Here is a 57,671-nt window from a genome sequence, read left to right as displayed (position 1 = left end):
TTACCGACACCGGTCGGGCCGATCATCAGGATGTTCTTTGGCGTTACTTCAACGCGCAGCTCTTCCGGCAGCTGCATGCGGCGCCAGCGATTGCGCAGGGCAATGGCGACAGCGCGCTTGGCATCGTCCTGGCCGATGATGTGGCGGTTGAGTTCGTGGACGATTTCACGGGGAGTCATGGACATAGTATTTAAAGGACCTCAAGCAAGAATGAGCCGTGGCACGGGGCCGAAACAGGCTTACTCGGCGCAGTCCTGCTCCTCAATGGTCTGGGTGTGGTTGGTGAATACACAGATGTCGCCGGCGATACCGAGGGCGGTTTCGACGATCTCACGGGCCGACAGATCAGTCTTTTTCAGCAGTGCGCTGGCCGCGGCCTGGGCGTAGGCGCCACCGGAGCCCATGGCGATCAGGCCGTCTTCGGGTTCAACCACATCGCCGTTGCCGGTGATGATCAGGGAGGCGTCTTTGTTGGCGACCGCGAGCATGGCTTCAAGGCGGCTCAGGGAGCGGTCGGTGCGCCATTCTTTGGCGAGTTCGACAGCGGCGCGCACCAGGTGGCCCTGGTGTTTTTCAAGCTGGCCTTCGAAGCGTTCGAAGAGAGTAAAGGCGTCGGCGGTGGCACCGGCAAAGCCGGCAATGACCTGGCCGTGGTACAGGCGGCGAACTTTTTTCGCGTTGCCTTTCATCACGGTATTACCAAGGGAAACCTGGCCGTCGCCGCCCATGACGACTTTGCCGTGGCGGCGAACTGAAACGATGGTGGTCAAGGGAAGAGTCTCCACGCAGCGGGGCGAAAATGCCTTATGCCCATTCATATGGGGGTGGTGGAGTGGATTTCAACTGTAGGACGCGGCGGGGGACGAGCGGTGTGAGTCAGGTGGGAGCTGTGGTGTTTGCCGGGGCCCCTTCGCGAGCAAGCCCGCTCCCACAGGGGTAGCGCAAATCCTGTGGGAGCGGGCTTGCCCGCGAAGAACGATGACGCGGTGCCTGTGGCAGTCGATCAGCGGCTCTGGCGTTGTTGTAACAACAGATTGCTGAAGCCGGCGCCGGCCAATTGTTTCTGCGCGGTGGTCAGTTGTTCGCGGTTGCTGAACGGACCGACCAGCACCCGATACCAGGTTTCGTCCTTCACCGTGCCGGACTCAACCGCCACGGCCTGGCCCAGCAGAATGATCTGCGCCCGAACCTTGTCCGCATCGGTCTCCTTGCGGAACGAGCCAGCCTGCAGGAAAAACTTCGTCACCGGCGCAGCCTTGACCGGTGGCGCAGGAGGCGGAGTAATCCCGGCCAAGGCAGCCTGGGCGCGAGCCGTGTCGATCTTCGCCGCTTCGGCCGGGGTGACCGGCGTGGTCGGGATGGCCGGCACTTGCGGCGTCGGCAGGGTTTTTTCCGGCACGGCATCCGGCGGCACAATGACTTCCGATTCCGGCAGCAAGGTGTAGAAGTCGTACTTCGGCTTCACCGGTTGCGTCGGGCTCGGCGGAGTCTTGTTGGCCTCGGCGATCTTGCTGGCTTTCTGTTGTTGCTGTTGCTCGACTTTCTCACGCTTGACCGTGTCGCTGCCCTTGCCCGGTTCCAGCTTCATCAGGAATACGATGAAGGCGCCGACCGTCAGGCCGATGGCCATCCACAGCCAGCCCGGGATCGGTTGCTTTGCAGGAGCTTGGTAACGGCTGGCGCCACGCTTGGGTGCAGGTTTTTTCTTGGCGGCCAACTTACATACGCTCCAGAGTTTCCAGGCCCAAGAGTTCCAGGCCTTGCTTGAGAGTGCGTCCGGTCAGCGCAGCGAGGCGCAGGCGGCTCTGCATTTGTGCCGGGGTATCGGCGGCGAGGATCGGGCAGTTCTCGTAGAAGCTGGAGAACAGGCCGGCGACGTCGTACAGGTAAGTACAGAGGATGTGCGGGGTGCCTTTTTCGGACACGTTGTTCAGGATCTCGCCAAACTGCGCGAGCTTCGCCGCCAGTTCGTGCTCGTGCGCCGCTTCGAGGACGATCTGGCCGTCGACTTCGCTGAAGTCCTTGCCGAGCTTGCGGAACACGCCGGCCACGCGGGTGTAGGCGTACAGCAGGTACGGCGCGGTGTTGCCTTCGAAGTTGAGCATCAGGTCGAAGTTGAAGCTGTAGTCGCTGGTGCGGTGCTTGGACAGGTCGGCGTACTTCACCGCGCCGATGCCCACCACCTTGGCGATGTTGCGCAGCTCGGCTTCGGCAAGTGTAGGGTTCTTGTCCTTGACCAGGGTGTAGGCGCGCTCCTGGGCTTCGGTCAGCAGGTCGATCAGCTTCACGGTGCCACCGTCACGGGTCTTGAACGGACGCCCGTCCGCGCCGTTCATGGTGCCGAAGCCCATGTGTTCCATTTCCATCGGATGGGTCACGAAACCGGCCTTGCGCGCCACGGCGAACACTTGCTGGAAGTGCAGGGCCTGACGCTGGTCGACAAAGTACAGCGCGCGATCGGCCTTGAGCTTGCCGCTGCGGTAGCGCACGGCCGCCAGGTCGGTGGTGGCGTAGAGGTAGCCGCCGTCGGCCTTGACGATGATCACCGGCAGCGGGTCGCCGTCGGCGTTCTTGAACTCGTCGAGGAACACGCACTGGGCGCCGTTGCTCTCGACCAGCATGCCTGCGGCCTTCAAGTCGTTGACCACATTGATCAGGTCGTCGTTGTAGGCACTTTCGCCCATCACGTCGGCCATGGTCAGTTTGACGTTGAGCAGTTCGTAGATCTTCTGGCAGTGGGACAGCGAGATGTCCTTGAACTTGGTCCACAGTGCCAGGCAATCGGCGTCGCCGGCCTGCAACTTGACCACCAGGCCACGGGCGCGGTCGGCGAACTCTTCGGATTCGTCGAAGCGTTGCTTGGCGGCGCGGTAGAAGTTCTCGAGGTCCGACAGCTCGTCGCTGGTGATCGGGTTTTCCTGCAGGTAAGCCATCAGCATGCCGAACTGGGTGCCCCAGTCACCGACGTGGTTCTGACGGATCACGGTGTCGCCGAGGAATTCCAGGACACGGGCCACGCCGTCGCCGATGATGGTCGAGCGCAGGTGGCCGACGTGCATTTCCTTGGCAAGGTTCGGTGCCGACAGGTCGACCACGGTGCGCTGCACCGGGCCGGCCTTGCGTACACCGATGTGGGCGTCGGCCAGGGCAGCGTCCAGGCGGGTTGCCAGGGCATCAGTGTTCTGGAAGAAGTTCAGGAAGCCCGGGCCTGCGATTTCGGTCTTGGCGACGTTTTCGTCAGCCGGCAGCGCGGCGATGATTTTTTCCGCCAGGTCGCGGGGCTTCATGCCGGCCGGTTTGGCCAGCATCATGGCGATGTTGCTGGCGAAATCGCCGTTCTTCTTGTCGCGGGAGTTTTCCACCTGGATCGCCGGCGACAGGCCTTCAGGCAACACACCTTCGTTGACGAGTTGGGTGATGGCTTGTTGGATCAGCTGGCGAATGGTGTCTTTCATGGTCTTCTCTTTCGACCGCAGGCGCGGCGGCGCATCATGCGCTGGTGGAAAAACTGGGCATTATCCGTTGCGAAGACGGGCTTGCCAACCTTAGCAGGCAGGTTATGGATGTGTGGTGACAATTAGGGCCGCTTCGCGAGCAAGCCCGCTCCCACATCGAATCTGCGGTGTTCATATCTTATGTGTCTGATACAAAACTCATGTGGGAGCGGGCTTGCTCGCGAAAGCGATCTCAAAATCAATATAGATCTACGGGATCTACATCCAGCGACCAACGCACCGCCCGCCCGCTCGGCATCTGCTCCAGCACCAGCAACCAACTGGCCAGCAATCGGTGCAAGGGGGCCCGCGCCGTGGCCTGTACCAACAGCTGCGCACGATAACGCCCGGCCCGGCGTTCCATCGGTGCCGGGACCGGTCCCAATAACTCGATCCCCGTCAGGTTCTGTTCGGCCAGCAAACGCTCAGCCTCGCTGCAGGCTTCATCGAGGAAGCCTTCGGCCTGGCCCGGTTTGTGCGCCTCGGCCCGCAACAGTGCCAGGTGCGCAAACGGTGGCAGGCCGGCCGCGCGGCGTTCGCTCAGGGCCTGTTCGGCGAAGGCGAAATAGCCCTGCTCGGTCAATTGCACCAGCAGTGGGTGGTCGGCCAGGTGCGTCTGGATAATCACCTTGCCCGGCTCTTCGGCGCGACCTGCGCGGCCGGCGACCTGGACGATCAGCTGAGCCATGCGCTCGCTGGCGCGGAAGTCACCGGAGAACAGGCCGCCGTCGGCATCGAGGATCGACACCAGCGTCACTCGTGGGAAGTGGTGACCTTTGGCAAGCATCTGTGTGCCGATCAGGATGCACGGCTGGCCTTTTTGAATGGTCGCGAACAATTGGTTCATCGCATCCTTGCGCGATGTGCTGTCACGGTCGACCCGCAGCACCGGATAGTCCGGGAACAGAATCGCCAGGCGCTCCTCGGCCCGTTCGGTGCCGGCGCCAACGGGGCGCAGATCGACCTTGTTGCACTTCGGGCACTGGCGCGGCACTCGTTCGACGTAGCCGCAATGGTGGCAGCGCAGCTCGCCATAACGCTGATGCACGGTCATCCGCGCGTCACAGCGCTGGCACTCGGACATCCAGCCACAGTCATGGCACAGCAGGGTCGGCGCGAAGCCGCGGCGGTTGAGGAACACCAGTACCTGCTGCCCGGCGGCCAGGGTCTGGCCGATGGCTTGTTGCATCGGCCCGGAAATGCCGCTGTCCAGCGGACGGCTTTTGACATCCAGGCGCAGGAAGCGCGGCTGTTTGGCGCCGCCGGCGCGCTCATTCAGGCGCAGCAGGCCGTAGCGGCCGGTGTAGGCGTTATGCAGGCTTTCCAGCGAAGGGGTGGCGGAGCCGAGGACAATCGGGATGTTTTCCTGTCGTGCCCTCACCAATGCCAGATCACGGGCGTGGTAGCGCAAACCTTCCTGCTGTTTATAGGAGCCGTCGTGCTCTTCGTCGATGATGATCAGGCCGGGGTTTTTCATCGGTGTGAACAGGGCCGAGCGGGTGCCGATGATGATGTCGGCCTCACCGTCCCGGGCGGCCAGCCAGGCCTCGAGGCGTTCGCGGTCATTGACCGCCGAATGGATCAGCGCGATGCGGGCATTGAAACGCTGTTCGAAGCGCGCCAGGGTCTGCGGGCCGAGGTTGATTTCCGGGATCAGCACCAGTGCCTGCTTGCCGGCCTCCAGGGTTTCGCGGATCAACTGCAGATAGACTTCGGTCTTGCCGCTGCCGGTGACGCCGGCCAGCAGGAAGGCGTGGTAACTGTCGAACCCGGCGCGAATCGCCTCATAGGCGGCGCGCTGCTCCGGGTTCAGCGGGAGCTCCGGTTGCGCCAGCCAGTGTTCGTGGCGTGCACCCGGGGCGTGCCGGCGGATCTCGACTTGCACCAGATCCTTGGCCAGCAGCAAATCCAGGCTGTCTTTGCTCAGCATCAGCTTGCTCAGCAATTGATGGGCGACGCCATGGGGATGCTGGGCCAGCGTGGCCAGGGCTTCGCGCTGGCGCGGGGCGCGGGCGATGCGCGGATCATCGAGGCTGGCCCCCGGCGCGGCGGACCAGAAACGCTCCTGGCGTGCTTCGGCCAGTTCGCCCTGGCGCAGCAAAACCGGCAGCGCCCAGCTCAAGGTGTCGCCGAGGCTGTGCTGGTAATACTGGGAGGTCCACAGGCACAGTTTGAACAGCGCCGGCGGCAGCGGTGGCGTGGCGTCAAGCAGGGCCAGGGCCGGCTTGAGCTTATCGACCGGCACTTCGCTGGTGTCGGTGACTTCCACCAGAATGCCGATCATCTCGCGTCGGCCGAACGGCACCCGCAGGCGCATGCCAGGGTGCAGATGGGCGCGCAGGACGCCGGCCGGAGCGCGGTAGTCGAACAGGCGGCGCAGCGGCGAAGGCAGGGCGAGGCGCAGAATGGCGTCGGGCACGCGGGGGGATCTCGATTAGCAGGCAACAAAAGAAGGGGTGGACGCAGATCAATTGTGGGAGCGGGCTTGCTCGCGAAGAAGGAGTGTCAGTCAACGCATTTATTGCCTGACACACCGCTTTCGCGAGCAAGCCCGCTCCCACATGGGAGTGCGCTTGAGGCCGGGAGCCTAGCAGACGACTGGTTTGAGGGACAGCTTGCGTGATTGGCATTGTCTGGTAGAATCCGCGGCCTAATTACGTGCGGTATTCAACAATAGTGTTGGGTGGCGGCACGCTAGCCTGAGGAAGACACCATGAAAGCTGATATCCATCCAGAATACCCGGCAGTTGCTGTTACCTGCAGCTGCGGCAACAAGTTCGAAACCCGTTCGACCTTCGGCAAAGCCCTGGCGATCGACGTTTGCAACGAGTGCCACCCGTTCTACACCGGTAAGCAGAAGACTCTGGACACTGGCGGCCGCGTTCAGCGCTTCGCCGACCGTTTCGGTGCTTTCGGCGCGAAAAAGGCCTAAGGCCAATCAACTTGGGAAGCCGTTCCGGTTTTTCCATGCTGATGAAAAAGGCGTCCCTCGCGGGCGCCTTTTTTATGTCCGCGATTTGGCTATCCGGCGCCCAGGCGTTTTGTCCGGCACCCGGCAACCTGGCGCCCGTCGCGGTGCAGCGGGTGGTGGACGGCGACACCTTGCGCCTGAGCGATGGTCGCAGCGTGCGCATGATCGGCTTGAACACGCCGGAGCTGGGTAAGAATGGCCGCTCCGACGAACCGTTCGCCGTAGTCGCGCGCAAGCGACTCGAAGCCCTGGTGGCGGCGAGCGACGGGCAGGTTGGTTTGCTGCCCGGCAAAGAAAGCAAAGACCATTACGGCCGCACCCTGGCCCATGTCTACGGTGCCGATGGCGCCAACCTTGAAGCGCAAATGCTCGCCGAAGGCCTGGGTTTTCTGGTGGCCGTGGCGCCGAATGTCGATTTGGTCGCCTGTCAGCAAGCCGCGGAAAGCAGCGCTCGACAGGCCGGGCTCGGGGTGTGGCGCCAGTCGCCTGTACTGAAGGCGGAGCAGATCAGCACTTCCGGCTTTGCCGTGCTCAGCGGTCGTGTGAGCAAGGTTCAACGCAATCGCGGCGGGGTTTGGATCGAATTGCAGGATTCGGTTGTATTGAAGGTTGCGCCCAATCTCCTGGGACGCTTCGATGCAGCCTCGCTGGAACAGCTCGAAGGCAAGCAGATCGAAGCGCGCGGCTGGGTGCTGGATCGTTCGCGACGTGGCGGACTGCAAGAAGGCCAAGCGCGCTGGATGTTGCCCTTGACCGACCCGGCGATGTTTCAAATCATACAGTGATAAAAAATTGTAGACATTTTTTCTGTCGATTGTGAACAGTCGATCCCTTGTGTTCCGCGGCTCTTGGCCCAAAGTCGTAGGGCCGGGCGCTTGACAGGGGTGACCGGTCAGTCTTGTGGGGATTTTGCGAGGCGCGTATCCTCGCTGACCAGTCTGTCCAACAGTAAAAGCGGAATGCCAAAATGTCTGATCTGAAAACTGCCGCTCTCGAATATCACGCCAATCCTCGTCCAGGGAAGCTGAGTGTCGAGCTCACCAAGGCCACCGCTACCGCCCGCGACCTGTCGCTGGCCTACAGCCCGGGTGTAGCCGAACCAGTACGCGAGATCGCCCGCGATCCTGAACTGGCCTACAAGTACACCGGCAAAGGCAACCTGGTTGCAGTCATTTCCGATGGCACCGCGATTCTCGGCCTGGGTAACCTCGGCCCGTTGGCTTCCAAGCCAGTGATGGAAGGTAAAGGCGTACTGTTCAAGCGCTTCGCCGGCATCGACGTTTTCGACATCGAAGTCGACTCCGAAAGCCCGCAAGCCTTCATCGACACCGTCAAGCGTATCTCCATTACCTTCGGTGGCATCAACCTGGAAGACATCAAGGCACCAGAGTGCTTTGAAATCGAACGCGCTCTGATCGAACAGTGCGATATTCCGGTATTCCACGATGACCAGCACGGCACCGCTATCGTGACCGCCGCCGGCATGATCAACGCCCTGGAAATCGCTGGCAAAACCCTGCCGGAAGCCAAGATCGTCTGCCTGGGTGCCGGCGCTGCCGCTATCTCCTGCATGAAGTTGCTGGTGAGCATGGGCGCCAACATCGAAAACATCTATATGGTCGACCGTACCGGCGTGATCCACTCCGGCCGTGACGACCTGAACCAGTACAAGGCTGTGTTCGCTCACGCGACCGACAAGCGCACCCTGGCTGACGCCCTGCAAGGTGCTGACGTGTTCGTTGGCCTGTCCGGCCCGAACCTGCTGAGCGCTGAAGGCCTGCTGTCGATGGCGCCGAACCCGATCGTGTTCGCCTGCTCCAACCCTGATCCGGAAATCTCCCCGGAGCTGGCGCACGCTACCCGTAGCGACGTGATCATGGCCACCGGTCGTTCCGACTACCCGAACCAGGTCAACAACGTACTGGGCTTCCCGTTCATCTTCCGTGGTGCTCTGGACGTTCGCGCCAAGCGCATCAACGAAGAAATGAAAGTGGCTGCGGCCAACGCCCTGCGCGAACTGGCCAAGCTGCCAGTACCTCAGGAAGTGTGCGACGCCTACGGCGGCATCAAGCTGGAGTTCGGTCGTGAGTACATCATTCCCAAGCCAATGGATGCCCGTCTGATCACCCTGATCTCCGATGCCGTGGCCAAAGCCGCTATCGAGACCGGTGTGGCGACCCTGCCGTATCCGAAGAACTACCCGCTCAAAAGCGTGGATGACGTGTTCAACGGCTAAGCCGTTGTAGCGCTTCAACCGATAGCCCCGGCTCATTTGAGTCGGGGCTTTTTATTGCCTGCTACTTATGTGTTGTCTGTACAGGCCTCTTCGCGGGCAAGCCCGCTCCCACAGGGTCGGAGGTGTACATAAAACCTGTGTTCACCATCGCCCACTGTGGGAGCGGGCTTGCCCGCGAAGAGGCCGGACCTATCAATGCAAAACTTGCAGGCAATAAAAAGCCCTGAACTTCTCTCGAAGACGGGGCTTTTGGGTGTTGCCGGAGTGATCAGAACAAATCGATCGGCGCCGCTTCATCCGCTGGCAGCGGGCTGCCCGGGGCCAGGCCATTGCCGATCTCGTCGATCGACGGCGGCGTATCTTCGGCCTTGAACAGTTCGAAGTATGCCCCTGGCGTGCCAGGGCTGGCCGCGCGGCCGCTGATAGGATCGACTCGCAGGCTAAGGATGCCTTCGGGCTCCGGCTGCGTATGTGGCGGTTTGCCTTTGAGCGCGGCGCCCATGTAGTTCATCCATATCGGCAGTGCGACGGTGCCGCCGAATTCCTTGCGACCCAGGCTTTCCGGTTGATCGAAACCGGTCCACACGGTCGTCACGTAATCGGCGTTGTAACCGGAGAACCAGGCGTCCTTGGATTCGTTGGTCGTACCGGTCTTGCCGGCAATGTCAGGACGGCCCAGGGCCAGCGCGCGACGACCGGTGCCGAGCTTGATCACGTCCTCAAGCATGCTGTTGAGGATGTACGTGGTGCGCCCGTCAACGATGCGTTCGGCCACGGCGGGTGCTTGTGGCGTCGGCGTAGTGCCTGGGGTTTCGCCCGGCGTTGCGTTGACCGTGAAGGCTTGAGGGGCGCTTGGCGCGGCAATGCCATCGCTGGCGGCGCCGCCCTGAGGCACGCTCGGCGGGTTGGCGACGAACAGCGTGTCGCCGTTGCGGCTTTCGATCTTGTCGATGATGAACGGGGTGATCTTGTAGCCGCCGTTGGCGAAGGTACTCCAGCCGGTGGCGATTTCCATCGGCGTCAGGGTCGCGGTGCCCAGCGCCAGGGACAGGTTGGGTGGCAGGTCCTGTTTGTTGAAGCCGAAGCGCGTGATGTAGTCGATGGTCTTGCCGACGCCCATCGCCTGCAGCAAGCGGATCGACACCAGGTTGCGCGACTTGTACAGGGCTTCACGCAGGCGAATAGGGCCGAGGAAGGTGTTGGTGTCGTTCTTCGGGCGCCAGACCTTGTCCAGGTATTCGTCGACAAACACGATCGGTGCGTCGTTCACCAGGCTGGAGGCGGTGTAGCCGCTATCCAGTGCGGCAGCGTAGACGAACGGTTTGAAGCTCGAGCCCGGCTGGCGCTTGGCCTGCAACGCGCGGTTGTAGTTGCTCTGCTCGAAGGCGAAACCGCCGACCAGCGAACGAATGGCGCCGTTCTGTGGGTCCAGGGACACCAGCGCGCCCTGGGCTTGCGGGATCTGGCTGAACTTCAGCGAGTTGTCCGGCTGACGCTGTACGCGAATCAGATCGCCGACCTGGGCCACGTCCGAGGGTTGTTTCGGGTTGGCGCCCATGCTGTTGGTATTCAGGAACGGCCGGGCCCACTTCATGGTGTCCCAGTTCACGTGTTCCTGGCCGGTGCGGGTCAGCACTTGCAGGCCGTTCTTGTCGACCTGGGTCACGATGGCCGGTTCCAGGCCGCTGATGGTGCGTTGTTTGGTCAGTTCGGTTGCCCAGGCTTCGCGAGTCTTGCCCGGCAGTCGTGACTCGGGCCCGCGATAGCCGTGGCGCTGATCGTAGGTCATCAGGCCTTCGTGGACCGCGGTGTTGGCCAGTTCCTGAAGGTCGCTCGGCACCGTGGTGGTGACACGGAAGCCTTCGGTATACGCGTCGCTGCCATAACGCCCGACCATTTCGGCACGGGCCATTTCGGCGATGTACGGGGCGTTCACTTCCGGGGTCGGCACGTGATAGCTGGCGTTCAGCGGCTCGTTGATCGCGGCGGTGTAATCGGCCTCGGTGATTTTGCCGAGCTTGTACATGCGCCCCAGGATCCAGTCGCGACGCTCCTTGCTGCGTGCCGGGTTGGCCAGCGGGTTGAAGCGCGACGGCGCTTTGGGCAGGCCGGCGATCATCGCCATCTGCGCCAGGCTGACATCGCGGATCGATTTGCCGTAATAGACCTGTGCGGCCGCCTCGATGCCGTAGGCACGGTTACCCAGGTAGATCTTGTTGACGTAGAGCTCGAGGATCTCGTCCTTGGTCAATTGGCGTTCGATCTGCAGGGCCAGCAGGATCTCGGTGGTCTTGCGCGAAAAGCTGCGTTCGCTGGACAGGAAGAAGTTCTTCGCCACCTGCATGGTGATCGTGCTGCCGCCGGACTGGATGTGTCCGCTTTTGACCAGTTGGGTCGCGGCACGCATCAGGCTGCTCGGATCGACGCCGTAGTGATTGGCGAAATTGTCGTCTTCAGCACTTAGTAACGCATTGATGAAATTGGGGGGAATGTCGGCGAAACGGATCGGTGTACGGCGCATTTCGCCAAATTCTGCGATCAACTTGTTATCGCTGCTGTAGACCCGCAAAGGGATCTGCAACTGGATGCTTCTCAGCGCCTCCACGGACGGAAGTCCGGGACTAAGGTAAAGGTACGCCCCGCTCAGACCCAGAAGGAGTCCGCAGAAAACCGCGACGATGGACCAACCGAAAAACTTCAGCAGACGAATCAAGGCTTTTGGATATCCAGGGTAAAAAATGAGTTGGGCAACAGGGTTCAGGCTAAATGAGAACGACCCGCGCTTGAGCAAATGCGGAAAAAAAACGCTGGGCATTATAAGCATTTTTCTGATCGGGAGCGTGGCCGGCGCTGCTGTCAAGACGGGCGGATTGAACGCAATGGACATTGCAGAGTCCGTAACTCACGGAAAGTCATAGGGAATTGGTAGTGCCAGGACTCTTCAACAAAAAATCCAATGCGCTGTTGGGAATCGACATCAGCTCCACCTCGGTGAAACTTCTGGAGTTGAGCCGTCAGGGTGAGCGTTTTCGAGTAGAGGCCTATGTGGTCGAGCCGTTGCCGGTCGGCGCGGTGATCGAAAAGAATATCGCCGAGCTCGAAGGCGTGGGGCTGGCCCTTGCGCGTGCGTTGGCCAAGGCCAGAACCGGCCTCAGGAACGTGGCCGTGGCCGTGGCGGGCTCGGCGGTGATCACCAAGACCATCGAGATGGAGGCCGGTCTTTCCGAGGACGAGATGGAAAGCCAGCTGAAGATCGAGGCCGATCAGTACATTCCTTATCCCCTGGACGAGGTCGCGATCGACTTTGAAGTCCAGGGCGCCTCCGGGCGCAATCCCGAGCGTGTCAACGTGCTGCTCGCCGCTTGTCGCAAGGAAAACGTCGAGGTCCGCGAGGCAGCCCTGTCCTTGGCGGGGCTGACCGCCCGCGTGGTCGATGTCGAGGCCTACGCGCTGGAGCGCTCATTCGAATTGCTGGCCAGCCGGCTTGCGGTTTCCGGGGAGTCTTCGACGGTCGCAGTGGTGGACATCGGCGCCACCATGACCACCCTGAGCGTGCTGCACAACGGGCGGATTATCTATACCCGGGAACAACTGTTCGGCGGTCGGCAACTGACTGAGGAAATCCAGCGTCGCTATGGCCTGACGCTGGAGCAGGCGGGGCTGGCGCAAAAGAAGGGCGGTCTGCCGGATGGCTATGCCGCTGAGGTCTTGCAGCCATTTCGAGAGGCGCTGGTGCAGCAAGTGTCGCGCTCGTTGCATTTCTTCTTTGCCGGCGGCCAGTACAGCGCCGTCGACCATGTCCTGCTGGCCGGCGGTACCGCGTCGATCCCGGGGCTGGACCGTTTGATCGAGCAGCAATTGGGCACGCCGACCCAGGTCGCGAACCCTTTTTGCGAAATGACTCTGGGCAGCAAGGTCAACGGTGCCGCCCTGGCGAGTGATGCCCCGGCGTTGATGATCGCCTGCGGTCTGGCCCTCAGGAGCTTCGACTGATGGCGCGGATCAACCTTTTACCCTGGCGCGAAGAGCGGCGTGAAGTTCGCCGCAAGCGTTTCCTGCTGGTCCTGGTGACGGCAATGGTGGGCGCGATGGGTGCGGTGCTGGTCGCGAACCAGGTCATCAGCGGTGCCATCGACCGGCAAGTCGCCCGTAACGATTACATCGGCAAGCAAATCGCCGTGATCGATGGGCGGATCGCACAGATCAATGATCTCCAGTCGCGCCGTCAGCAACTGGTCGAGCGCATGGGCGTCATCCAGGACTTGCAAGGCAATCGCCAGATCAGCGGGCGAGTATTTGACCAGTTGGTACGAGCCCTGCCCGACGGCGTGTATTTCACCGAAGTGAAAATGACCGCAAAGACCTTGTCCATCACTGGCGCCGCGCAATCCAACAACCGTGTTTCAGAGTTGATGCGCAACCTCGAGGCATCAGACTGGTTCGATGCGCCGAGCCTGACCGAAGTCAAGGCCACGGCCGCCGGTCAGGTGGAGCAGGCCAACGTCTTCCAGTTGACCGTTCGTCAGACTCAGCCCCCGGCACCGGAGGGGGGCAAATGAGTCTGTCGGAATGGTTCGAAGGGCTGCGCAAGATCGACATCAATGATCTGGATACCAGCAACATGGGTTCCTGGCCGCCGGTGATCAAGTTTCTGGTGGTCGGTTTGTTTGTGCTTCTGGTGCTGGCCTTTGGCTACAGCTTTTCCACCCGCGACCTTGTGGGGCAGCTCGATCTCAAGCGCGAAGAAGAGTCGACCCTCAAGGAGCAGTTCGGCGGCAAAGCCCGCATGGCGGCGAATCTGGATCTCTATACCCGGCAGTTGAAGGAGATGGAGAGCGCCTTCGTCGTGCTGTTGCGGCAACTGCCCGGTGACACCGAAGTGCCTGGCTTGCTGGAAGACATCACCCGTACGGGCCTGGGTAGCGGCCTGGAGTTCGAAGAGATCAAGTTGCTGCCGGAGGTCGCCCAGCCGTTCTACATCGAACTGCCGATCCAGATCACGGTCACCGGGGATTACCACGACCTGGCCACCTTCGTCAGTGGTGTGGCCGGGTTACCGCGAATCGTCACCTTGCACGATTTCGATCTTGCGCCCGTCAGCCCCGAGGGTAGTCCGAAGCTGCGCTTGACCATCCTCGCCAAGACCTACCGCTACAACGACAAGGGACAGCATCAATGAGTCCGGCACGTTGTTTTTCGGTGATGGTGTTTTTGTCTGCCCTGTCCGGTTGTGGCGCAGGCGATGACTACACCGATCTGGATGCGTACATGAACGAAATGCGCCTGCACGGGCCGGGGAGGATTGAACCAACGCCGGTATTTCGGTCCTACCCGGCATTCACTTACAACGCAGCGAATCTGCGCAGCCCGTTTTCACCGCAGATCAGCACTGATCTGGCGGCCCGACGGCGGGGTTCGCATAACGTCAAACCCGACCCGGATCGGGTTAAACAATACCTCGAAGGCTTCAACATCGAGCAGTTTGAAATGGTCGGCACCCTTTCCAATGCAACGGGCGCCTATGCCTTGCTGCGCGGGGCGGGTGGGGTGCACCGGCTGAAAGTCGGCGATTACCTGGGGCGTAACGACGGACGGATCGTCGCGATCAGCGGCTCTCAAGTCGATGTGGTTGAAATTGTCCCTGATGGTCAGGGAGCTTGGCTGGAGCGTCCCCGGACCATTTCCTTGAAAGAGCACTCATAGTGGAACTCCAATAATGAACAGGATTCTCTCCACCATCGGCCTTTCGCTATGGATAGCGTTGTTGTCGTCGATGGTACAAGCGGCCAACCTCAAGGCGCTGGATGTCGCTGCGCTGCCGGGTGACCGTGTCGAGTTGAAGTTGTCGTTCGATGCGCCGCCCCCGGTGCCCCACGGCTACACGACGGATTCGCCGGCCCGGATTGCCCTGGATTTGCCGGGTGTCGCCAGTCAGTTGGCCAGCAAGACTCGCGATCTCGGCAGTGGAAATGCCCGCAGTGCGACGGTAGTGGAAGCCCGGGACCGGACGCGGCTGATCATCAATCTGACCCGGCCGGCCCCGTATGATTCGCGAATTGAAGGCAACAATCTGCTGGTAGTTGTCGGGCAGGGGGGCAAACCGTCGACATCCAGGCCGGCGGCCACAGCAACGCCGGCTCCGGCACGAGCCGCGGCGACGGCAGGCAAGGCCATTCGGGGTGTGGATTTCCAGCGGGGAACCCAGGGCGAAGGCAACGTGGTGATCGACTTGTCGGATCCATCGATTGCGCCCGACATACAAGAGCGCGAGGGCAGGATCATCGTCGGATTTGCCAAAACCCGATTGCCCGAGCGGTTGCGCGTGCGTCTGGACGTGAAGGATTTCGCCACGCCCGTGCAGTTCGTCACTGCCAGCGAGAGCGGCGACCGAGCCACCATCAGCATCGAGCCCGGCGGCACGTTCGATTACTCGACCTATCAGACTGACAATAAGCTCACGGTCAGCGTTCGCCCGGCGACGGTCGATGAGCTGCAAAAACGCAATGCCGGGCAACAGGCCTACAGCGGCGAGAAACTTTCGCTGAATTTCCAGGACATCGATGTGCGCTCGGTGCTGCAACTGATCGCCGATTTCACCAACCTCAATCTGGTGGCCAGCGACACGGTCCAGGGGGGAATTACCCTGCGCCTGCAGAACGTGCCGTGGGATCAGGCGCTGGATCTGGTGTTGAAAACCAAGGGGCTGGACAAGCGCAAGGTCGGCAATGTCCTGCTGGTTGCGCCGGCCGATGAAATTGCTGCCCGTGAGCGTCAGGAGCTCGAATCGCAGAAGCAGATTGCCGATCTGGCACCGTTGCGTCGGGAGCTGCTGCAGGTCAATTACGCCAAGGCGGCGGACATCGCCAAGCTCTTCCAGTCGGTGACCGGTGCCGAAGCGAAACCCGACGAACGGGGGTCGATCACCGTTGATGAACGCACCAACAACATCATTGCCTACCAGACCCAGGACCGGCTGGACGAGCTGCGCAGGATCGTCACGCAACTGGATATCCCGGTGCGCCAGGTGATGATCGAGGCGCGGATCGTCGAAGCCAATGTCGACTACGACAAAAGCCTTGGGGTGCGTTGGGGTGGTTCGATACAGAACAAGGGCAACTGGAACACCTCCGGCGTCAGCAATGGGCTCAATGGGTCATCGACCATCGGCACGCCCGGCAGTACCAGCACCAACTCACCGTTCGTCGACATGGGCGTAGCCAACAACACCTCGGGAATCGGCATCGCGTTCATCACCGATAACGTCTTGCTGGACCTGGAGCTGACGGCCATGGAGAAAACCGGCAACGGGGAAATCGTCTCGCAACCCAAGGTGGTCACGTCCGACAAGGAAACCGCGAAAATCCTCAAGGGCACTGAGATTCCTTATCAGGAAGCCAGTTCCAGCGGCGCGACGTCGGTGTCGTTCAAGGAGGCTTCGCTGTCGCTGGAGGTGACGCCGCAGATCACGCCCGACAACCGGATCATTATGGAGGTCAAGGTCACCAAGGACGAACCGGACTTCCTGAACAAGGTCCAGGATGTACCGCCCATCAAGAAAAACGAAGTCAACGCCAAGGTCCTGGTCAACGATGGCGAGACCATCGTCATTGGCGGCGTTTTCTCAAATACTCAGAGCAAGGTTGTAGATAAGGTGCCATTTCTTGGCGATGTGCCGTATCTTGGCCGCCTTTTCCGGCGTGATGTGGTTTCGGAGAAAAAATCCGAGCTGTTGGTATTCCTCACTCCGCGTATCATGAATAATCAGGCGATTGCTGTGAGTCATTGATTCTGTGCGAAATTTGATTCTTGTTGGACCGATGGGGGCTGGAAAAAGCACCATCGGCCGGTTGCTGGCCAAAGAGCTGCGCCTGCCATTCAAAGATTCCGATAAGGAAATTGAATTGCGCACGGGCGCCAATATCCCTTGGATCTTCGATAAGGAAGGCGAACCGGGCTTTCGTGATCGCGAGCAGGCAATGATTGCCGAGCTGTGCGATTACGACGGTGTGGTGCTGGCGACAGGCGGGGGCGCGGTCATGCGCGAAGCCAATCGTCGGGCACTGCATGCCGGTGGGCGAGTGGTTTATCTGCATGCGTCGGTCGAGCAGCAGGTCGGCCGCACGTCCCGCGACCGCAATCGGCCATTGTTGCGTACCGCCGATCCAGCCAAGACCCTTCGGGATCTGCTGGCGATCCGCGATCCGCTTTATCGGGAAATTGCCGACCTGGTGGTCGAAACAGATGAGCGGCCGCCACGAATGGTCGTACTCGACATTCTGGAGCGCCTGCAGCAGCTGCCACCCCGTTAAAGCGCCGCGCGAAATGCGCTATCCTCGGCGTCCTGCCATGACCGTACAAGGTTGTGGCGGATGGCTACCGAACGGCGTCACACCAGCAGAGGCCGCGGACATTGGTTAATTCAAGGCAAGACGCCTGATTCCATCTTCACTGTGGGGACACATGCAGACACTCAAGGTCGATCTAGGCGAGCGCAGCTACCCGATTCATATTGGCGAAGGTTTGTTGGATCAGCCCGAGCTGCTGACCCCGCACATTCGCGGACGGCAGGTAGCGATCATCTCCAACGAGACTGTTGCCCCGCTCTATCTCGAGCGTCTGACCCGCAGCCTGGCGCAGTTCTCGGTGATTTCCGTGGTACTGCCCGACGGCGAAGCCTTCAAGACCTGGGAAACCCTGCAACTGATTTTCGACGGCCTGCTGACCGCCCGGCATGACCGCCGCACCACGGTGATCGCCCTCGGTGGCGGTGTGATCGGTGACATGGCCGGCTTTGCCGCCGCCTGCTACCAGCGCGGCGTCGATTTCATCCAGGTTCCGACCACGCTGCTGTCCCAGGTCGACTCCTCGGTCGGCGGCAAGACCGGGATCAACCATCCGCTGGGCAAGAACATGGTCGGCGCCTTCTATCAGCCGAACGTGGTGCTGATCGATACCGCCAGCCTCAACACCCTGCCGGCGCGCGAGCTGTCCGCCGGGCTGGCCGAAGTCATCAAGTACGGGCTGATCTGTGATGAGCCATTCCTGACCTGGCTCGAAGACAACGTTGACCGCCTGCGCAGTCTGGACCAGCAAGCCCTGACCTATGCCATCGAGCGCTCCTGCGCGGCGAAGGCGGCGGTGGTCGGTGCCGATGAGAAAGAGACGGGCGTTCGTGCCACCTTGAACCTGGGCCACACGTTTGGCCACGCCATCGAAACCCACATGGGCTATGGTGTATGGCTTCATGGTGAGGCAGTGGCTGCTGGCACCGTAATGGCGCTGGAAATGTCCACGCGACTGGGCTGGATCAGCGAGCAGGAGCGTGATCGCGGCATTCGTCTGTTCCAGCGTGCGGGGCTGCCGGTCATGCCGCCGCAAGAGATGACAGAAGCCGATTTCCTCGAACACATGTCCATTGATAAAAAAGTGATCGACGGTCGTTTGCGCCTGGTGCTGCTGCGCCACATGGGCGAAGCGGTGGTGACCGACGATTATCCGAAAGAGGTTCTACAGGCCACGCTGGGGGCAGACTACCGCGCCCTGGCTCAGCTTAAAGGTTAATAAGAACACGATGACTAGTTTGCATGCCGACGAGGCTTTCCTCGGCCATTACCAGTTGAGTCATGACCCTTTTGCTCCACGGGTGCCTGGCTTCAAATTTTTCCCGGCCCAGCGCAAACCCGTGCTGGGACAACTGCATCACCTGGCCCGCTACAGCCAGTTGCTGCTGGTGGTCACCGGCCCCGAGGGCAGTGGCAAGACCCTGTTGCGTCAGGCCCTGGTCGCCAGCACCAACAAGCAATCGGTACAAAGCGTGGTGGTTTCTGCCCGCGGTGCCGGCGATGCGGCCGGTGTGCTGCACCAGGTGGCCCAGGCGCTGAACGTCGCCCATGCTGATGCCGACGCCATTCTGGCCCAGGTGGTGCAGCTTGCACTGACCGGGCAGGAAGTCTATCTGCTGGTCGATGACGCCGAACAACTCGACGAGTCTGCCCTTGAGGCGCTGATGGTCCTGGCTGCCGGCGCGCCTGAAGGCCGCCCGCATGTGTTCCTGTTCGGTGAGACCTCGCTGATCGGTCAGCTTGAGGCTTTGCATCTCGAGGAAGAGCGCTTCCACGTCATCGAGTTGCAGCCCTACACCGAAGAAGAAACCCGCGAATATCTGGAGCAGCGGCTCGAAGGCGCGGGTCGCGGTATCGAACTTTTCACCGCGGATCAGATCTCTGATATTCACGAAAGCTCCGAAGGCTGGCCTGGCAGCATCAATCAGGTCGCCCGCGATGCAATGATCGAAGCCATGATCGCCAGCCGCTCAGCGGTCAAGCGTCCAAAAATGGGGTTCAATATGCCGAAGAAACACGTATTGGCGATTTCCGCCGTGGTCGTGGTCGCGGTAGCTGCCGCCTGGTTGATTCCGGGTCGCAACAAGGCACCGACCGCCGGTGCGCCGGCCAATGAACAGGCGCAACTGCCGCTTGGTCAAGGCCAGCCAACCGCGAATGGGGGGGCTCCGGCCGTCGAATTCGCCGGCAACACGCAGCCGATGCCATTGCCGTTGGTCGGTAACTCGCAACCGGTCATGCGCGCCCCGCTGGCTGAAGCCGCAGGCGGTATCACTGAAGGCGATGATGGCGTTCCGGTTGAAGGCTCCAGCGCCATACCGCCGACGGTGACCACCACTGCGCCGCCTGCAGGCGTTCCTGCCGGCCCTGCGCCGACACCAGCGCCGACACCAGCGGCCAAGCCGACACCAGCGCCGACCCAGGTCGCCACCGCCAAGCCAGCGCCTGCTCCTGTGGCCAAGCCTGCTCCAGCGCCAGCCAAGCCAGCCGTTGCTGCTGCGGCCAAGCCTGCCGAGAAACCGGCTCCGGTGGCCAAGGCTGCTGGCGGCACCTGGTACGCCGGTCAGGCACCGGGCAACTACGTGGTGCAAATCCTCGGCACCAGCTCCGAAACCGCCGCACAAAGCTTCGTCAAGGAGCAGGGCGGCGAGTACCGTTATTTCAAGAAAGTCCTCAATGGCAAGCCGCTTTATGTGATCACCTACGGCAACTTCGCCAATCGTGATGCAGCCGTTTCCGCCATCAAGGCCTTGCCAGCGAAGGTTCAGGCTGGTAAACCTTGGCCTCGCACTGTCGCCAGCGTCCAACAGGAACTGGCAACAACTCGCTGAAGATTCGGCGGCCTTACCCAGGCCGCCTCTCCAAGCACCTCAAAATTTCTACAAGTGCGCGCTGCCCTTCGGGCTGCGTGCCTTGTGGTGTCTGCGTCACAGTAGTCTTTGAGTCGTTGCGGTCAAAATTAAAAAAAGTTTTGACTAGCACAGCAGATCGCTTTAAACCTTTCACAAATGCGACATAGATTTGCGACATTTCGTCGTCAAATTTGTGAGGCCAAGTGTCGGTGTGTACAATGACCTCCCTTTTGTCCCCGCAAAGCTGGCGTACGTTCGGCGCGGATGGCAAGTGGTTGAATTGAAAAGAAATTTGCCTCGATCAGAGGCAGCCTGGTGAGAAAGTGTCTATGAAAGCAGGTCTGTACCAACCAGATGAATTCAAGGATAACTGCGGTTTCGGCCTGATAGCCCATATGCAGGGCGAGCCCAGTCATACCCTTTTGCAAACGGCCATCGAGGCCCTGACCTGCATGACCCACCGCGGTGGGATTAATGCCGACGGCAAGACCGGTGACGGTTGCGGTCTGCTGATTCAAAAGCCGGACGTGTTCCTGCGAGCCATCGCCCAGGAAACCTTCGGCGTCGAAATGCCCAGGCAATATGCGGTGGGCATGGTCTTCTTCAACCAGGACCCGGTCAAAGCCGAAGCCGCTCGCGAAAACATGAACCGCGAGATCCTGGCCGCCGGTCTGCAACTGGTCGGCTGGCGCAAAGTGCCGATCGACACCAGCGTCCTCGGCCGCCTGGCCCTTGAGCGCCTGCCGCAGATCGAGCAGGTGTTCATCGGCGGTGAAGGCCTGAGCGATCAGGACATGGCCGTCAAGCTGTTCACCTCCCGTCGTCGCTCGTCCGTGGCCAACGCCGCCGACGTCGATCACTACGTCTGCAGCTTTTCCCACAAAACCATCATTTACAAAGGCCTGATGATGCCGGCGGACTTGACCGCCTTCTATCCGGACCTGAGCGATGAGCGCCTGCAAACGTCGATTTGCGTGTTCCACCAGCGCTTCTCCACCAACACCCTGCCGAAATGGCCGCTGGCTCAACCGTTCCGCTTCCTGGCGCACAACGGCGAGATCAACACCATCACCGGCAACCGCAACTGGGCCGTGGCCCGTCGCACCAAGTTCACCAACGACCTGATGGACCTGGAAGAGCTCGGCCCGCTGGTCAACCGCGTGGGTTCCGACTCATCGAGCATGGACAACATGCTGGAGCTGATGGTCACCGGTGGCATCGACCTGTTCCGTGGCGTGCGGATGATCATTCCGCCTGCGTGGCAGAACGTCGAGACCATGGACCCGGATCTGCGTGCGTTCTACGAATACAACTCGATGCACATGGAACCGTGGGACGGCCCGGCCGGCGTGGTAATGACCGACGGTCGCTACGCGGTGTGCCTGCTCGACCGTAACGGCCTGCGTCCGGCGCGTTGGGTCACCACCAAGAACGGCTTCATCACCCTGGCCTCGGAAATCGGTGTCTGGAACTACCAGCCTGAAGACGTGATCGCCAAAGGCCGCGTTGGCCCGGGCCAGATCTTTGCCGTGGACACCGAAACCGGCCAGATCCTCGACACCGACGCCATCGACAACCGCTTGAAGTCCCGTCATCCGTACAAGCAATGGCTGCGCAAGAATGCCCTGCGAATCCAGGCGACCATGGAAGACAACGACCACGGTTCGGCGTTCTACGACGTCGATCAGCTCAAGCAATACATGAAGATGTACCAGGTCACGTTCGAAGAGCGCGACCAGGTGCTGCGTCCGCTCGGCGAACAGGGTTACGAAGCCGTGGGTTCGATGGGCGACGATACGCCGATGGCCGTGCTGTCCCAGCGCGTGCGCACGCCGTACGACTATTTCCGCCAGCAGTTCGCGCAGGTCACCAACCCGCCGATCGACCCGCTGCGTGAAGCCATCGTCATGTCGCTGGAGATCTGCCTCGGTGCCGAGCGCAACATCTTCCAGGAATCGCCGGAACACGCTTCGCGCGTGATCCTCAGCTCGCCGGTCATTTCCCCGGCCAAGTGGCGCTCGCTGATGAACCTCGATCGCCCGGGTTTCGAGCGCGCGATCATCGACCTCAACTACGACGAGAGCATCGGCCTGGAAGCGGCGATCCGCAACGTTGCCGATCAGGCTGAAGAAGCCGTGCGCTCGGGCCGTACCCAGGTCGTTCTGAGTGACCGTCACATTGCTCCGGGCAAATTGCCGATCCACGCTTCGCTTGCTACCGGCGCGGTGCACCATCGCCTGACCGAAAAAGGCCTGCGTTGCGACTCCAACATCCTGGTGGAAACCGCGACCGCTCGCGATCCGCACCACTTCGCCGTGTTGATCGGTTTCGGCGCCTCTGCCGTCTATCCGTTCCTGGCCTATGAAGTGCTGGGCGACCTGATCCGTACCGGTGAAGTGCTGGGCGACCTCTACGAGGTGTTCAAGAACTACCGTAAAGGCATCACAAAGGGCTTGCTCAAGATCCTGTCGAAGATGGGCATCTCGACCATTACTTCGTACCGCGGTGCGCAGTTGTTCGAGGCCATCGGCCTGTCCGAGGAAGTCTGCAACCTGAGCTTCCGTGGCGTGCCGAGCCGTATCAAGGGTGCGCGTTTCGTCGACATCGAAGCCGAGCAGAAAGCCCTGGCCACCGAAGCCTGGAGCCCGCGCAAGCCGATCCAGCAAGGCGGCCTGCTGAAGTTCGTCCACGGTGGCGAATATCACGCGTACAACCCGGACGTGGTCAACACCCTGCAAGCCGCCGTGCAGCAGGGTGACTACAGCAAGTTCAAGGAATACACGTCGCTGGTGGATAACCGCCCGGTGTCGATGATCCGCGACCTGCTGAAAGTCAAAACCCTGGACACGCCGCTGGACATCAGCGAGATCGAACCGCTGGAATCGGTGCTCAAGCGCTTCGACTCCGCCGGTATCTCCCTGGGCGCCCTGTCGCCGGAAGCTCACGAAGCCCTGGCCGAAGCCATGAACCGCCTCGGTGCGCGTTCCAACTCCGGCGAAGGCGGTGAAGACCCGGCGCGCTACGGCACCATCAAGAGCTCGAAAATCAAGCAGGTTGCCACCGGCCGTTTCGGTGTAACCCCGGAATACCTGGTCAACGCTGAAGTGCTGCAGATCAAGGTCGCCCAAGGCGCCAAGCCGGGCGAGGGTGGTCAACTGCCGGGCGGCAAGGTCAACGGTCTGATTGCCAAGCTGCGTTATGCAGTGCCGGGCGTGACCCTGATTTCGCCACCGCCGCACCATGACATCTACTCGATTGAAGACTTGTCGCAGCTGATTTTCGACCTGAAACAAGTCAACCCGAAGGCACTGGTCTCGGTGAAGCTGGTAGCGGAAGCGGGCGTCGGCACCATCGCCGCCGGTGTGGCCAAGGCCTATGCGGACTTGATCACCATCTCCGGCTATGACGGCGGTACCGGTGCATCGCCGCTGACCTCGATCAAGTACGCGGGCGCTCCGTGGGAACTCGGCCTGGCCGAAACCCACCAGACCCTGCGCGGCAACGACCTTCGCGGCAAAGTCCGGGTACAGACCGACGGCGGTCTGAAAACCGGCCTCGACGTGATCAAGGCAGCCATCCTCGGCGCTGAAAGCTTCGGCTTCGGCACCGCGCCAATGATCGCCCTGGGCTGCAAATACTTGCGCATCTGCCACCTGAACAACTGCGCCACCGGTGTTGCGACCCAGAACGAGAAGCTGCGCAAGGATCACTACATCGGTACCGTCGACATGGTGGTGAATTTCTTCACCTATGTCGCCGAAGAAACCCGTGAGTGGCTGGCCAAGCTGGGCGTGCGCTCCCTCGAAGAGCTGATCGGGCGTACCGATCTGCTGGAAGTCCTCGAAGGCCAGACCGCCAAGCAGCATCACCTGGACCTGACCCCGTTGCTGGGCAGCGATCACGTGCCGGCGGACAAGCCGCAGTTCTGTGGTGTGGAGCGCAACCCGCCATTCGACAAGGGCCTGCTGGCCGAGAAAATGGTCGACTTGGCCACCTCGGCGATCAACGACCTGAGCGGCGCCGAGTTCGCCCTGGATATCTGCAACTGCGACCGTTCCATCGGCGCGCGGATCTCCGGTGAAATCGCGCGCAAGCACGGCAACCAGGGCATGGCCAACGCGCCGATCACCTTCCGCTTCAAAGGCACGGCCGGGCAGAGCTTCGGCGTATGGAACGCCGGCGGCCTGAACATGTACCTGGAAGGCGATGCCAACGACTACGTTGGCAAGGGCATGACCGGCGGCAAGCTGGTCATCGTCCCGCCGAAGGGCAGTGTCTACCGCACCCAGGACAGTGCCATCATCGGCAACACCTGCCTGTACGGCGCCACCGGCGGCAAGCTGTTCGCCGCCGGCACCGCGGGCGAGCGTTTCGCCGTGCGTAACTCCGGTGCCCACACCGTCGTGGAAGGCACTGGCGATCACTGCTGCGAGTACATGACCGGTGGTTTCGTCTGCGTATTGGGCAAGACCGGTTACAACTTCGGCTCTGGCATGACCGGCGGTTTCGCCTATGTGCTCGACCAGGACAACACTTTCGTTGACCGGGTCAACCACGAACTGGTGGAAATCCAGCGGATCAGCGGCGAGGCGATGGAAGCCTACCGTAGCCACCTGCAACGCGTGCTGAACGAGTACGTCGAGGAAACCGACAGCGAGTGGGGTCGTGAACTCGCCGAGAACCTCGATGATTACGTGCGCCGTTTCTGGCTGGTCAAGCCCAAGGCTGCCAACCTGAAATCGTTGCTTTCCAGCACCCGTGCCAACCCGCAGTGATATGCGCCTGAAGAGTTTGATGAGGTTTTAAAATGGCTGAACGTCTGAATAATGACTTCCAGTTCATCGAGGTCGGGCGCAAGGATCCGAAGAAGAAACTGTTGCGTCAACGCAAGAAAGAGTTCGTGGAAATCTACGAACCCTTCAAACCCCAGCAGTCGGCCGACCAGGCCCACCGCTGCCTGGGTTGCGGTAACCCGTATTGCGAATGGAAGTGCCCGGTGCACAACTTCATTCCCAACTGGCTGAAGCTGGTGGCCGAGGGCAACATCCTCCAGGCCGCCGAGCTGTCGCACCAGACCAACACCCTGCCGGAAGTCTGCGGCCGGGTGTGCCCGCAGGACCGTCTGTGCGAGGGTGCCTGCACCCTCAACGACGGCTTCGGCGCGGTGACCATCGGTTCGGTGGAGAAGTACATCACCGACACCGCGTTCGCCATGGGCTGGCGCCCGGACATGTCCAAGGTCAAGCCGACCGGCAAGCGTGTCGCGATCATCGGTGCAGGTCCCGCGGGCCTGGGCTGTGCCGACGTGCTGGTGCGCGGCGGCGTGACCCCGGTGGTGTTCGACAAGAACCCGGAAATCGGCGGTCTGCTGACCTTCGGCATCCCGGAGTTCAAGCTGGAAAAGACCGTGCTGAGCAATCGTCGCGAAGTCTTCACCGGCATGGGCATCGAGTTCCGCCTCAACACCGAGGTGGGCAAGGACGTGACCATGGAGCAACTGCTCGAAGAATACGATGCGGTATTCATGGGCATGGGCACCTACACCTACATGAAGGGCGGTTTCGCCGGTGAAGACCTGCCGGGCGTGTACGACGCGCTGGACTTCCTGATCGCCAACGTCAACCGCAACCTGGGCTTTGAAAAGTCGCCGGAAGATTTCGTCGACATGAAAGGCAAGAAGGTCGTGGTACTGGGCGGCGGCGACACTGCGATGGACTGCAACCGTACGTCGATCCGCCAGGGCGCCAAGTCGGTGACCTGCGCCTATCGTCGTGACGAAGCGAACATGCCGGGCTCGCGCAAAGAGGTGAAGAACGCCAAGGAAGAAGGTGTGAAATTCCTCTACAACCGCCAGCCGATCGCCATTGTCGGTGAAGACAAGGTCGAAGGCGTGAAGGTGGTCGAGACCCGTCTCGGCGAGCCGGATGCCCGTGGCCGTCGCAGCCCCGAGCCGATCCCGGGTTCTGAAGAGATCATCCCGGCCGACGCCGTGGTCATTGCTTTCGGTTTCCGTCCTAGTCCGGCGCCGTGGTTCGAACAGTTCGAAATCCAGACCGACAGCCAGGGCCGCGTGGTGGCGCCGGAACAAGGTCAGTACAAGCACCAGACCAGCAACCCGAAAATCTTCGCCGGTGGCGACATGGTGCGCGGTTCCGACCTGGTGGTGACGGCGATCTTCGAAGGCCGTAATGCGGCGGAAGGGATCCTGGATTACCTGGGCGTCTAAGCATCCGATCCAGACTTGAAATGCAGTAAAAGTGTGGGAGCGGGCTTGCTCGCGAAGAGGGAGTGTCAGTCGACAGTTTTGTTGCCTGACAAACCGCATTCGCGAGCAAGCCCGCTCCCACAGTTGTTTCGCGGTGTTGCTAAACTCTGTATTTCATTGCGACAAATTGACCCGATAGACAAAAGCCTCCGCTCTTGCCGTGCCTTTTGCGTCCGGCTCTGAGAAAATACCCTCACTTTTTTTCCGGATGCCGACATGACTGCCCTGAAGAACGACCGTTTCCTGCGCGCCCTGCTCAAGCAACCCGTAGACGTCACCCCCGTGTGGATGATGCGTCAGGCCGGTCGCTACCTGCCTGAATACCGCGCCAGCCGCGCCAAGGCCGGCGATTTCATGAGCCTGTGCATGAACCCGGCGTTCGCTTGCGAAGTCACGATGCAGCCGCTCGACCGCTATCCGCAGCTGGATGCGGCGATCCTCTTCTCCGACATCCTGACCATCCCCGATGCCATGGGTCAGGGCCTGTACTTCGAAACCGGCGAAGGTCCGCGCTTCAAGAAAGTCGTCAGCACCCTGGCCGACATCGAAGCCCTGCCGATTCCTGATCCGCAAAAAGACCTGGGCTATGTGATGGATGCGGTCAGCACCATCCGCCGCGAACTGAACGGCCGTGTGCCGCTGATCGGTTTCTCCGGCAGCCCGTGGACCCTGGCCACCTACATGGTCGAAGGCGGCTCGTCGAAAGATTACCGCAAGACCAAAACCATGCTCTACGACAACCCGCAAGCCTTGCACCTGCTGCTGGACAAGCTCGCGCAGACCGTTACCAGCTACCTCAACGGCCAGATCATGGCCGGTGCCCAAGCGGTGCAGATCTTCGACAGCTGGGGTGGCAGCCTGTCGGCTGCGGCGTACCAGGAGTTCTCCCTGGCCTACATGAAGAAAATCGTCAGCGGTTTGATCCGCGAGCATGAGGGGCGCAAGGTGCCGGTGATCCTGTTCACCAAGAGCGGCGGCCTGTGGCTGGAAAGCATCGCCGATGCTGGCGCCGACGCACTGGGCCTGGACTGGACTTGCGACATCGGCAACGCCCGCGCCCGTGTCGGTGACAAAGTAGCGCTGCAAGGCAACATGGACCCGACCGTGCTGTACGCAAAACCGGAAGCCATCCGCGCGGAAGTCGGCCGCATCCTGGCCAGCTATGGCAAAGGCAGTGGTCACGTGTTCAACCTGGGTCACGGCATCACGCCGGAAGTCGATCCGGAACACGCGGGCGCCTTCCTGCGTGCGGTGCATGAGCTGTCGGCGCAGTATCACGAGTGATCGTGATCTGACAAAACCCTCCGCTTTTCTGTGGGAGCGAGCTCGCTCCCACAGTTACATGTGGATAGCAGGAAAAAGTGGCTTCAAGCTTTTACACCGCCTAATGGCGGCAACTTCGCCAGCTTCAGCGCGATCAGCAGCGCAATCACCAGCAGCGCACCGATGAACAGCCCGATCCCGTTCCAGCCACCCAGATGCCAGAACACGCCACCCGCCGTACCGGCAATGCTCGACCCTGCGTAGTAGCTGAACAGATACAGCGACGACGCCTGGCCCTTGGCCTTGGTGGCTCGGCGGCCGATCCAGCTGCTGGCCACCGAGTGGGCACCGAAGAAGCCGAAGGTGAACACCAGCATGCCGATGATCACCAGCGACAGCGGTGTGAACATCGTCAAGGCCAGGCCGGCGATCATCAGTGCAATGGTGCTCCAGAGCATTTTGCGTCGACCGAGCTTGTCGGCCAGGGCACCGATTTTTGCCGAGCTGTAGATACCTGACAGGTACACCACCGAGAGCATACCGACGAACGCCTGTTCCATATGATACGGCTCGGCCAGCAGGCGATAGCCGATGTAGTTGAACAGCGTGACGAACGCCCCCATCAGCACAAAGGCCTCGAGGAACAGCAGCGGCAGGCCGGCGTCGCGAAAGTGCATGGTGAAGCCGTCGAGCAGGCTGCGCGGGTGCAGCGAGCGGGAGCGGAAGTTGCGCGATTCGGGGAGGATTTTCCAGAACACCGCCGCCGCAATCAGGGCCAGGCCGCCAATCACCAGCATTGCCGTGTGCCAACTGACGAAGTCGATCAGTACCCCGGTGATCAAGCGCCCGCTCATCCCGCCAATCGCGTTGCCACCGATGTACAGCCCCATCGCCAGGCCGATGTGCTGCGGATGGATCTCTTCGCTCAGGTAGGTCATGGCGACCGCCGCCAGCCCGCTCAATGACAGGCCTACCAGCGCCCGCATCGCCAGCACCGCGTGCCAGCTCGGCAGCATCGCGCTGGCAAGGGTGCACAGGGCCGCGGCGAACAGTGCGGCGACCATCACCGGTTTGCGCCCGACGCGGTCAGAGATCGGCCCCGTGATCAGCAAGCCGAAAGCGAGCATGCCGGTGGCGACAGAGAGGATCAGGCTGCTTTGCGCCGCGTTGATGGAATATTCGTGAGACAGCAGCGGCATCATCGGTTGCACGCAGTACAGCAGGGCGAAGGTCGCAAAGCCGCCGCAGAACAGCGCCAGCACCGTGCGCATGAACGCCGGCGTGCCTTTTTCGATGTAGATCTCCGCCAGCTCAACGGCGATATCGTCCTTTGCAGCGGGAGCAACTTCATGGGCGAGTGGAGCGACAGCAGTTTTCACGGGGGACCTCGGAGGACGCAGCCGGTCAGGCAATGAAAAAAGCATATAGCTGGCTAATGATTCAATCCAATATATTGTTCGACCTGTTTGATAGCTTTTACGACCTAATGGGGTTTTCATGGAATTGCGTCATCTGCGCTACTTCATCGCCGTCGCCGAAGAACTGCACTTCGGCCGCGCCGCACAGGTGCTGGGCATCTCCCAGCCGCCGCTGAGCCAGCAAATTCAGGCACTGGAGCAGGAAGTCGGCGCGCGGCTGTTCGAGCGTACCAATCGTCGGGTCGAGCTGAGCGAGGCTGGTCGGCTGTTTCTGCAAGAGGCGCGGCTGGTGCTGGCGCAGGTCGACAAAGCGGCAGATGTCGCACGACGGGCGCAACTGGGTGAGTTGGGTGAGCTGAAAATCGGCTTCACCTCGTCGGCCCCTTTCAACTCGACCATTCCCCAGGCAATTTTCTCTTTCCGCCAGCGCTTCCCGGCGGTGCACCTGAACCTGCGGGAAATGAGCAGCACCCAGGTGGCCGATGCGCTGGTGGATGAGTCGATCGAGGTCGGGATCATGCGCCCGCTCGGGTTGCCGGATTGCCTCAGTGTGGTCGAATTGATGCGTGAGCCGCTGGTCGCGGTGCTCAGCTCCAAGCACCCGTTGGTCGAGGGCAGCGAGGAGGGCTTGTTTCTGTCGGCCCTGGCGCTTGAGCCTTTTGTGTTTTTTCCGCGCAGCTACGGCAGTGGTCTGTATGCGCAGTTGCTCAGCCTGGCCCGGGACGCCGGCTTCAGCCCGCATTTTGCCCAAGAGGCCGGAGAGGCGATGACCATCATCGGCCTGGTGGCGGCGGGGCTCGGTGTGTCGGTGTTGCCAGCGTCTTATCAGCGGATGCGTATTGATGGTGTGGTCTATCGGCCTTTGTTGGATCCGGCGGCGGTGTCGGCGGTTTGGCTGGTGCAGCGCAAGGATCAGAAGTCAGCGATGGCCAAAGCGTTTGTTGAGCTGCTGACCAGGAAGGTTGAGCCACTGAAGCCGTGACGGCTGCGCCGTCCATTCGCGAGCAAGCCCGCTCCCACAGGGTTCAGCGCAGTGAACGCAATCTTGGTGGCGCCGGGAAACCCTGTGGGAGCGGGCTTGCCCGCGAAGGCGTCCGCAAGAACACCAACAGTATCCCAAGCCAGCAGGAAGCTTTACCGCCGGCCGTGGGACATTTCCGAAATCCCTCGGACAGGCTACAGCGCCTTGCGGCGTTGCCTACAACTACTCCAGAATCCGCCGGCTTGTGCGCTTTGGGGGCCATCGGTAGCTTGATTCGTGTCACTGATGGTCAGTGATCGGGTTTAGCAGCCCGTAGTTTCGTGACGCGTATTAGCGCTCCTGAAAGGCAGGTATTTCCATACCTGCTCTTGACGGCCGCTGTGCGCAGGGCGCCTTCGGGTGCGCCGGTTCACGTAACCCGGTCTGCTAACCTGCGTACAGCTGCCACCCTTATGATCAGCAACGATTCGGTGTGGCCGCCCATTTTCAGGACGCTGAATCATGACCAGTACAATCTTCCTCATCGCCCCCGACATCGACAACCACACCCTGCTGGAATACGCCTGCGTGTCGCTGGCCTCGGCAAACGTCATGGCGAGTGACTTCGCCAGAGACCTGAAGGGATCGCAGGGCCACACCCTGCTGGGCATTCAGCAGTCGATCATGCTGGGGGAAATGGCGGTGAATCGGGTACTGGATAACCTTGATCCGCCCTGAAAGCTACATCGCCCGTCAAAAAGATCGCAGCCTTCGGCAGCTCCTACAGGTTCCTTGTAGGAGCTGCCGAAGGCTGCGATCTTTTGACGTTGATTACGACCAGCGCTTGAAAATCAGCGAAGTATTCACCCCGCCAAACGCAAAATTATTGTTCATCACGTACTGATTACTCATCTGCCGAAACTCGCCGCGCAGGTAGTCGAGCTTGCCGCAGTGCGGGTCGACTTCGTCGAGGTTGAAGGTGTGGGCGTAGAGGTCGCGGTTCATCATTTCGATGCTGAACCAGGATTCCAGTGCACCACAGGCGCCGAGTGTGTGGCCGAGGAAGCTTTTCTGAGAGCTGATCGGCATGTGTTCGCCGAACAGGCTGCTGGTGGCCAGGGTTTCGGCGATGTCGCCCTGTTCGGTGGCGGTGCCGTGGCCGTTGACGTAGCCGATGTCCGAAGGTTTCAGCCCGGCGTCTTCCAGGGCCAGTTCCATGGCCCGGCGCATGGTGATCTGTTCAGGACGGGTGGTGTGCTGGCCGTCGGCGTTGCTGCCGAAACCGACGATCTCGGCATGGATGCGCGCGCCACGGGCCAGGGCGTGTTCCAGTTCTTCAAGCACCAGCATGCCGCCGCCTTCGCCGATCACCAGGCCGTCGCGTGCGGTGTCGTAAGGGCGTGGGCTGCGTTGTGGGGTGTCGTTTTTCAGGCTGGTGGCGTAGAGCGCATCGAAGACCATGGCTTCAGTCGGGCACAGCTCCTCGGCGCCGCCTGCGAGCATCAGCGGCAGGCGCCCGAACTTGATGGCCTCGTAGGCATAGCCGATGCCCTGGCTGCCGCTGGTGCAGGCGCTGGAGGTGGGAATCAGGCGACCGGTGAGGCCGAAGAAGATGCTGATGTTCGCCGCGGTGGTGTGCGGCATCATGCGCACGTAGGAATTGGCGTTCAGGCCCTCGGCCACCGAGTTGAGCAGCATGTTGCCGAACGCCTTGATCTCGTCGGTGCTGCCGGTCGAGGAACCGCAGGCGACGCCCATGCGCCCGTCCTTGATCGATTCGTCGCCCAACAGGCCGGCGTCGGCCAACGCTTGCTCGGCGGCGCCCACGGCAAGCCGTGAAACCCGCCCCATGCTGCGCAGTTGCTTGCGGGTCCAGTGGCTCGGCACCTTGAAGTCATCGATAGGGCCCGCCAGGCGCGTGTTGAGTTCGGTAAAGCGATCCCACTCGTCCATCCGGCGGATGCCGCTGCGGTTGGCCGCGAAGTTGCCGGCGATGGTGTCCCAGTCGCTGCCCAGTGAGGTGATGCCGGCCATGCCGGTGACGACGACGCGCTTCATCAGCACAGGCCTCCGTTGACGGCCAGAACCTGCCGGGTGATGTACGAGGCTTCCGCCGACATCAGGAAATTCACCGCGCCGGCCACCTCTTCAGGGGTGCCCATGCGTTGTGCGGGGATCATTTTCATCAGTTCTTCCACCGGCACGTTTTCGTCGAGCATGGCCGTGTCGATCAGGCCGGGGGCGACACAGTTAACGGTGATTTTGCGCTTGCCCAGCTCGATCGCCAATGCCTTGGCCGCGCCGATCAACCCGGCCTTGGAGGCGCTGTAGTTGACCTGGCCACGGTTGCCGATCAGTCCCGATACCGAGGTGATGCAGACAATCCGCCCGGCGGCGCGACGACGGATCATCGGCATCATCACCGGGTGCAGCACGTTGTAGAAACCGTCGAGGTTGGTGCGCATCACCACATCCCAATCGTCCTCGCTCAGGGCTGGAAAGGCTCCGTCGCGGGTCAGGCCGGCATTGAGCACCACACCGTAATAGGCACCGTGGGTTTCCACGTCGACTTCGAGAACTTCCTTGCAACGCGCGCGGTCGGCCACATCGAACTGCAGGATGCGCGCACGACGGCCCAAGGCCTCGACTTCGGCCTTGACGGCTTCGGCGTCGGCCAGGCCGCTGCGGCAATGCAACACGATGTCGTGCCCGGCCTGGGCCAGGCGCAAGGCGATGGCGCGGCCGATGCCACGGCTGGAGCCGGTGACCAGTACGGATTCAGTCATCACTGGACTCCTTCGGGTTCATGGAGATATTGAGCGGCCTGGGGTGGGCGGAACACGTTCAGACGAGCGGTGACGTGTATGCCGGGGGCGTTGATGTGGCATTCGAACACGCCCATGCCGTTTTCGTCTTCCAGGGAGCGAATCCCGTGGATGGTCAACTCTGTGCCGGCCGGAAAACTTTCAACGTTGCATTCGAATTTACGGCTGCCGAGCAGGAAGCCCAACTCCACTTCATCACCGCGCTGGCGCGCATGGCAACCGGCGAAGGCGGCGACACTTTGCGCCATCAGTTCGATGCCGACCCACGCCGGCAGGCTGCCGTCGGGGAGATTGAACAGGCCTTCGGGCTTGACGGTCAGGCGCGTGTGAATCTGCTCTTCATCGAACGCCAGGATCTGATCGATAAGGATCATGTCGCCAGCGTGGGGCAGCAGTTCGGCGAGCGGCCAGTCAATCATGGGGCGTCTCCGATTATCAGGCTGACGTTGTTGCCACCGAAGGCAAAGGAATTGCTCATCAGGTAGCGGGGTGCAATGGACGTCAGGCGAGTGGCCGGGGTCACCCATTGCAGCGGCGGCAGTTCGGGATCGGGTTGTCCGTCCCAGACGTGGGGCGGCAGGGCATGCCCGCGATTGTCCGGGCTCAGGCTCAACCAGCAGAACGCCGCTTCCAGCGCCCCGGCGGCGCCGAGAGTGTGGCCGGTCATGGGTTTACTCGACGAACAGGGTACGCCGGCCGGGAACAGCGTTGCCACGGCCAGGCTTTCCATGGCGTCGTTGTGCTGGGTGGCGGTGCCGTGCAGGTTCAGATAAGCGATCTGCTCCGGTTGCAGGTTGGCGCGGCCCAAGGCTTTGCGCATCGCTTGCAGGGCGCCACGACCGCCCGGCTCGGGGGCGGATATGTGATGCGCATCGGAGCTGGCGCCGCTGCCGAGCAAGGCAATCGCTTGGCTGTCGCCTGCACGCCTGGTCATCAGGAACAGCACCGCGGCTTCGCCAATGTTGATGCCATTGCGGTTCACCGAAAACGGATTGCAGCGTTGTTCCGAGACCGCTTCGAGCGCCGTGAAACCGTTGAGGGTCAGCTTGCACAAGGTGTCGACACCGCCACACAGCACCGCGTCGCAAATGCCCAGGTCCAACAGACGCTGGGCGCTCATCAAGGCTCGGGCGCTGGAGGTGCAAGCCGTGGAAATGACATAGGCCGGCCCGCTCAATTGCAGCCATTCGGCGAGGAAGTTTGCCGGCGCCCCGAGCTCCTGTTGCTGGTAGTCGTACTCGGGCGGGAACTGCTTTTCGCGCAGGTACTGCGCCAGGCCCTGGCTGGCCTCGTCGATACCCGAGGTACTGGTGCCGAGCACGACACCGATGCGGTCGCGGCCGTAAGTCTGGATGGCGCTGTCGATGTCTGGGCGGATTTGCAGCGTGGCTTCCAGCAACAGCTGATTGTTGCGACTGTGATGACGCGACATGTCGGCTGGAAGGGTTGCCAGTTTGCCCTGGACCGCACCGACCGGCAGCGTGCGTTGCGGCACCCAGCCGGCTTGCTCGCGCATGCCGCCGCAGTCGCCGGCAAACAGGTGGCGGGCAACTTCCTGCTTGTCGCGGCCCAGCGCGCAGACCAATCCGAGGGCATTGAGGTAAGCCGTCATGGTGTCTCACCGCTCAGGGGCGTGACTTGATAGGTCGCACCGTTCGCAATCATCAATTCAAAATTCTGCGGTTGTGTGTAGCGGACGTCCCAGCGCTCGGGCAGGGACCGTTGTCTGCCGTGCTGCCAGGCGCCGGGATAGTTGGCCACCAATTCATCTTGCGGCGTCAGCGCAAACAGCAGCGCCGCGAACAGCTCCCGGGCTTGCGGGTTGGGTGGCAACAGGCCGTCGGCGTGCCAGGTTTTATCGTTCAATAGCTGGCGGGCCTGGGGAATGCCCAGCAGGTCCATCATCGACCAGCGAATGCCCGTTTCTTCGTGCTGGATCACCAGCACCCAGTCCAGGCGGTCGTCGGGCTTCAATAGCTGGATATGCAATTGCAGCGGCAACGGCAGATCGGGATTTTGCTCGGGCAATGGCGCCCGGCTGGTGCAGGCGCTCAGAAGCAGTGCCACGGCAAGTAGCAGAAATCGCAACACACCGACTACCCCTGTGGGAGCGGGCTTGCTCGCGAAGGCGGCAGTACATCCGGCATATCCGCTGGCTGACCCACCGCTTTCGCGAGCAAGTCGAATCGTCGCACCGCCGCTCCCACAGGTTTGGTGTTTCAAGCGGTTGGCAATGAACATCACACAGTTCCTTCAAAAGGTTTGCGCGCCACCACATTGACCAGGGTTTCTTCCCGTTGGCCAAAGGGTTTTGGCTTGCACACGCCCAAGTGTTCGAGCAGGCCGAAATCCTTGGCGCGACTCCACCACAGGTACGGATAAGACACGTTTTGCGCGGTAAATTCGAAACCCTGTTGTCGGATCATTTGCAGATACTGCGCCGCACTTTTCTGCACGTGCATCGGGTGGCGGAACAACCAGCGGATCACCCAGGTATCAATGTAAGCCTCGGTGGATTCGGCGAACAGCAGATAACCGCCGGGTTTGAGCACACGGTAGAACTCGGCCAGTGCCTGTTCCTGCTCCACCAGATGATGGAAGGTCTGGTGACAGAACAGCAGGTCGATACTGGCGTCCGGCAGATTCAGGCTGGCGCAGTCGCCGCCGATCAACTCAACTTCCATGCCCTGGCGGGCCGCTTCTGCGCGGCTCTGGTCCAGACTCTGGGGATCAGCATCGACACCAATCAGACGACCGGGTGAAAAGGCCTGGCGCAGCAGCGGGAATGACTTGCCCTGGCCGCAACCGGCATCCAGCAGTACCGGGCTAACCGGTAGCGCTTCGCTGAACAGGTTGCGCAAATCGTTGACCGCCAACCGCAGCACATAGTGTTGCCAGATCCGGCTGCGCAGGAACCACAAACCGAAACGGGTTTCTTCGACGTAGTTGTCGCTCAAGTGGTTCATGACGCATCCCTTGCACAGAACTCCGATATCACCTTCAACCGGCGCCGGGCTTCGCTGACGAACGGGTTGCGTGGATCCCAGGCATACCCTGCAAGGATGGAGCTGATCATTCCGCGAATTTCCGGCGAACTGCTCTCATGGAAAATCACATCATGGAATGTCCCGGCGTACCAGCCTTCGACGTAGCAACGGAACGTGTCGACGCCGCGCTTGAGCGGTTCGGCGAACTCGGTTTGCCAGTCGACGGCTTCGCCTTGCAGCTGACGGTGCAATACCCCGGCCGCCATGCTCGCCGAACGCATGGCGATAGTCACCCCGGAGGAAAACACCGGGTCGAGGAATTCCGCCGCATTGCCCAGCAGCGCGAAACCCGGACCGTGCAGGGTTTTGACGTTGGCCGAGTAACCGCCAATGGTTCGCGCCTCGGAGTCCCACTGCGCATTTTGCAACACGGCGGCCAAGCTAGGCGTCTCGGCGATAAAGCCGCGCAGGCACTGGTCCAGATTGTCGCAGCGGCCTGAGAAACGCTCTTGTGCGGCGACCACTCCAACCGAGCAGCGCCCGTTGCTGAACGGGATGGTCCAGAACCATACGTCGCGCAAGGTCGGATGAGTGGTCACGAGGATCTTGCTGCGGTCGAAGGCCGGGTGGTCGATACGGTCTTCGACGTGCGTGAACACGGCCTGGCGCACCGGGAAGTTCGACGGTGCCTCGAGATCGAGCAAGCGCGGCAGCACTCGGCCGTAGCCACTGGCATCGAGCAGGAAACCGGCCTCGACACAGTATTCGCTACCGTCCTCGCGACGCACGCCGAGCTGTGGTTTTTCCGGGGCATTGTTGACGCTGACGATGGTTTCGCCATAGCGGATCTCCACGCCTTGCAGCGTGGCCTGATCGGCCAGCAGCTTGTCGAAGTCGGCGCGCTGGACCTGAAAGGTCGTCGATTTGCCGTCGCTGAATGTCTCGCCGAAATCGAACGCGCTGTAACGTTCGCCCCAGGCAAAGGCGGCGCCGGTTTTCACCTGGAAGCCGGCTGCGTTGACGGCGTCGAGCATGCCCGCTTCTTCGACGAAATCCAGGCAATGGGCCAACAGGCTTTCACCGATGGAAAAACGTGGAAAATGCTGACGCTCGATCACCAGCACATCGTACCCCTTGCGCTTGAGCAACGCGGCGGCGATGGCACCCGAAGGACCGGCACCGATGACCACGACCTGGCGGCATTCCATTTCAACGGTTGGCATGAGGGCTCCTTGCCGGGACAGCGTTTTTCAGGGGGATTCGGTGCATACCGGTCAGGGCTGGCAGCAGTGTAGCGATCAGGCCCATCAGCATCAGGGCAAAGTACAGCGGCGGGCTGATGAGTTGCTGTTGCAGCAACAGGTTGAGAAAGACGATCTCGCTCAAGCCGCGGATGTTCAGCAGCACACTTTCCCGCCAGCGGCTGGCGCCCTGGAACGAGGCCCCGGCCCAGCCGAGGCCGAGCCAGTTGCCCAGCAGTTTGCTCAGCATCGGCAACAGCAGCAGGGCGGCCAGTTGCACCCAGCCGAGGCTGTCCATCGCGCTGTGCACGTTGATCTGCACGATGCCGAACGTGAGGATCAACGGGATGGCGATGTACGTCTGCAAACGGCTCATCCAGATGGCCGGCAACGGCAGCACCAGGGGCGCTTTCAACGCGGCCATGATCAACACATAGCCGATGCCGAAAATCAGCGCATTGAGCTTGAAGTGTTCGGCGACAACCAGCAGGGCGAAAAAACACAGGCTGTAGAGCCACGTCTGGCGCAAGCCAAGTAGCCGCAGCAGCACCGGCAGGCAAGCGCCGGCCAGGGGCAGCAACAGGCTGCTCAGGTGCAGGCTGCCCTGGGCGATGCCGAACAGTGTCCAGCAGGCGAGATCGATGAGGATCGCGGTTTGCACCAGACGCCGGGTGGCGGCGGGTGGGTAATCGATGTGCCGCAGGTACAGGTACAACACCGGGATCGCGGTGATGGCGAACAACAGGCCGACGGCCAGCGAGCTGATCCACGGTTGCGCCGGCAACAACCAGACCGCCGTGGCCAGGCCGCAGGCAAATGGAATGCAAAAGCTGGGCAGGGCGATTTTCAGGCTTTGGCGATCCAGTTGCAGGTCGATCACATCGCTGAGGATGTAGCCCAGCAACAGGGCAAAGCTCAGGCTGTAGAGGTTCTTCAGCCAGCCCGGCGACACCAGCAGCGCGCCGCTCAATTGCCATTGGGGCTCGATCCAGAAATACATCAACAGCGGCAAGCCGAGGCTCGCCAGCAACAACTGGCTGACGATGGGAATCAGGCCGAAATGCCGGCCGACACGGGTCGCCACCGCGAACAACACCAGCGCCATCGCCCAGAACAGAACGACCATCATGTTGCCCGCTCCACGGCCGTGGACTCATGCACCTGTCGACCGGCCCAAGGTGCCAGCAGGAAGCTGAAGATCAGGCCCAGGCTCACCGACAATCCGAAGTTGCTCACCGCCGGGGTGCTCGACACCGCCAGCAGACCGAACGACAACCAGGTGGTCAATGCCGCCAGCAGGGTGCCCAACAGGCTCACGGCCGCGCCGCCGACCTGCTCGCGCATCAGGATCGCGTAATCGACGCTGATCGCCGTCACCAGCAGCAGGCCAAACAGGCTGAACAGGGTCAGCGGCTGCCCCAGCCAGCCGAGGCTGGCCAGGCTGCACAATGCCGCCAGCAGAGGCAGGGACACGATTCGCAACGCACCGCCGAGGCCGAACGGCAAGATCAGCACCAGCACGATCAACACGCAGGAGGCGAGTTTCAATTTCGCGGCGCTGATTTGGGTGGCCGCGAAGACGTTGTTCAGTTCACCCAGTCGATCCACCAGCGTCACGCCGGGTAAGTCCTCGCCCTGGAGCCGCAGCAGGGCCGGGTTGTTGATGCCTTGCAGGCTGACCATCGCCGCCACGCCGTCATCGGTCGGCCCCAGCCACAGGGGCCGGTAGGGTTCTGCCAACGGGCCGTTGAGCGCTGCGTCGATGTCTACGGTCGGCAGTGCCTGTAGCTTCGTCAACTCGGCTTGCAGCGCCTCGGCCGGTACGCCGATGTCGAGCAAGGGTTGCCAGAACGAAGGCAGTTTGTTCAGCGCTTCGCGCACCTGTTGCTGTTCGTTCGGCGGGCTGACCAGTTGATTGAGCGACAGATAACCCTGGAGTTTTTCCAGGCCAATCAATTGATCCAGCCGCTCTCTCAGGGCGGTCTGGCGTTCGAGCAGTTGCTGCTGATTGGCGGCGCGTATCAGGAAGAACTGGCTGGTGGGTTGATAGCCGGTGATCCGCGCAATGGTTTGGGCTGCCTCGGTCAACTGTGGCGGCGCGCTGATCCACTGGCGGATGTCGTTTTTGCTGCCCAGTTGCAACAGCCCGCCCACGCAAAAGGCGATCAGCAGCGCCAGCAGGACTGGCGTTTTCACCTGATTGAGCAGCGCTTCACGACAGCCCAGCAAAAGCTCGCAAACGCGCAATGGCCATTGCGCCGGGCGCAGGTCTACGCCCTTGAGCAATGCTGGCAGCAGGCACACGGCGGACAGATAGGCACCGAGCAAACCGGCGGCAGAGAACGCGGCAATCTGGGTCAGCGCCGGGAAGGGTGTCCAGGCCAGGGCCAGGTAGCCGATACCGCTGGTGATCAGGCTCAGGGTCAAGCCAGGCAAGGTCAGGCGCAGGGCAGGCCAGCTGTGCCAGGGTTTCAGGCTCCAGCTTTTGGACAGGTAGTGCAGCGGGTAGTCGACCGCCACACCGATCAGGCTCGAACCCAGCACCAGGGTCATCACGTGCATATGGCCGAACAACGCAACGCATGCCACCGCGCCGAAGAGCATGCCCACCAGCACCGGCACGAACGCCAGCAACACGCGCCAGCGCCGGAAGGCCAACAGCAGCAACAACAAAATGCCGACGGTGGCACCGCCGCCGACCCAGGTCATTTCCCGGGCGGCCTGTTGTTGCCCGCTGGCTGCATACAACAGGCCGCTGGCGGCGAGCAGTTGTACGTCGCGCCGGGCGGCTTCTTCGCGGCTGTGCTCGAGCAGGTCGGCCACTTGCAGCGGCAGGTTCATGTCGAAGGCGTTGCCGGTGGTGCGCGCGCGCAGCAGCACCCAGCTCTTGCCATCGGCATCGGCGACCAGGGCGCCGCTGCCGATGTCCAGTTGCACCGAACCGCGTTGCGGCTGGCTGTTCTGGATGCGCCCGGTCAGACCCAGCCAATCGTCCTGGCTCGGCACCAGGCTGTAACCGTTGAAAGGGTCGAACAACGCCTGCACCCGTTGCTGGATAAAGGTGTCGGGGTGCTCGATCAGCAGTCGTCGATCCGCCGCCTGGAGCATCGCCAGGCGACCTTGCAGCAATTGCGTGCGCAACGCCGGCAAGTCGGCTTGCAGGGTCCACTGGACCTTTTCGAACAAGCCGCTGGCCTGCCACTGCTCGCCGAGGGTTTGCGCCATGGCGACGGCCTGCTGGCGATCGGCGTGGCCGACCAGCACCAGCATTTCGCGATTCAGCGGTTCCTGCATGCGTTGTTCGGCGCGCAGTTCCAGGGCATCGGGCGCCGTGCCGGGCACCAGGTCCATCAGGTTGGCCGACAGCGGCGGGGCGTCACGCCATTGCCAACCGGCGAGCGCCAGTACTGCCAGCAGCAGGATCAGGAACAGCCGTGGCAACCACCGTTCACTCGGCAAAGTCATGTTGCTCCGCGTCGCTCAACGGTTGGGCGCTGGTGCTGTCCTGCATGCGCAACAACGTACTGTCGCCCTGGGTCTCGAGCAGTTCGATGCTGTGCACCAGTTCTGCACCGGTAATGTTGATCTGGTTGAACACCTGCTTGAGCAGCATCGAGCGCGGCAGCAGCGTGAGCTTCCAGTTCTGCGCGTCGCCGCTCAGGGACAGCTCGAAATCCCGTTGCAGGCCACTGCTGTCGCCTTGCAGCACGGCGAGGAACAAACGGTTCTGCTCGGCACCGGCGCTTTTGCCCGGCAGCATTTGCCAGACAATGCCGTCACGCCGGGCAATGCCTTTGGCGGTGATGCGATAGTCCTGCTGCAACGGTGTTTTGAGCAGCCACAACAAGCCGTGGTTTTTCGCCAGGACGAACGTGCCCTTGCTGGTCAGCGGCTGGGGCAGGGCGCGCAGGTGTTTTTCCTGGATGAAGTTGCCGTGGATCACCTCGGGCCTGGCCAGTTGATCGCTGAGTTGTTGCAGGTCGAAGGCGTTGGCCAGCCCTGGAATGCCCAGTAACACACAGAACACTGCAGGAGCGAGCTTGCTCGCGAAAAACCTGAGGGCGCCGCAGACTGTCAGGTGCCCAGTGTCATCGTTAACGACCATCGCGAGCAAGCCCGCTCCCACAGGGGAACGTGGGTGGCAGAAAATCATGGCAGGGCCCTCTCTACCGCATCGGTGAACACCTTCGGCGAGGCCAGTTGCATCTCGCGGCTGGAGAGATCGACGGCGACTTGTACCGACATGGCCCGGGTCAGGCGCTCGCCGGTTTGCAGGTCGCTGATCAGGTAGTTGATCTTCAAGCGGTTCTCCCACTCCACCAGGTTGGCGCGCACATTGAGTGTCTGGCCGAACACCGCGCCGCGCACGTAGCGCAATTGCAGGTCGATCACCGGCCACGCATAGCCGGATTCGTTCATCGCGGTGTAGTTGTGGCCGATCTTGTCCAGCAGCGCACAGCGGGCCACTTCCAGGTATTTGACGTAATGGCCGTGCCAGACCACGTGCATGCTGTCGACGTCAAAGAACGGTACGACGATTTCCGTGTCGGTGTAGAGAAATCCCTTGCTACGCATGCAGCCTCCAGTGTTGTTTGGCGATGCGTTGCAGGCACAGACGCAATTCGGCCTCCAGCGCGCGGTCTTCGATGACCGGTGGGAAGTCCTTGGTCAAGGCTTCATGCATGGCGGCCAAGGCGGGTGGCAGGGGGCGTGCATCTTCGGCCTGGCCACGCAGCCAGACGCCCTGGTTGGCCGCCAGCAGCGTGGCGGCCGCCACCTGTTCGGTGAGTTCCAATACGCGGATCGCATCACGGGCGGCAATGGTGCCCATGCTCACTTTGTCCTGGTTGTGGCATTCGGTGGAGCGCGAGAAGACGCTGGCCGGCATGGTGTTCTTCAGCGCTTCGGCGGTCCAGGCGCTGGTGCCGATCTGCACCGCCTTGAAGCCGTGGTTGAGCATGGCGCGGTCAGCCGTGGCGCCGGACAGGTTGCTCGGCAAGCCATGGTTGTAGCGCTCGTCCACCAGCAGCGCGAGTTGCCGGTCCAGCAGGTCGGCGACGTTGGCCACGAGGTTTTTCAGGCTGTCCATGGCGAAGGCGATGTGCCCGCCGTAGAAGTGCCCACCGTGCAGCACGCGCTCGGCTTCGGCGTCGATGATCGGGTTGTCGTTGGCGCTGTTGAGCTCGATTTCGATGAACGAGCGCAGCCAGTTCAGGCTGTCGGCCAGTACGCCCAGCACATGGGGCGCGCAACGCAGGGAATAGCGGTCTTGCAGGCGATGCAGCGGTGCGGTCGGCGCGTCGATGGCCAGATCCTGGCGTAACCAGGCGGCGACCTGCATCTGCCCCGGGTGTGGCTTGGCCTCGAACAGGCGCTCGTCGAAGTGCTCCGGGTTGCCTTGCAGGGCAACCACGTTCAGCGCGGTGATGCGTGTGGCCAGATGCAGCAGGTAATCGGCGCGGGCGTAGGCCAGGCAGGCCAGACCGGTCATCACCGCGGTGCCGTTCATCAGCGCCAGGGCTTCTTTCGGACGCAATACCAGTGGCTGCCAGCCGAGTTCGCGGTGCACATCGGCAGCCTGCCGGCGCTCGCCGCGGAACATCACCTCGCGTTCACCGGACAGCGTGGCGGCCACGTACGAAAGCGGCGTCAGGTCACCACTGGCACCCACCGAACCTTCTTCTGGAATCAGCGGCAGGATGTCGTGCTCAAGGAACGCTTGCAGGCGCTCCAGCAGCTCCACGCGCACCCCGGAAACACCGTGGCACAGCGACTGCAAACGCGCCGCCAGCACCGCGCGGGTGGCCTGGGCGTCAAGCAGTTTGCCCAGGCCGCAACCGTGGAAGGTGAACAGATGACGGGGCAGCGCCTCGACGTGATGCAGCGGCACCGCGACCACGCAGGAATCGCCGTAACCGGTTGTCACGCCGTAGATCACGCCTTCCTTGTCCAGCAGAGAGTCCAGAAAACGCGCACCCTTGGCGATGCGCTCGCGGTAGGCGGGATCGCTTTGCAACTGCGTAGGCACCTTGCGGTTGGCCAGTGCCAGCACGTCTTCAATGTGCAAAGGGCGTTCGCCGAAGATTACCGGCTCAAGCGTTGGCGTCGTCATCGGTCTTCCAGAAAGGGTAAAAGTTGAACCATTGTTGGGGCGCTTCGAGGCAATAGTGACCCAAGCGTTCGGCGTAGCGGGAGGCCCACTGATGAATGACCTGTTCGCGGTCGCTGCGCTTCCAGGTGATTGCCTCAGCGAAGGGTTCAATGGTCAGTCGATAGTCGCCGTCGGGCTTTTTCAGGCACAGCAGCAGGTTGACCGGGCACTTCAGCAGACCCGCCAGTAGCCACGGGCCCTGGGGGAACCTGGCCGGATGACCGAGGAAGTCCACGGTCGCGCAGCGTCCGCCATGCAACGGCACGCGGTCGCCGGCGATCGCCAGCCACTCGCCGCGCTCCAGGCGCTCGCTCAGTTGTAGCATGATCCCGGGGTCGAGCTCGCTGACCTGGATCAGGCGCAAATTGGTCGCCCCGGCTTCGCCCAGCAAACGGTTGAACTGTTCGGCGTGCTTGGTGTGCACCAGCACGTTCATCGTGACTTTCTCGCCGATCTCCGCCAGTGCGCGGCAGACTTCCAGATTACCCAGGTGTGCGCCCACCAGCAGCTGCCCACGGGCACCGCGCAACTGGTCACGCAGCAGCGCCGGGTCGATGATTTCGATTTGTTCGATGCTCAGCTTGCCGTTCCAGACGTCGAGTTTGTCGAGCATCGAATCGGCGAAGGCCATGAACTGGCCGAACACCCGCCAATGGCTCGGACGCAATTCGTTGCGACCGCTCCAGTCGCTCAGGCGTTGCTGGTATTGCCAGGCACTGTGTCGGGCGCTGCGACCGAACAGGAAGAAGTACAGGACGATGCCGTACAACACTGGGCTCAGTACTCGACGGCCCAGCACTTTGGCGCCGAAGGCGGTGAGCTTCATCAGCCAGAAACTGCCCCGTTCTTCGCGGTCGGCCCAATGCTGCTTGTCTGCGCTCATGCCCGCCACCGTCGCCAGAGGATCACTGGCGCACGCAGCAACATGCCGAAGAACAGCCGGGTATGCATGCTGGAAATCAGGACGTTGTCGTGGAACATCCGAAAATGCGAAACGCCGTCCAGCGGGTAGTGGACTTTGGTTTGCAGCCACTGCATCGGCTGATTGCGCCAGGCCAGGCGCACGAGGATGTCCGAGTCGAAGTCCATGCGTTTGCCGATTTTCGCTGACTCGATCAGCGCAAGGACCGGCGGTAATGGGTAGACCCGGAAACCGCACATGGAGTCGCGAATCTGCAACGACAGGGTGTTGATCCACACCATGACGTGAGTCAGGTAGCGCGCATACAAACGGCCTTTCGGCACGCTGGCGTCATATTGCGGATAACCGCAAATCACCGCCCGAGGGTGGCGGCGTGATTGTTCGATGAAGCGTTGGACGTCCTGCAAATCGTGCTGGCCATCGGCATCCACCTGCAAGGCATGGCTGAAACCCAGGCGCGAAGCTTCGCGCAGGCCGGTCATGACCGCGCCACCCTTGCCCTGGTTTTCGGCCAGGCGGATCAGGTAAACCATTTCACGCTGGGCCAGGCGATCGAGTACCCGGGCGCAGCGCGGGCTGCTGGCATCGTCCACCAGGATGCACGGCAGATGGCTGGCGATCAGGGCATCGACCACCGTGGTGATGGCGCCCTCGTGGTTGTACACCGGGACAATGGCGCAGGGGCTATGCATGTTGGTGTACACCTGAGGGACCGTGGTGTCTGCTTCGCGAGCAAGTCGAATCGTCGCACCGCCGCTCCCACACTGGATTGGTGAACGACACAGCCCCCCTGTGGGAGCGGGCTTGCTCGCGAAGGAGTGCGCAGCACTCACCAAACTTACACATGCGCCGCCTCCAGCAAGATCCGCCCGCTTGAGCAAGTGGCGGTTTCGTTGCGATAGGCGAAATACAATTTGCCACGCGCCGGGTCGAAGCGCAGGTGCAGCTGGATTTCATCCCCCGGGCGCACCAGTTGCTGGAACTTCAAGACTTCCATGCCGGCGAATTTTTTCGGCAGGTTCATCAGTTGCTGGCCCAGGCTCAGCGCCCACTCCACCTGCACCACGCCAGGCAACACCGGCGCCTTGGGGAAATGACCACTGAAATAGGCCAGGTCCGGTGGCACGGCCAGTTGCAGGCTCCACTCTCCACTGCTTTCGACTTGCTCCAGCACCTCAGGCGCTATGGGGCGCGGCGCCAGCAGCAGGGTGTCGACGTCGGCCTGGGGCAGTTTGCCCTGAGCGTTCAGCGGCAGTTGTCGCAGCAGGCGCCAGCGTCTTGGCAGGGCCAGGGCTTCGCAGTGTTGGCTCAGGTGCTGGCGCAATTGCTCGGTGAGGCTGCGTCGGCCCTGATTGCGTAGAACATGCAAACCAACCTCGCTCAGCACCAGCAAAGCCCCCAGGGAGGCGCGTTTTTCCTGAACGACACCGAGCCGCGCTTCGACGACCCATTCATGGGCCGTCAGCGCCTGTTCCAGCATTGGCAACGAGATGCGTTTTTCTTCCAGCTTGACGATCCGGTCCAGTCGCCCAAGCAACTCGAAGCGCCCGTCGGCAGAGATGCGCGCGGCATCGGCAGTGTGTTCGACAAGGCCAATGGGCAAATACGGCGAAGCGATCAGCAGCGCACCCTCACTGTCTTGGGTCAGCGTGACATCGGCAAAGGGCTGCCAGAGTTCCGCGCCCTGACGCCAGGCGATGCCACCGGTTTCCGAACTGCCGAAGATTTCCGTTGGCCATTGCCCCAGACGCTCATGCAGGCTCTGTGCGGCCTCGACCGGCAATGCGCCGCCGGAGGAAAACACCCGGCGTACGGAGCTCAAGGCCGGCCAGTCGAGGTTGTCGCCCATGCGCTTGAGCAGCGCCGGGCTGGCCACCCAGGCGAAGGCCGGGTGCTCGCGGCTGGCGCGTTGCAGGTCTTCCGGAAAGGCCAACTGCCGACGCAGGAACGGGCGTCCGGCGCACAGCGGCCACAGCACTCGAAACAGCAGGCCGTAGATGTGCTGGGTGGCGACGCTGCCAATGATGCACGCCTGGTCCAGGTCGGCGCCCCACAGCTGCTCCAGGGCTTGGACTTCATTGGCCAGTTGGCGCAGGTTTTTTTCGATGCGCTTGGGTTCGCCACTGGAGCCGGATGTGCACAGGCTGAGTCGGCAGTTATCCAGGTCCAGCGCGGCGGCACTGAGCGGCGGCTGTTGGAGGTCGCCAAGGTGCGCATCGTCGGGCTGATCGCTCAGCCACAGATCAACTTCGCCTGACCAGCGTTGGCGGGTCTGGGGTTGCAGGTCAGACGGCAGCAGCACGCTGACCCCGGCACGCCAGGCGCCGAACAGGGTAATCGCCAGGTCGGCGGCATCTTCAAGGTGCACGGCCATCTGCCGGACACCCCGGGCTTGCAGGCCGGCGGCCAGGCGCAGTGCCTGTTCGCACAGTCGGGCGTGATCCAGTGCCGGAGCGGTCGTTACGGCGCGCTCCGGCTGAGCCTTGAGCAGCAGGTGCTCAAGTTTTATCCAATTCATGGGCGGCCTCGTACCCTTTGTCGTATGAGCCATTCAAGGGCAAACATCAGGCCTATCAATCCGTAGGAAATCAGGCCGGTGTACAGCGTCCACCAGCTCAGCGGCGCCCAGAGGGTCAGGGCGGCGGCACACAAACCGTTGCATAGAAAAAAAACGCTCCAGGCGATGGTCACCTGGCGGGTGTAGCGAATGCCCTCGGCTGGCAGTTGCGGCTCGCGTACCCGGGCCAGGCGTTCGATTATCGGTGGGCCGAATGCCAGGCTCGATCCGAACAGCACCAGCATGAGACTACTGATCAACACCGGATACCAACGCAGCAGCGCCGGGCTGTCGAACAGTGCCAGCAACAGGCAGAACACAATGGCCGCGGTGGCCATCCACAGGCTGCCGGGCCGACGTTTGCCGGTCAGCGCCCGGGCCAGCCACAGTCCGCCCAGCAGCAACCCGAACTGCCACGGGGCGAAATGCTCCATGCCGAAATACACCGCAAAGGGATACAAAAGGCCCGCCAGCAGCAGGCCGAGGCCAATCAGTCGATTCATGCGGCCGGTTGAACCAGACGGTAGACCGCCTCGACCACGTCACTGACGGTACGCACCGATTTGAATTCTTCGGCGGCGATTTTCTTGCCGGTCTGACGCTTGATGTGATCAATCAGGTCGACCGCGTCGATGCTGTCGATTTCCAGGTCCTGATACAGGTTGGATTCCAGGCTCACGCGCTCAGGGTCCAGTTCGAAAAGCTCGACCAAGGCATCGCGCAGGGTGTTGAAAATGTCGTCACGAGTTTGCATGGTCCGGTCTCAAGCTGCCTGTTTTGCGGTGACGAACGCCGCAAGGCTCGCCACGTTACTGAAGTGATTACGTGTGTCCTTGGCATCGGCGTCGATTTTGATACCGTACTTTTTCTGGATGGCCAGGCCCAGTTCCAGGGCGTCCACCGAGTCCAGGCCCAGTCCTTCGCCGAACAGGGTCTGGTCATTGCCGATGTCGTCGGCACTGATGTCTTCCAGGCCAAGGGCGTCGATGATAAGCATTTTGATATCACGGTGCAGATCGCTCATCTTCGGCGAGCTCCTTAATAAAGTAAGAATGTAGATAATCGTTGAGCTTGCGCGAGGCCTGCGGAGCCGGCCCCTGCGAGGCGAAGGTCTGTGGGTCTATATCGGCCCCGACCCGGAAACTGAAGTGCACGCGCCGCTTGGGGATGCGATACCAGGGTTCGGCCTTGGTCAATGTGGTCGGGCTGACCTTGATAATGACCGGGGTGAGGATTTTCGCACCACGCAGGGCGATTGCCGCGCCGCCCCGATGAAAGGCCGGCGGCTGGCCGGGTCGGGTGCGCGTACCTTCCGGGAAAATGATCAGGGTCTGGCCGTCTTTCAGCGCGTCGGCGGCGGCGTCGAGCATGTCCATGCTGCCGTCGTTACTGATGTACTCGGTGCAGCGCAGCGGTCCGCGGGTGAAAGGGTTTTCCCAGAGGCTTTGCTTGACCACGCAGTTGGCGTGACGCACCAGGCCGATCAGAAACACCACGTCGATCAGCGATGGGTGATTGGCGAAGATCATTTGCCCGGGACGGCCGAGCTTTTCCGCGCCTTCAATGCTGTAGGTCAGCACCCCGGTACGGGCCATGAAACGCACAAAAATCCAGAAACAGCGGCTGACCGTTTGCCGGGCCCGCAACCGATGGGTCCGGGCGTCGCCGGGCAGGCAGTTCAGCACAGGGAAAATCACCAGGCGCAGGCACAGCCCGCCCAGCCCGAACAGGGCAAAGCTCGCGGCGGTGGCCAGCAAACGCCAGTAGTAGGCGTCGCGGTTTTTTTCGGTCACAGGTTGCGTTGCCAGGTCCATACACGATTTTTCCAGGCATGTTGGCAGGTGGTTTGCTGGCCGAGCAGCGCACACAACAGATTCAGCGCGTGGGGCCAGCGGGAGTTGGACAACGCATCCGAGGGGCTGTTCAGGGACAACTGCCAGTCGGTACCTGGGGTAATCAGCAGGCCGACGGCATAAGGGAACGGCACGTCGTCGATCCAGGTCGAGTAAGCCTCGGGCGGCCGCTCTTCGGTGATCACCAGCAGTACCGCGCCAGCGCCTTCAGCCAGCAGCGCGGCAGCTTCGAGCATGCCATGTTCCAGGCCATCGCCTGCGGCGGCCAGGGCGGTCATTTCGCTGGTTTCACCACGCATGATCGACCACAAGCCAATGATTGCGTTATGCACCGACAAGCTGAACCGGGTTGGCGACAGCGGCTGATCGGTGGCCAGGTCGCTGAGAATCTCGACCGTGCGGGGCGTTTCGCCGTGACGGGAAACAAAGACCAATGGCAGATCCTGCCGACCTTCGGCCAATGGCCAGCCGACACTGAATGCCATGCGCGCCAGACGGCTGAGCCGCCGACGTTGCATGGCCGGCAGAAAGGAAACGTCGGGAGCGGCATCGCTGTCCGGCAGCACGACCGGTTGTCGGCACCAGGCCTGCCAGTCGGACACGCTATCAAGCCCCGGGGCCCAGGCGCGCCATTGGGCGATGTTGAAGTTGATCACAGACATTCATCCCACCCTCACGGGCTTACTTGACGCGGGGGAGCGGCCGATGGCCGAGACTTACCCTGCGTGGCGTTTGGCGCCGAGTGGCGGGCATTATCCCGGTGCCGGGAACGTGTAGCAAATGCTGGATACATTCTGCTCGGCAAGATGAAGCGGCTGGCTCTCAAAATTTGAAGGATTGGTAATTATTCACGGAATTATGACTCCGTTTGTCGGTTCTGGCGTCGAATCGCCGGGGTGTTCAGGGCTTTTCAAGCAGGAGAAGGCAACTGACTGTGTAGTCCTTGCACTGGTGAGGTAGCGTAGCCATACCATGGCCCACTACACTCGGTCATTCTTTGATACACGGAGGTTTTGTCATGCGGCGCGTGGTGTTCAATCAGAAAGGTGGCGTTGGCAAATCCAGCATTGCCTGCAATCTGGCGGCGGTCAGTGCCAGCGAGGGTTTTCGCACCTTGTTGGTGGATCTCGATGCCCAGGCCAACTCCACTCAGTACCTGACGGGGCTCACCGGTAACGATATTCCGATGGGCATCGCCGATTTCTTCAAGCAGACGCTGTCTTCCGGGCCGTTCTCCAAAAAGAATCAGGTCGACATCTACGAAACCCCGTTCGATAACCTCCATGTCATTACCGCCACCGCCGAACTGGCGGACTTGCAGCCAAAGCTTGAAGCCAAGCACAAGATCAACAAGCTGCGTAAGTTGCTGGAAGAACTGAGCGAAGACTACGACCGGATTTACCTGGATACCCCGCCAGCGCTGAATTTTTATGCGGTTTCGGCGTTGATTGCCGCTGATCGTGTATTGATCCCCTTCGATTGCGACAGCTTTTCACGCCAGGCGCTGTACGGCCTGATGGCGGAAATCGAAGAGTTGAAGGACGACCATAACGAAGGCCTGGAAGTCGAAGGCATCGTCGTCAACCAGTTCCAGGCCCGCGCCAGCCTGCCCCAGCAAATTCTCGATGAACTGATCGCCGAAGGCCTGCCGGTGTTGCCGGTGTACCTGGCCAGCTCGGTACGCATGCGTGAATCCCACCAGGCCAATACGCCGCTGATCCATCTCGACCCGCGGCACAAGCTGACCCAGCAATTCGTCGAGCTGCATAACCTTCTGGAAAACGCCTGATTCTGGCTGCCAACACAAAACCCATGTGGGAGCGGGCTTGCTCGCGAAGGCGTTGTATCAGTCAACATAGATGTTGAGTGAAACGGCCTCTTCGCGAGCAAGCCCGCTCCCACAGGGTTGCGTGGTGTTTCAGATGCCCTGGCTACGCAGCCAGGCGATCAACTGCGCTAACGGAAAGGCCCCGCTCTGCCGGGCTATTTCCCGGCCGTTCTTGAACAGGATCAGGCTCGGAATCGAGCGAATCCCCAGCTGCGCCGACAACTGCTGGTTCGCCTCGCTGTCCAGCTTGGCCAGCCGACACTTGCCGGCCAGTTGCCCTGCCGCCTGCTCGAACACCGGTGCAAACGACTTGCACGGCCCGCACCAGTCCGCCCACACATCCACCAGCAGCGGCAGATCGCCCTTGATCTGGCTGGCGTAGTCGCCTTGCTTCAATTCAAACGGTTTGCTCAGCAGGACTTCAGCCTTGCAGCGTCCGCATTTGGGGTGATCGTTGAGCCGCTCAGCGGGAATGCGGTTGAGGCCGTTGCAGTGGGGGCAGGGGATGAGTAGTGGGTCGGTCATGACAAATCGTCCAGTCAAAAGCGAATGATCCTTATCTGGAGACATGACTCCAGATTTTCAATCGTGCAGTGCCTCACGACGAACAACTGATCTCCAGATGCTTGCCCCATTCCGGTGGTCGCTCGGCATAGCTTTCCATCCCCGGCTGTTCCTCGAACGGGTTGCTCAGCACGGCGTGCAGTCGGCGGACTTCCGTGTAGTCGCCGCTCTGCGCCGCATCGATGGCCTTTTGCGCCAGGTAGTTGCGCAGGATGTACAGCGGGTTGACCGCGTGCATCCGCTGGCGGCGCTGCTCTTGATCAAGCGTGCCTTCACGGGCCACCCGGGCGACGTAGAGTTCGCCCCAGGCATCGAAGCCCTTGAGGTCGATGAAGTCGTCACGCAAGCGGGTGATGGCCTGTTCCGGTGTTTCATCACCCAATCGGCGGAAAAACAGGCTGTAGTCGACGCCGCTGTTCTGCATCAGTTGCAACAGGTTCTCCAGCAGTTTCTGATCGTCATCCTCCGCGGTGGTCAGGCCGAGGCGGCGGCGCATCAGGTCCAGGTAATGGGCCTGGAACAGCGGCAGGTACAGGCCGAGGGTTTCGCGCAGGGCTTCGACGCTGATGAACGGCGTCAGGGCCTGGGCCAGGGCGCTGAGGTTCCACTGGCCAATCGGCACCTGGTTGCTGAAGGAGTAACGCCCCTGGTCGTCGGAGTGGTTGCAGATGAAGTTGGCGTCGAAGTCGTCGAGGAAGGCGAACGGACCGAAATCGAAGGTGATGCCCAGGATCGACATGTTGTCGGTGTTCATCACGCCGTGGCAGAAGCCATAGGCCTGCCACTTGGCGATCAGTTCGGCGTTGCGCTCCACCACTTCGCGGAACATCGCCAGGTACGGTTCCGGTTGTTCCAGGCACTCGGGAAAATGCATGGCCAGCACATGATCACCGAGCTCTTTCTGCTGCTCGGGGCGTTTGGTGTAGTAGAAATATTCGAAGTGCCCGAAGCGCACATGGCTCGGCGACAGACGCAAGAGCATGGCCGCGCGCTCCTGCTTTTCGCGCCACACCGGGGTATCGGAGCCAATCACGCACAGGGCGCGGGTGGTCGGGATATTCAGCGCGTGCAGTGCTTCGGATGCGAGGAATTCACGGATCGACGAACGCAGCACCGCACGGCCGTCGCCCATGCGTGAAAACGGCGTCTGGCCGGCGCCCTTGAGGTGCAGGTCCCAGTGTTCGCCGGCCTCGTTGTACACCTCGCCGAGCAACAGGCCGCGACCGTCGCCCAGTTGCGGGTTGTAGGAACCGAACTGATGCCCGGAATAGACCATCGCCCTTGGAATCGCGTCGGCCCAGAGCTTGTGGCCGCTGAACAGTTCGGCGAACTCCGGGGTTTCGGCCACGGCCGGGTCGAGGTCCAGCAACGCCATGGCGGCGGGGCTGGCCACGACCAGGCGCGGATTCTCGATGGGCTCGGGCAGCACATGGGCGGAAAACGCTTCGCCCAGGCGGTCGAAACGGTTATCGAAAGTGAGTTCGTCGAGGGCTTTCAAGGGCCGGCTCCAGCAGAATGTCCGAGCATTCTGCTGGGGAATGGCCGGTTAGTCGAGTTTGGCCGCGGGCGGTTCTTGCGCCGGCTTGCCGTCGACGATCGGCACGATGGTTTTCGCTTCCGGCTCGATCGGCACCATCTTGTATTCCTGGCCGTGCAGGTTCTTGAGGTAAACCTCCATCTGCCGGAACGAAATATTGATGTGCTGCTTCTTGAACTCGCGGTTGATGAAACGGTTGACCTCGTCGAGCACCGGGTTGCGGTCGCCGAGGTCGCGCACGTGCATGCGCAACTCGTGGTCGAGGGTGCTTTCGCCGAAGTTCAGGAAGTACACGTGCGGCTCCGGGTCTTTCAGCACGCGCGGGTTATCCCGTGCAGCCTTGAGCAACAGCTCTTTCACCAGGTCCAGGTCCGAGCCATAGTCGACGCCGAGCTTGAGGGTCACCCGGGTGATGGTGTCGGTCAGCGACCAGTTGATCAGTTGCCCGGTAATGAACGTCTTGTTCGGGACGATGATGTCCTTGCGGTCGAAATCGGTGATGGTCGTGGCGCGGATGCGAATCTTGCTCACCGTGCCCGACAGGTTGCCGATGGTGATGGTGTCACCGATCCGAACCGGACGTTCGAACAGGATCATGATGCCGGAAATGAAGTTGGCGAAGATTTCCTGCATGCCGAAACCGAGGCCGACCGACAGCGCCGCCACCAGCCATTGCAACTTGTCCCAGCTGACGCCCAGGGTCGACAGGGTCGAGACGAAACCGACGCCGGCGATCACGTACGACAGCAACGTGGTGGTCGCGTAGGCGCTGCCCTGGGCCAGGTTGAGCTTGGACAGTACGAAGACTTCCAGCAGGCCCGGCAGGTTGCGCGCCAGGGCGAAGGTGATGCCGATGATGATCAGCGCACCGAGCATGTCGCCGATGCTGATTGGCACCATGCTCATATTGGCGCCGGTGCCGCTGGTGTATTCGTAGAGGGTGACGTTGTCCAGGTACGAGAACACCGTAATCAGGTCGGCCCAGACCCAATACAATGCCGCCATGAAGCCGCCGAGCAGCGCCAGGCGGATCAGGCGCAGGGACTGTTCGTTGACCTTCTCGATGTCCATGCTCGGCTCTTCGATCACCCCCTCGCCGTCTCCGGCCTCTTTCGCCGCCTGACGTTTGGCCAGGGCGCGCTGGTAGGCCAGCCGCCGGGCCGCCACGCTGAGGCCGCGCACGAAGGTGGCTTCGATCACCAGCCAGAACATCAGCAGGTACAGGGTGTTGATCAAGCGGTCGCTGAGCTTCAGCGCGGTGTAGTAGTAGCCGAAGCACACCGCCACGAACAGCGCGACGGGCAGGGCGGTGAACAGGATCCCCACGAGCTTGCGGAACAGCGAGGCGTTCTCGTGGGTCGGGCTGCTGATGAGCAAGCGGCTGAGCAGCAAGGTCATCAAGGCGTAGCAGGTGAGCACCACCGGCATGCCCATCACGTCATCGGCCAGCGCCGCCGGCTGCAGTTCGGCAACGGCCACGACGGTTACCAATGCCATCACCACGATGCCGAGGCGGCGGATCCATCTGCGCAGGAATTCCACCTGCGGCTTTTCCCAGCGGAAATGCAGTTCTGCCACGCCACCCGGTGCGAGGATCCGGTAGGCGGTGTAGAACACCAGCCAGGCCCCGGCCATTTGCAGCAGCGCCGCGCCCATATTGGCGTTCTGCCCACGGGCGTCGATTTGCAGGGCCAGCCCGCACAATGCGAGGCCCAGGGAAACCGGCATCGCCAGCAGGATGTTGATCAGAATCGCCTGCGGGGTGTGCCACTGGCTATCGCGTTTGAAGTGACCGATGTCCTGGTGAACCTTGTTCAGTCGAGCGTACAGACTCTTGCGCCGCCACAGCAGCGCACCGATCAGCAGCGCCAATGGCAGGAACAGCAGCGGGCGTTGGGTCAAGCCGTCGGTCAGTTCGCTCAGGCTTGAAAGTACCGGGAGTGAATCGAGTTGCCGCTGGAGGCGATCCGGTACGCTGTGAATCCACTCCAGGTCCAGCGGCTTGTTGCTGGGAATCCAGAACATCTGCTCATCGAGGGTCGCGCGCAGGCTTTGCGCGGTGCTGAGCAGTTGTTTCTGGTTCAGTTGCAGAGTGATGGATTCATTGAGCACTGCGCTCAGTTCGCGATTGAGCCGCTCGAGCAGGTCGGCGCGGGTGGTGGCCAGTTCCATCAGGCTTTTGCGCAGCGCAGGCGTGACTTGCTCGGGGGGTTGGGTCGACAGCAGGTTTTCGACGTAGGTGGCCGGATTGCTCAGCAATTCCCGTTGCTGGCTGACTTCGAACTGATACAGGCGAATGTCGGCGATCTGATCGGCCAGGTTGCGGTCGAGCCGCAGGCGCGGCAACGCCTGTTTCTGTTTGTAGAGAATCTTCGAGAGCAGCAGGCTGCCTTTGAGCACGTTGATTTGCTCGTCCAGGGCCGCGTCGCTCTGGGTCAGGCTGTCCAGTTGCTGCTTGGTCTGCAGGTTCTGCTGGGTAACTTCGTTCAGGCGGTCGGTGCTTTTGAGCAGGTAGTCCGAGAGCTTCAGGTTGGCTGCGCTTTCGGTGGCCAAAAGGCTGCTGCCGCCGGCCTTCTGCGCTTCGATGGATTGCTGGGTGACCGTTTCCTGGGACAGCGCCAGACGCTTCTGGTTGATCAGGGTTTGCAGTTCCTGGATTTCCTGATCCAGGCGGTCGGATCGCTCCGACAACAGGTCATGCTGGCTGTTGCCGAGGTCTTGCAATTGGGTATTGCCGGCCAGTTCCTGGCGCCGCAGCGGGATCAGGGCGTTCAGCGCTGAAAGCTCGGCATTGAGCTGGTCGCGCTGTTCGGCGCTCAAGGTCTTGCCGGCGTCCTTGCCGTTCTTGAGGATGGTGTTGATCTGCTGAATGCGTGTCTGGCTGCTGGAAATCTCCGCCTGGGCGCGCTCGGGGCGGGTCTGGGCGGTGATGGTCAGGCTGTTGGCATCGGCCAGGGCTTTTTGCAGGTCGCTTTGCTGGGTGGAGCGCTCAGTGAGCATTTGTTCCAGCTGCTGGATCGGTTCCTTGGCGAAACGCTGCGCCACCGGCACCACGGTGCTGGCCTTGAGGCGGGTCAGTTCACGCTGGTTCTCGGCGGTCTGTTTGGGCGCATTGCTCAATTGCTGCTTGAGCGCGGCCAGCTTCTGCTCGTAGTCACGTTTGTTGTTGAGCTGGCTCAGCGTGCCTTGCAGGAGCGATTGCAGGGCCTTCTGATCGGCTTCCGGCAATTTGCGGTCGGCGATCTTGTCCAGGCTCGCTTGCACGGCTTCTCTGGAGGGCGGTTCGGCCGCTTGCAAAGTACTGACAGAGAGACTCAAGCCCAGCAGGGCGATGGCGAAGATGGAGCGCAGATTAGGCATAAAGACCGGTCAAGCAAGTGATAGTGGAAGCAGTTTAGAGGAAGAGTCCGGGGCCGGGGCGACTTCCTTCGGGGAATCTGACGCCCACTTTACCGATCTTGTTCCCGTCCATGACGGCCACGGTCCAAATGGTGTTGTTCCATTCCACCTGGTCACCCACCACCGGCGCGCCGCCAACCTTCTGGGCAATGAAGTGCCCCAGGGACATGTCCGGATCGATGCCTTCGACCTTCAGGCCATAGAGGGCTGCAACCGCGGCCAGCTGGGCGTCTCCTTCGAGTACGAAGTCGCCGAAGAAACGCAGATCGAGGCCCCGTTGTGGCGCCTGGCTGAAGAGTTTTCCGAGGGCCGGCAGGTTGTGTTCATGGCCGATAACACATAGCAAATCATCGACTTTCAGCACCGTACTACCCGACGGATGGAGCAATTGTTGGCCACGAAACAGGGCGGCGATACGGGTGCCTTCGGGCATTTTCAGTTCGCGCAGGGGCGAACCGATGCACCATTTTTCCGCGCCGAGGCGATAGACGAACAGCTCCCACTCGCTGGTGACGTGTACTTCCAGGGCCGACCGGGAGATCGGCGCAGGCTCCGGGGGAACCGTCACCTTCAGCAGTTTGGCGACCCACGGCAGGCTCGTGCCCTGAACCAGCAGCGACACCAGCACGATAAAGAACGCGAGGTTGAAGTACAGCTGGGCGTTGGGCAGGCCGGCCATCAGCGGGAACACCGCGAGAATGATCGGGACCGCGCCGCGCAGACCGACCCAGGAGATGAACGCCTTCTCGCGACCATGGAACGCCTTGAACGGCAGCAGGCCAACCATCACCGACAGTGGCCGGGCAAACAGAATCATCCACAGCGCCAGGGCCAGTGCCGGCAAGGCGATAGGCAGCAGGTCGTGGGGCGTCACCAGCAGCCCCAGCACCAGGAACATGCCGATCTGCGCTAGCCAGGCCATGCCGTCGAGCATGTGCAGGATGCCGTGGCGACTGCGCACCGGTCGGTTGCCGATCACCAGGCCGCAGATGTACACCGCCAGGAAACCGCTGCCGTGCAGGGCGTTGGTCAGGGCAAACACCACCAGGCCGCCGGCAATCACCAGGATCGGATACAGGCCGGTGGCCAGGTTGATGCGATTGACCAGTTGCAGCATGAGCCAGCCACCGCCCAGGCCGATGATGCCACCGATGCCGAATTCGCGGATCAGGTGGGTCAGCAGGCTCCAGTGCAGGCCGGTCTGGCCGCTGGCGAGCATGTCGATGAGGGTGACGGTGAGGAACACCGCCATCGGGTCGTTGCTGCCGGATTCGATTTCAAGGCTGGCGGTTACCCGTTCGTTCAGGCCTTTGCCACCCAATAGCGAGAACACCGCGGCGGCGTCGGTGGAGCCGACGATGGCGCCGATCAGCAGGCCCTGGATCAGGTTCAGTTTGAACAGCCATGCGGCCGCCATGCCGGTCAGCCCGGTGGTAATCAGCACTCCGACCGTGGCCAGGGAGAGCGCCGGCCATAAAGCCACGCGGAAACTCGACACCCGGGTGCGCAGGCCGCCGTCGAGCAGGATCACCGCCAGCGCGAGGTTGCCCACCAGATAAGCCGTGGGGTAGTTATCAAAAAGAATGCCGGCGCCATCGACACCGGCCGCCATGCCGACGGCCAGGATGATCACCAGAATCGGGATGCCGAGACGGGACGAAAGTGAGCTCACCAGAATGCTCGCACCTACCAGCAACGCGCCGATCAAGAACAGGCTGTTGATGGTCGTCGCATTCAAAGGCAGTACTCCAGAAAGCTGAAAGGCGGGCGCAAACTGACCATGCAGTCTGCGTGCCAGCGATTCTAACCTGTTGAAATGTGATGCTGTCAAAAAGCTTTTCACTAAGGCGAACGCAGGTTATCCCTGTAGCAGCTGGCGAAGCCTGCGTTCGGCTGCGAAGCAGTCGCTGAATCTGATACCGCGGTGTTTCAGGTGATTCGAGGACTCGGATTTTACGACTGCTTCGCAGCCGAACGCAGGCTTCGCCAGCTGCTACAGGGGGCG

48 protein-coding genes (1 of these 48 running past the window's edge) are annotated in these 57,671 nt (G+C 61.7%); 17 read left to right on the top strand and 31 right to left on the bottom strand.

Translation table 11 applies throughout. From position 1 onward, the window contains the following. The 5 genes from hslU to AC07W4_RS04825 all read right to left on the bottom strand — a co-directional run. Positions 1-185, bottom strand: the 5' portion of a protein-coding gene (gene hslU / locus AC07W4_RS04845; RefSeq protein WP_008047842.1) for an ATP-dependent protease ATPase subunit HslU. It extends 1,153 nt beyond the left edge of the window; only the first 185 of its 1,338 coding nucleotides appear in the window; it begins with the start codon at positions 183-185; the stop codon falls past the left edge of the window. Positions 186-239: 54 nt separating this feature from the next. Beyond that, positions 240-770, bottom strand: a complete 531-nt coding sequence (gene hslV / locus AC07W4_RS04840; protein WP_007975582.1) for an ATP-dependent protease subunit HslV — start codon at positions 768-770, stop codon at positions 240-242. A gap of 233 nt (positions 771-1,003) precedes the next feature. Then, on the bottom strand, positions 1,004-1,717 hold the full coding sequence (locus AC07W4_RS04835; protein ID WP_007975583.1) for an SPOR domain-containing protein: 714 nt from the start codon (positions 1,715-1,717) through the stop codon (positions 1,004-1,006). Position 1,718: 1 nt separating this feature from the next. Beyond that, a complete protein-coding gene (gene argS, locus AC07W4_RS04830; RefSeq protein ID WP_008047844.1) occupies positions 1,719-3,455 on the bottom strand; it encodes an arginine--tRNA ligase in 1,737 nt (578 codons plus the stop codon). A 238-nt stretch (positions 3,456-3,693) separates the two neighbouring features. Beyond that, complete coding sequence (locus AC07W4_RS04825; RefSeq protein ID WP_495031703.1) at positions 3,694-5,913, bottom strand: primosomal protein N'; 2,220 nt, start codon at positions 5,911-5,913, stop codon at positions 3,694-3,696. A gap of 294 nt (positions 5,914-6,207) precedes the next feature. Here AC07W4_RS04825 and rpmE point away from each other — a divergent pair, with 294 nt between their 5' ends. The 3 genes from rpmE to AC07W4_RS04810 all read left to right on the top strand — a co-directional run bounded on the left by rpmE (position 6,208) and on the right by AC07W4_RS04810 (position 8,701). After that, the gene (gene rpmE / locus AC07W4_RS04820; protein WP_008047849.1) at positions 6,208-6,426 is read left to right on the top strand and encodes a 50S ribosomal protein L31; all 219 of its coding nucleotides are present in this window, start codon (positions 6,208-6,210) and stop codon (positions 6,424-6,426) included. A 35-nt stretch (positions 6,427-6,461) separates the two neighbouring features. After that, on the top strand, positions 6,462-7,250 hold the full coding sequence (locus AC07W4_RS04815; RefSeq protein WP_495031702.1) for a thermonuclease family protein: 789 nt from the start codon (positions 6,462-6,464) through the stop codon (positions 7,248-7,250). Positions 7,251-7,432: 182 nt separating this feature from the next. Then, entirely contained in the window at positions 7,433-8,701 is a 1,269-nt protein-coding gene (locus AC07W4_RS04810; RefSeq protein ID WP_008047852.1) for a malic enzyme-like NAD(P)-binding protein, read from the top strand. A gap of 268 nt (positions 8,702-8,969) precedes the next feature. On the opposite strand, the gene AC07W4_RS04805 is transcribed toward AC07W4_RS04810, so the two are convergent. Continuing rightward, on the bottom strand, positions 8,970-11,411 hold the full coding sequence (locus AC07W4_RS04805; protein WP_495031740.1) for a penicillin-binding protein 1A: 2,442 nt from the start codon (positions 11,409-11,411) through the stop codon (positions 8,970-8,972). Between the two features lie 218 nt (positions 11,412-11,629). Between AC07W4_RS04805 and AC07W4_RS04800 the strand changes: the two genes are divergently transcribed. The 11 genes from AC07W4_RS04800 to hemE all read left to right on the top strand — a co-directional run bounded on the left by AC07W4_RS04800 (position 11,630) and on the right by hemE (position 27,444). Next, positions 11,630-12,694, top strand: coding sequence for a pilus assembly protein PilM (locus AC07W4_RS04800; protein WP_495031701.1), 1,065 nt, complete (start codon positions 11,630-11,632; stop codon positions 12,692-12,694). Continuing rightward, complete coding sequence (locus tag AC07W4_RS04795; protein ID WP_495031700.1) at positions 12,694-13,260, top strand: PilN domain-containing protein; 567 nt, start codon at positions 12,694-12,696, stop codon at positions 13,258-13,260. The genes AC07W4_RS04800 and AC07W4_RS04795 overlap by 1 nt, the downstream gene beginning before the upstream one ends. Beyond that, entirely contained in the window at positions 13,257-13,880 is a 624-nt protein-coding gene (locus AC07W4_RS04790) for a type IV pilus inner membrane component PilO (RefSeq protein ID WP_495031699.1), read from the top strand. Before AC07W4_RS04795 ends, AC07W4_RS04790 begins: the two co-directional genes overlap by 4 nt. After that, positions 13,877-14,404: a pilus assembly protein PilP gene (locus AC07W4_RS04785; RefSeq protein WP_495031698.1), complete on the top strand. Its 528-nt coding sequence runs from the start codon at positions 13,877-13,879 to the stop codon at positions 14,402-14,404. The genes AC07W4_RS04790 and AC07W4_RS04785 overlap by 4 nt, the downstream gene beginning before the upstream one ends. A 13-nt stretch (positions 14,405-14,417) precedes the next feature. Next, positions 14,418-16,487, top strand: a complete 2,070-nt coding sequence (locus tag AC07W4_RS04780) for a type IV pilus secretin PilQ (protein ID WP_495031697.1) — start codon at positions 14,418-14,420, stop codon at positions 16,485-16,487. 4 nt (positions 16,488-16,491) lie between these two features. Beyond that, a complete protein-coding gene (gene aroK / locus AC07W4_RS04775; protein WP_056725695.1) occupies positions 16,492-17,010 on the top strand; it encodes a shikimate kinase AroK in 519 nt (172 codons plus the stop codon). A gap of 151 nt (positions 17,011-17,161) precedes the next feature. Continuing rightward, on the top strand, positions 17,162-18,262 hold the full coding sequence (aroB, locus tag AC07W4_RS04770; protein ID WP_495031696.1) for a 3-dehydroquinate synthase: 1,101 nt from the start codon (positions 17,162-17,164) through the stop codon (positions 18,260-18,262). Between the two features lie 10 nt (positions 18,263-18,272). After that, positions 18,273-19,874, top strand: a complete 1,602-nt coding sequence (locus AC07W4_RS04765; protein ID WP_495031695.1) for an ExeA family protein — start codon at positions 18,273-18,275, stop codon at positions 19,872-19,874. Between the two features lie 350 nt (positions 19,875-20,224). Beyond that, positions 20,225-24,670, top strand: coding sequence for a glutamate synthase large subunit (gene gltB / locus AC07W4_RS04760; RefSeq protein ID WP_495031694.1), 4,446 nt, complete (start codon positions 20,225-20,227; stop codon positions 24,668-24,670). Positions 24,671-24,702: 32 nt separating this feature from the next. Beyond that, positions 24,703-26,121: an FAD-dependent oxidoreductase gene (locus tag AC07W4_RS04755; protein ID WP_007975602.1), complete on the top strand. Its 1,419-nt coding sequence runs from the start codon at positions 24,703-24,705 to the stop codon at positions 26,119-26,121. A gap of 255 nt (positions 26,122-26,376) precedes the next feature. Then, positions 26,377-27,444, top strand: a complete 1,068-nt coding sequence (gene hemE / locus AC07W4_RS04750; RefSeq protein ID WP_495031693.1) for a uroporphyrinogen decarboxylase — start codon at positions 26,377-26,379, stop codon at positions 27,442-27,444. 83 nt (positions 27,445-27,527) lie between these two features. Here hemE and AC07W4_RS04745 read toward each other — a convergent pair whose 3' ends face one another. Further along, the gene (locus tag AC07W4_RS04745) at positions 27,528-28,802 is read right to left on the bottom strand and encodes an MFS transporter (RefSeq protein ID WP_495031692.1); all 1,275 of its coding nucleotides are present in this window, start codon (positions 28,800-28,802) and stop codon (positions 27,528-27,530) included. Positions 28,803-28,920: 118 nt separating this feature from the next. Between AC07W4_RS04745 and AC07W4_RS04740 the strand changes: the two genes are divergently transcribed. After that, positions 28,921-29,823 carry a LysR family transcriptional regulator gene (locus AC07W4_RS04740; protein ID WP_008047890.1) on the top strand — a complete coding sequence of 301 codons (903 nt, stop codon included), beginning with the start codon at positions 28,921-28,923 and terminating at the stop codon, positions 29,821-29,823. Positions 29,824-30,324: 501 nt separating this feature from the next. Beyond that, positions 30,325-30,540: a DUF6124 family protein gene (locus tag AC07W4_RS04735; protein ID WP_008047892.1), complete on the top strand. Its 216-nt coding sequence runs from the start codon at positions 30,325-30,327 to the stop codon at positions 30,538-30,540. A 93-nt stretch (positions 30,541-30,633) separates the two neighbouring features. On the opposite strand, the gene AC07W4_RS04730 is transcribed toward AC07W4_RS04735, so the two are convergent. From AC07W4_RS04730 to AC07W4_RS04635, 20 genes are all read right to left on the bottom strand, one after another. Continuing rightward, the gene (locus AC07W4_RS04730; protein WP_008047894.1) at positions 30,634-31,860 is read right to left on the bottom strand and encodes a beta-ketoacyl-ACP synthase; all 1,227 of its coding nucleotides are present in this window, start codon (positions 31,858-31,860) and stop codon (positions 30,634-30,636) included. After that, positions 31,860-32,588, bottom strand: a complete 729-nt coding sequence (gene fabG, locus AC07W4_RS04725; protein WP_495031691.1) for a 3-oxoacyl-ACP reductase FabG — start codon at positions 32,586-32,588, stop codon at positions 31,860-31,862. Before fabG ends, AC07W4_RS04730 begins: the two co-directional genes overlap by 1 nt. Next, positions 32,588-33,046 (bottom strand): hotdog family protein, encoded by a 459-nt coding sequence (locus AC07W4_RS04720; protein WP_495031690.1) that lies wholly within the window; start codon positions 33,044-33,046, stop codon positions 32,588-32,590. The genes fabG and AC07W4_RS04720 overlap by 1 nt, the downstream gene beginning before the upstream one ends. Beyond that, positions 33,043-34,239 (bottom strand): beta-ketoacyl-[acyl-carrier-protein] synthase family protein, encoded by a 1,197-nt coding sequence (locus tag AC07W4_RS04715; RefSeq protein WP_495031689.1) that lies wholly within the window; start codon positions 34,237-34,239, stop codon positions 33,043-33,045. Before AC07W4_RS04715 ends, AC07W4_RS04720 begins: the two co-directional genes overlap by 4 nt. Continuing rightward, positions 34,236-34,868 (bottom strand): hypothetical protein, encoded by a 633-nt coding sequence (locus tag AC07W4_RS04710; protein ID WP_495031688.1) that lies wholly within the window; start codon positions 34,866-34,868, stop codon positions 34,236-34,238. The genes AC07W4_RS04715 and AC07W4_RS04710 overlap by 4 nt, the downstream gene beginning before the upstream one ends. Continuing rightward, complete coding sequence (locus tag AC07W4_RS04705; RefSeq protein WP_495031687.1) at positions 34,868-35,593, bottom strand: class I SAM-dependent methyltransferase; 726 nt, start codon at positions 35,591-35,593, stop codon at positions 34,868-34,870. The genes AC07W4_RS04710 and AC07W4_RS04705 overlap by 1 nt, the downstream gene beginning before the upstream one ends. Then, on the bottom strand, positions 35,590-36,837 hold the full coding sequence (locus tag AC07W4_RS04700; RefSeq protein ID WP_495031686.1) for an NAD(P)/FAD-dependent oxidoreductase: 1,248 nt from the start codon (positions 36,835-36,837) through the stop codon (positions 35,590-35,592). Before AC07W4_RS04700 ends, AC07W4_RS04705 begins: the two co-directional genes overlap by 4 nt. Continuing rightward, complete coding sequence (locus AC07W4_RS04695; RefSeq protein WP_495031685.1) at positions 36,824-37,984, bottom strand: sodium:proton antiporter; 1,161 nt, start codon at positions 37,982-37,984, stop codon at positions 36,824-36,826. Before AC07W4_RS04695 ends, AC07W4_RS04700 begins: the two co-directional genes overlap by 14 nt. Further along, complete coding sequence (locus tag AC07W4_RS04690) at positions 37,981-40,320, bottom strand: MMPL family transporter (RefSeq protein ID WP_495031684.1); 2,340 nt, start codon at positions 40,318-40,320, stop codon at positions 37,981-37,983. The genes AC07W4_RS04695 and AC07W4_RS04690 overlap by 4 nt, the downstream gene beginning before the upstream one ends. Continuing rightward, positions 40,304-41,008 carry an outer membrane lipoprotein carrier protein LolA gene (locus tag AC07W4_RS04685; RefSeq protein WP_495031683.1) on the bottom strand — a complete coding sequence of 235 codons (705 nt, stop codon included), beginning with the start codon at positions 41,006-41,008 and terminating at the stop codon, positions 40,304-40,306. The genes AC07W4_RS04690 and AC07W4_RS04685 overlap by 17 nt, the downstream gene beginning before the upstream one ends. Beyond that, positions 41,005-41,430: an acyl-CoA thioesterase gene (locus AC07W4_RS04680; RefSeq protein WP_008047917.1), complete on the bottom strand. Its 426-nt coding sequence runs from the start codon at positions 41,428-41,430 to the stop codon at positions 41,005-41,007. The genes AC07W4_RS04685 and AC07W4_RS04680 overlap by 4 nt, the downstream gene beginning before the upstream one ends. After that, complete coding sequence (locus tag AC07W4_RS04675) at positions 41,423-42,967, bottom strand: HAL/PAL/TAL family ammonia-lyase (protein WP_495031682.1); 1,545 nt, start codon at positions 42,965-42,967, stop codon at positions 41,423-41,425. The genes AC07W4_RS04680 and AC07W4_RS04675 overlap by 8 nt, the downstream gene beginning before the upstream one ends. Further along, positions 42,948-43,889 carry a lysophospholipid acyltransferase family protein gene (locus AC07W4_RS04670; protein ID WP_495031681.1) on the bottom strand — a complete coding sequence of 314 codons (942 nt, stop codon included), beginning with the start codon at positions 43,887-43,889 and terminating at the stop codon, positions 42,948-42,950. Before AC07W4_RS04670 ends, AC07W4_RS04675 begins: the two co-directional genes overlap by 20 nt. Next, positions 43,886-44,620 (bottom strand): glycosyltransferase family 2 protein, encoded by a 735-nt coding sequence (locus AC07W4_RS04665; RefSeq protein ID WP_495031680.1) that lies wholly within the window; start codon positions 44,618-44,620, stop codon positions 43,886-43,888. The genes AC07W4_RS04670 and AC07W4_RS04665 overlap by 4 nt, the downstream gene beginning before the upstream one ends. Positions 44,621-44,766: 146 nt before the next feature. Continuing rightward, positions 44,767-46,446, bottom strand: a complete 1,680-nt coding sequence (locus AC07W4_RS04660; RefSeq protein WP_495031679.1) for an ApeI family dehydratase — start codon at positions 46,444-46,446, stop codon at positions 44,767-44,769. After that, entirely contained in the window at positions 46,443-46,988 is a 546-nt protein-coding gene (locus AC07W4_RS04655) for a COG4648 family protein (protein WP_495031678.1), read from the bottom strand. The genes AC07W4_RS04660 and AC07W4_RS04655 overlap by 4 nt, the downstream gene beginning before the upstream one ends. Further along, the gene (locus AC07W4_RS04650; RefSeq protein WP_007992314.1) at positions 46,985-47,239 is read right to left on the bottom strand and encodes an acyl carrier protein; all 255 of its coding nucleotides are present in this window, start codon (positions 47,237-47,239) and stop codon (positions 46,985-46,987) included. Before AC07W4_RS04650 ends, AC07W4_RS04655 begins: the two co-directional genes overlap by 4 nt. 9 nt (positions 47,240-47,248) lie before the next feature. Beyond that, positions 47,249-47,509, bottom strand: a complete 261-nt coding sequence (locus AC07W4_RS04645) for a phosphopantetheine-binding protein (protein WP_008047930.1) — start codon at positions 47,507-47,509, stop codon at positions 47,249-47,251. Beyond that, entirely contained in the window at positions 47,490-48,299 is an 810-nt protein-coding gene (locus tag AC07W4_RS04640; RefSeq protein ID WP_495031677.1) for a lysophospholipid acyltransferase family protein, read from the bottom strand. Before AC07W4_RS04640 ends, AC07W4_RS04645 begins: the two co-directional genes overlap by 20 nt. Continuing rightward, on the bottom strand, positions 48,275-49,000 hold the full coding sequence (locus AC07W4_RS04635) for a beta-ketoacyl synthase chain length factor (protein WP_008047934.1): 726 nt from the start codon (positions 48,998-49,000) through the stop codon (positions 48,275-48,277). The genes AC07W4_RS04640 and AC07W4_RS04635 overlap by 25 nt, the downstream gene beginning before the upstream one ends. Positions 49,001-49,356: 356 nt before the next feature. Here AC07W4_RS04635 and AC07W4_RS04630 point away from each other — a divergent pair, with 356 nt between their 5' ends. Further along, entirely contained in the window at positions 49,357-50,127 is a 771-nt protein-coding gene (locus AC07W4_RS04630; RefSeq protein WP_008016979.1) for a ParA family protein, read from the top strand. A gap of 129 nt (positions 50,128-50,256) precedes the next feature. On the opposite strand, the gene trxC is transcribed toward AC07W4_RS04630, so the two are convergent. The 4 genes from trxC to AC07W4_RS04610 form a co-directional block, all read right to left on the bottom strand. Beyond that, positions 50,257-50,691, bottom strand: a complete 435-nt coding sequence (gene trxC / locus AC07W4_RS04625) for a thioredoxin TrxC (protein WP_495031676.1) — start codon at positions 50,689-50,691, stop codon at positions 50,257-50,259. Positions 50,692-50,764: 73 nt separating this feature from the next. Then, positions 50,765-52,228 carry a protein adenylyltransferase SelO gene (selO, locus tag AC07W4_RS04620; protein WP_495031675.1) on the bottom strand — a complete coding sequence of 488 codons (1,464 nt, stop codon included), beginning with the start codon at positions 52,226-52,228 and terminating at the stop codon, positions 50,765-50,767. A 48-nt stretch (positions 52,229-52,276) separates the two neighbouring features. Continuing rightward, complete coding sequence (gene mscK / locus AC07W4_RS04615) at positions 52,277-55,627, bottom strand: mechanosensitive channel MscK (protein WP_495031674.1); 3,351 nt, start codon at positions 55,625-55,627, stop codon at positions 52,277-52,279. Between the two features lie 34 nt (positions 55,628-55,661). Further along, complete coding sequence (locus AC07W4_RS04610) at positions 55,662-57,404, bottom strand: potassium/proton antiporter (protein ID WP_495031673.1); 1,743 nt, start codon at positions 57,402-57,404, stop codon at positions 55,662-55,664. Between the last annotated feature and the right edge of the window lie 267 nt (positions 57,405-57,671).

Source organism: Pseudomonas sp. GW821-FHT02A08 (assembly GCF_059422045.1).
The sequence above is the reverse complement of the archived record's forward strand: the minus strand, read 5'-3'. Positions and strand labels throughout refer to the sequence as shown.

Bases quoted from the DNA above. Each gene is read 5' to 3' on its own strand.
- argS (WP_008047844.1), bottom strand. From the start codon at position 3,455: ATGAAAGACACCATTCGCCAGCTGATCCAACAAGCCATCACCCAACTC.
- rpmE (WP_008047849.1), top strand. From the start codon at position 6,208: ATGAAAGCTGATATCCATCCAGAATACCCGGCAGTTGCTGTTACCTGC.
- AC07W4_RS04815 (WP_495031702.1), top strand. From the start codon at position 6,462: ATGCTGATGAAAAAGGCGTCCCTCGCGGGCGCCTTTTTTATGTCCGCG.
- AC07W4_RS04810 (WP_008047852.1), top strand. From the start codon at position 7,433: ATGTCTGATCTGAAAACTGCCGCTCTCGAATATCACGCCAATCCTCGT.
- AC07W4_RS04795 (WP_495031700.1), top strand. From the start codon at position 12,694: ATGGCGCGGATCAACCTTTTACCCTGGCGCGAAGAGCGGCGTGAAGTT.
- AC07W4_RS04790 (WP_495031699.1), top strand. From the start codon at position 13,257: ATGAGTCTGTCGGAATGGTTCGAAGGGCTGCGCAAGATCGACATCAAT.
- AC07W4_RS04785 (WP_495031698.1), top strand. From the start codon at position 13,877: ATGAGTCCGGCACGTTGTTTTTCGGTGATGGTGTTTTTGTCTGCCCTG.
- AC07W4_RS04780 (WP_495031697.1), top strand. From the start codon at position 14,418: ATGAACAGGATTCTCTCCACCATCGGCCTTTCGCTATGGATAGCGTTG.
- aroB (WP_495031696.1), top strand. From the start codon at position 17,162: ATGCAGACACTCAAGGTCGATCTAGGCGAGCGCAGCTACCCGATTCAT.
- AC07W4_RS04765 (WP_495031695.1), top strand. From the start codon at position 18,273: ATGACTAGTTTGCATGCCGACGAGGCTTTCCTCGGCCATTACCAGTTG.
- gltB (WP_495031694.1), top strand. From the start codon at position 20,225: ATGAAAGCAGGTCTGTACCAACCAGATGAATTCAAGGATAACTGCGGT.
- AC07W4_RS04755 (WP_007975602.1), top strand. From the start codon at position 24,703: ATGGCTGAACGTCTGAATAATGACTTCCAGTTCATCGAGGTCGGGCGC.
- hemE (WP_495031693.1), top strand. From the start codon at position 26,377: ATGACTGCCCTGAAGAACGACCGTTTCCTGCGCGCCCTGCTCAAGCAA.
- AC07W4_RS04740 (WP_008047890.1), top strand. From the start codon at position 28,921: ATGGAATTGCGTCATCTGCGCTACTTCATCGCCGTCGCCGAAGAACTG.
- AC07W4_RS04735 (WP_008047892.1), top strand. From the start codon at position 30,325: ATGACCAGTACAATCTTCCTCATCGCCCCCGACATCGACAACCACACC.
- AC07W4_RS04730 (WP_008047894.1), bottom strand. From the start codon at position 31,860: ATGAAGCGCGTCGTCGTCACCGGCATGGCCGGCATCACCTCACTGGGC.
- fabG (WP_495031691.1), bottom strand. From the start codon at position 32,588: ATGACTGAATCCGTACTGGTCACCGGCTCCAGCCGTGGCATCGGCCGC.
- AC07W4_RS04720 (WP_495031690.1), bottom strand. From the start codon at position 33,046: ATGATTGACTGGCCGCTCGCCGAACTGCTGCCCCACGCTGGCGACATG.
- AC07W4_RS04715 (WP_495031689.1), bottom strand. From the start codon at position 34,239: ATGACGGCTTACCTCAATGCCCTCGGATTGGTCTGCGCGCTGGGCCGC.
- AC07W4_RS04710 (WP_495031688.1), bottom strand. From the start codon at position 34,868: ATGTTCATTGCCAACCGCTTGAAACACCAAACCTGTGGGAGCGGCGGT.
- AC07W4_RS04705 (WP_495031687.1), bottom strand. From the start codon at position 35,593: ATGAACCACTTGAGCGACAACTACGTCGAAGAAACCCGTTTCGGTTTG.
- AC07W4_RS04700 (WP_495031686.1), bottom strand. From the start codon at position 36,837: ATGCCAACCGTTGAAATGGAATGCCGCCAGGTCGTGGTCATCGGTGCC.
- AC07W4_RS04695 (WP_495031685.1), bottom strand. From the start codon at position 37,984: ATGATGGTCGTTCTGTTCTGGGCGATGGCGCTGGTGTTGTTCGCGGTG.
- AC07W4_RS04690 (WP_495031684.1), bottom strand. From the start codon at position 40,320: ATGACTTTGCCGAGTGAACGGTGGTTGCCACGGCTGTTCCTGATCCTG.
- AC07W4_RS04685 (WP_495031683.1), bottom strand. From the start codon at position 41,008: ATGATTTTCTGCCACCCACGTTCCCCTGTGGGAGCGGGCTTGCTCGCG.
- AC07W4_RS04680 (WP_008047917.1), bottom strand. From the start codon at position 41,430: ATGCGTAGCAAGGGATTTCTCTACACCGACACGGAAATCGTCGTACCG.
- AC07W4_RS04675 (WP_495031682.1), bottom strand. From the start codon at position 42,967: ATGACGACGCCAACGCTTGAGCCGGTAATCTTCGGCGAACGCCCTTTG.
- AC07W4_RS04670 (WP_495031681.1), bottom strand. From the start codon at position 43,889: ATGAGCGCAGACAAGCAGCATTGGGCCGACCGCGAAGAACGGGGCAGT.
- AC07W4_RS04665 (WP_495031680.1), bottom strand. From the start codon at position 44,620: ATGCATAGCCCCTGCGCCATTGTCCCGGTGTACAACCACGAGGGCGCC.
- AC07W4_RS04660 (WP_495031679.1), bottom strand. From the start codon at position 46,446: ATGAATTGGATAAAACTTGAGCACCTGCTGCTCAAGGCTCAGCCGGAG.
- AC07W4_RS04655 (WP_495031678.1), bottom strand. From the start codon at position 46,988: ATGAATCGACTGATTGGCCTCGGCCTGCTGCTGGCGGGCCTTTTGTAT.
- AC07W4_RS04650 (WP_007992314.1), bottom strand. From the start codon at position 47,239: ATGCAAACTCGTGACGACATTTTCAACACCCTGCGCGATGCCTTGGTC.
- AC07W4_RS04645 (WP_008047930.1), bottom strand. From the start codon at position 47,509: ATGAGCGATCTGCACCGTGATATCAAAATGCTTATCATCGACGCCCTT.
- AC07W4_RS04640 (WP_495031677.1), bottom strand. From the start codon at position 48,299: ATGGACCTGGCAACGCAACCTGTGACCGAAAAAAACCGCGACGCCTAC.
- AC07W4_RS04635 (WP_008047934.1), bottom strand. From the start codon at position 49,000: ATGTCTGTGATCAACTTCAACATCGCCCAATGGCGCGCCTGGGCCCCG.
- AC07W4_RS04630 (WP_008016979.1), top strand. From the start codon at position 49,357: ATGCGGCGCGTGGTGTTCAATCAGAAAGGTGGCGTTGGCAAATCCAGC.
- trxC (WP_495031676.1), bottom strand. From the start codon at position 50,691: ATGACCGACCCACTACTCATCCCCTGCCCCCACTGCAACGGCCTCAAC.
- mscK (WP_495031674.1), bottom strand. From the start codon at position 55,627: ATGCCTAATCTGCGCTCCATCTTCGCCATCGCCCTGCTGGGCTTGAGT.